Origin of the sequence: Vibrio sp. T20 (genome assembly GCF_007858795.1) — a bacterium.
In the GTDB taxonomy this organism is placed as follows: Bacteria; Pseudomonadota; Gammaproteobacteria; order Enterobacterales; family Vibrionaceae; genus Vibrio; species Vibrio satsumensis.
The window spans coordinates 57,672-115,342 of record NZ_VFEB01000138.1 but is presented as its reverse complement, the minus strand read 5'-3'; the positions used below and the strand labels follow the sequence as shown (position 1 = coordinate 115,342).

The 57,671-nt window shown below is 44.1% G+C and carries 56 protein-coding genes and 3 pseudogenes; 31 read left to right on the top strand and 28 right to left on the bottom strand.

Features of this window, described 5'->3' with window-relative positions:
* The first annotated feature begins 212 nt into the window (after positions 1-212).
* The 10 genes and pseudogenes from FTW16_RS15985 (at position 213) to FTW16_RS15940 (ending at position 11,080) form a co-directional block, all read left to right on the top strand.
* On the top strand, positions 213-1,475 hold the full coding sequence (locus FTW16_RS15985) for a metal-dependent hydrolase family protein (RefSeq protein ID WP_146491798.1): 1,263 nt from the start codon (positions 213-215) through the stop codon (positions 1,473-1,475).
* A 234-nt stretch (positions 1,476-1,709) separates the two neighbouring features.
* Positions 1,710-2,954, top strand: a complete 1,245-nt coding sequence (locus tag FTW16_RS15980; RefSeq protein ID WP_146491797.1) for a lipase family alpha/beta hydrolase — start codon at positions 1,710-1,712, stop codon at positions 2,952-2,954.
* Between the two features lie 186 nt (positions 2,955-3,140).
* A pseudogene (locus FTW16_RS15975) lies at positions 3,141-3,722 on the top strand (amidase family protein); the annotation flags it as partial.
* Between the two features lie 193 nt (positions 3,723-3,915).
* Positions 3,916-4,914 carry a DUF2860 family protein gene (locus FTW16_RS15970; RefSeq protein WP_146491796.1) on the top strand — a complete coding sequence of 333 codons (999 nt, stop codon included), beginning with the start codon at positions 3,916-3,918 and terminating at the stop codon, positions 4,912-4,914.
* A gap of 104 nt (positions 4,915-5,018) precedes the next feature.
* Positions 5,019-6,038, top strand: coding sequence for a helix-turn-helix domain-containing protein (locus FTW16_RS15965; RefSeq protein WP_146491795.1), 1,020 nt, complete (start codon positions 5,019-5,021; stop codon positions 6,036-6,038).
* A gap of 121 nt (positions 6,039-6,159) precedes the next feature.
* Positions 6,160-7,164, top strand: coding sequence for a helix-turn-helix domain-containing protein (locus FTW16_RS15960; RefSeq protein ID WP_186728081.1), 1,005 nt, complete (start codon positions 6,160-6,162; stop codon positions 7,162-7,164).
* A 143-nt stretch (positions 7,165-7,307) separates the two neighbouring features.
* On the top strand, positions 7,308-8,858 hold the full coding sequence (locus FTW16_RS15955) for an amidase (RefSeq protein WP_146491793.1): 1,551 nt from the start codon (positions 7,308-7,310) through the stop codon (positions 8,856-8,858).
* Between the two features lie 8 nt (positions 8,859-8,866).
* Complete coding sequence (locus FTW16_RS15950; RefSeq protein ID WP_146491792.1) at positions 8,867-9,508, top strand: hypothetical protein; 642 nt, start codon at positions 8,867-8,869, stop codon at positions 9,506-9,508.
* A 49-nt stretch (positions 9,509-9,557) separates the two neighbouring features.
* Positions 9,558-10,007 (top strand): magnesium transporter, encoded by a 450-nt coding sequence (locus tag FTW16_RS15945; protein ID WP_146491791.1) that lies wholly within the window; start codon positions 9,558-9,560, stop codon positions 10,005-10,007.
* Complete coding sequence (locus tag FTW16_RS15940) at positions 10,004-11,080, top strand: HlyD family secretion protein (protein ID WP_146491790.1); 1,077 nt, start codon at positions 10,004-10,006, stop codon at positions 11,078-11,080. The genes FTW16_RS15945 and FTW16_RS15940 overlap by 4 nt, the downstream gene beginning before the upstream one ends.
* 212 nt (positions 11,081-11,292) lie before the next feature.
* Here FTW16_RS15940 and FTW16_RS15935 read toward each other — a convergent pair whose 3' ends face one another.
* Both FTW16_RS15935 and FTW16_RS15930 read right to left on the bottom strand, forming a co-directional pair.
* Entirely contained in the window at positions 11,293-11,745 is a 453-nt protein-coding gene (locus FTW16_RS15935; protein WP_146491789.1) for a septal ring lytic transglycosylase RlpA family protein, read from the bottom strand.
* Between the two features lie 308 nt (positions 11,746-12,053).
* Positions 12,054-12,545: a VOC family protein gene (locus tag FTW16_RS15930; RefSeq protein WP_146491788.1), complete on the bottom strand. Its 492-nt coding sequence runs from the start codon at positions 12,543-12,545 to the stop codon at positions 12,054-12,056.
* A gap of 489 nt (positions 12,546-13,034) precedes the next feature.
* On the opposite strand from FTW16_RS15930, the gene ahpC reads away from it, so the two are divergent.
* Together ahpC and ahpF are read left to right on the top strand one after the other, a co-directional pair.
* Positions 13,035-13,592 carry an alkyl hydroperoxide reductase subunit C gene (ahpC, locus tag FTW16_RS15925; protein WP_016798107.1) on the top strand — a complete coding sequence of 186 codons (558 nt, stop codon included), beginning with the start codon at positions 13,035-13,037 and terminating at the stop codon, positions 13,590-13,592.
* A 198-nt stretch (positions 13,593-13,790) separates the two neighbouring features.
* Positions 13,791-15,383, top strand: a complete 1,593-nt coding sequence (ahpF, locus tag FTW16_RS15920) for an alkyl hydroperoxide reductase subunit F (RefSeq protein WP_146491787.1) — start codon at positions 13,791-13,793, stop codon at positions 15,381-15,383.
* A gap of 129 nt (positions 15,384-15,512) precedes the next feature.
* Here the strand turns inward: ahpF and FTW16_RS15915 are convergent, their stop codons facing one another.
* A complete protein-coding gene (locus FTW16_RS15915) occupies positions 15,513-16,112 on the bottom strand; it encodes a LysE family translocator (protein ID WP_016798109.1) in 600 nt (199 codons plus the stop codon).
* 122 nt (positions 16,113-16,234) lie between these two features.
* Here FTW16_RS15915 and FTW16_RS15910 point away from each other — a divergent pair, with 122 nt between their 5' ends.
* Positions 16,235-16,720: an Lrp/AsnC family transcriptional regulator gene (locus tag FTW16_RS15910; protein ID WP_146491786.1), complete on the top strand. Its 486-nt coding sequence runs from the start codon at positions 16,235-16,237 to the stop codon at positions 16,718-16,720.
* A 127-nt stretch (positions 16,721-16,847) separates the two neighbouring features.
* Here the strand turns inward: FTW16_RS15910 and FTW16_RS15905 are convergent, their stop codons facing one another.
* On the bottom strand, positions 16,848-18,389 hold the full coding sequence (locus FTW16_RS15905) for a sodium:solute symporter family transporter (RefSeq protein ID WP_146491785.1): 1,542 nt from the start codon (positions 18,387-18,389) through the stop codon (positions 16,848-16,850).
* Positions 18,390-18,737: 348 nt separating this feature from the next.
* Here FTW16_RS15905 and FTW16_RS15900 point away from each other — a divergent pair, with 348 nt between their 5' ends.
* The 4 genes from FTW16_RS15900 (at position 18,738) to FTW16_RS15885 (ending at position 23,856) form a co-directional block, all read left to right on the top strand.
* Entirely contained in the window at positions 18,738-20,033 is a 1,296-nt protein-coding gene (locus tag FTW16_RS15900; RefSeq protein WP_017629762.1) for an MFS transporter, read from the top strand.
* 143 nt (positions 20,034-20,176) lie between these two features.
* Entirely contained in the window at positions 20,177-21,193 is a 1,017-nt protein-coding gene (locus FTW16_RS15895; protein ID WP_017629761.1) for a nuclear transport factor 2 family protein, read from the top strand.
* 248 nt (positions 21,194-21,441) lie between these two features.
* Positions 21,442-22,518 (top strand): porin, encoded by a 1,077-nt coding sequence (locus FTW16_RS15890; RefSeq protein ID WP_146491784.1) that lies wholly within the window; start codon positions 21,442-21,444, stop codon positions 22,516-22,518.
* Between the two features lie 312 nt (positions 22,519-22,830).
* Entirely contained in the window at positions 22,831-23,856 is a 1,026-nt protein-coding gene (locus FTW16_RS15885; protein WP_146491783.1) for a LacI family DNA-binding transcriptional regulator, read from the top strand.
* 68 nt (positions 23,857-23,924) lie between these two features.
* Here the strand turns inward: FTW16_RS15885 and FTW16_RS15880 are convergent, their stop codons facing one another.
* Both FTW16_RS15880 and FTW16_RS15875 read right to left on the bottom strand, forming a co-directional pair.
* Entirely contained in the window at positions 23,925-25,427 is a 1,503-nt protein-coding gene (locus FTW16_RS15880; protein ID WP_057621742.1) for an arylsulfatase, read from the bottom strand.
* A gap of 9 nt (positions 25,428-25,436) precedes the next feature.
* Positions 25,437-25,826, bottom strand: a complete 390-nt coding sequence (locus FTW16_RS15875; protein ID WP_146491782.1) for a DUF4345 domain-containing protein — start codon at positions 25,824-25,826, stop codon at positions 25,437-25,439.
* 139 nt (positions 25,827-25,965) lie between these two features.
* On the opposite strand from FTW16_RS15875, the gene FTW16_RS15870 reads away from it, so the two are divergent.
* Positions 25,966-26,736 carry a DUF481 domain-containing protein gene (locus FTW16_RS15870; RefSeq protein WP_146491781.1) on the top strand — a complete coding sequence of 257 codons (771 nt, stop codon included), beginning with the start codon at positions 25,966-25,968 and terminating at the stop codon, positions 26,734-26,736.
* A gap of 119 nt (positions 26,737-26,855) precedes the next feature.
* Here the strand turns inward: FTW16_RS15870 and FTW16_RS15865 are convergent, their stop codons facing one another.
* The 3 genes from FTW16_RS15865 to FTW16_RS15855 all read right to left on the bottom strand — a co-directional run bounded on the left by FTW16_RS15865 (position 26,856) and on the right by FTW16_RS15855 (position 28,736).
* On the bottom strand, positions 26,856-27,275 hold the full coding sequence (locus tag FTW16_RS15865) for a globin (protein ID WP_146491780.1): 420 nt from the start codon (positions 27,273-27,275) through the stop codon (positions 26,856-26,858).
* Positions 27,276-27,394: 119 nt separating this feature from the next.
* A complete protein-coding gene (locus FTW16_RS15860) occupies positions 27,395-27,775 on the bottom strand; it encodes a VOC family protein (RefSeq protein ID WP_146491779.1) in 381 nt (126 codons plus the stop codon).
* 76 nt (positions 27,776-27,851) lie between these two features.
* Entirely contained in the window at positions 27,852-28,736 is an 885-nt protein-coding gene (locus tag FTW16_RS15855) for a LysR substrate-binding domain-containing protein (protein ID WP_146491778.1), read from the bottom strand.
* Positions 28,737-28,840: 104 nt separating this feature from the next.
* Between FTW16_RS15855 and FTW16_RS15850 the strand changes: the two genes are divergently transcribed.
* Positions 28,841-30,169 carry a 6-phospho-beta-glucosidase gene (locus FTW16_RS15850; protein ID WP_146491777.1) on the top strand — a complete coding sequence of 443 codons (1,329 nt, stop codon included), beginning with the start codon at positions 28,841-28,843 and terminating at the stop codon, positions 30,167-30,169.
* An 87-nt stretch (positions 30,170-30,256) separates the two neighbouring features.
* Positions 30,257-31,021 carry a carbohydrate deacetylase gene (locus FTW16_RS15845; protein WP_146491776.1) on the top strand — a complete coding sequence of 255 codons (765 nt, stop codon included), beginning with the start codon at positions 30,257-30,259 and terminating at the stop codon, positions 31,019-31,021.
* Positions 31,022-31,038: 17 nt separating this feature from the next.
* Here FTW16_RS15845 and soxR read toward each other — a convergent pair whose 3' ends face one another.
* Together soxR and FTW16_RS15835 are read right to left on the bottom strand one after the other, a co-directional pair.
* Positions 31,039-31,479, bottom strand: coding sequence for a redox-sensitive transcriptional activator SoxR (soxR, locus tag FTW16_RS15840; RefSeq protein WP_146491775.1), 441 nt, complete (start codon positions 31,477-31,479; stop codon positions 31,039-31,041).
* Positions 31,480-31,631: 152 nt separating this feature from the next.
* Positions 31,632-32,591 (bottom strand): LysR family transcriptional regulator, encoded by a 960-nt coding sequence (locus tag FTW16_RS15835; protein WP_146491774.1) that lies wholly within the window; start codon positions 32,589-32,591, stop codon positions 31,632-31,634.
* A gap of 130 nt (positions 32,592-32,721) precedes the next feature.
* Here FTW16_RS15835 and FTW16_RS15830 point away from each other — a divergent pair, with 130 nt between their 5' ends.
* On the top strand, positions 32,722-33,534 hold the full coding sequence (locus tag FTW16_RS15830; protein WP_146491773.1) for an enoyl-CoA hydratase/isomerase family protein: 813 nt from the start codon (positions 32,722-32,724) through the stop codon (positions 33,532-33,534).
* A 130-nt stretch (positions 33,535-33,664) separates the two neighbouring features.
* Here FTW16_RS15830 and FTW16_RS15825 read toward each other — a convergent pair whose 3' ends face one another.
* The 5 genes and pseudogenes from FTW16_RS15825 to FTW16_RS15815 form a co-directional block, all read right to left on the bottom strand.
* Positions 33,665-34,186, bottom strand: a complete 522-nt coding sequence (locus FTW16_RS15825; protein WP_146491772.1) for an NADPH-dependent FMN reductase — start codon at positions 34,184-34,186, stop codon at positions 33,665-33,667.
* Between the two features lie 253 nt (positions 34,187-34,439).
* Positions 34,440-35,474: pseudogene (locus FTW16_RS15820) on the bottom strand (FMN-binding glutamate synthase family protein); the annotation flags it as partial.
* On the bottom strand, positions 35,453-35,512 hold the full coding sequence (locus FTW16_RS24965) for a hypothetical protein (protein ID WP_366669659.1): 60 nt from the start codon (positions 35,510-35,512) through the stop codon (positions 35,453-35,455). The gene FTW16_RS24965 and the pseudogene FTW16_RS15820, both read right to left, overlap by 22 nt.
* 271 nt (positions 35,513-35,783) lie before the next feature.
* Positions 35,784-36,002: pseudogene (locus FTW16_RS24960) on the bottom strand (CDGSH iron-sulfur domain-containing protein); the annotation flags it as partial.
* Between the two features lie 224 nt (positions 36,003-36,226).
* A complete protein-coding gene (locus FTW16_RS15815) occupies positions 36,227-36,784 on the bottom strand; it encodes a DUF1439 domain-containing protein (RefSeq protein WP_146491933.1) in 558 nt (185 codons plus the stop codon).
* A 285-nt stretch (positions 36,785-37,069) separates the two neighbouring features.
* On the opposite strand from FTW16_RS15815, the gene FTW16_RS15810 reads away from it, so the two are divergent.
* Positions 37,070-38,413, top strand: coding sequence for a sigma-54 interaction domain-containing protein (locus FTW16_RS15810; protein ID WP_146491770.1), 1,344 nt, complete (start codon positions 37,070-37,072; stop codon positions 38,411-38,413).
* 114 nt (positions 38,414-38,527) lie between these two features.
* On the opposite strand, the gene FTW16_RS15805 is transcribed toward FTW16_RS15810, so the two are convergent.
* On the bottom strand, positions 38,528-40,318 hold the full coding sequence (locus FTW16_RS15805; protein WP_146491769.1) for a hypothetical protein: 1,791 nt from the start codon (positions 40,316-40,318) through the stop codon (positions 38,528-38,530).
* A 396-nt stretch (positions 40,319-40,714) separates the two neighbouring features.
* On the opposite strand from FTW16_RS15805, the gene FTW16_RS15800 reads away from it, so the two are divergent.
* The 4 genes from FTW16_RS15800 to FTW16_RS15785 all read left to right on the top strand — a co-directional run bounded on the left by FTW16_RS15800 (position 40,715) and on the right by FTW16_RS15785 (position 43,752).
* On the top strand, positions 40,715-41,101 hold the full coding sequence (locus tag FTW16_RS15800) for a thiol-disulfide oxidoreductase DCC family protein (protein WP_146491768.1): 387 nt from the start codon (positions 40,715-40,717) through the stop codon (positions 41,099-41,101).
* A 221-nt stretch (positions 41,102-41,322) separates the two neighbouring features.
* Positions 41,323-42,645: an ABC1 kinase family protein gene (locus FTW16_RS15795; RefSeq protein WP_146491767.1), complete on the top strand. Its 1,323-nt coding sequence runs from the start codon at positions 41,323-41,325 to the stop codon at positions 42,643-42,645.
* A gap of 97 nt (positions 42,646-42,742) precedes the next feature.
* Positions 42,743-43,288, top strand: a complete 546-nt coding sequence (locus FTW16_RS15790; protein WP_146491766.1) for a glutathione peroxidase — start codon at positions 42,743-42,745, stop codon at positions 43,286-43,288.
* Complete coding sequence (locus FTW16_RS15785; protein WP_146491765.1) at positions 43,285-43,752, top strand: DUF3429 domain-containing protein; 468 nt, start codon at positions 43,285-43,287, stop codon at positions 43,750-43,752. The genes FTW16_RS15790 and FTW16_RS15785 overlap by 4 nt, the downstream gene beginning before the upstream one ends.
* Positions 43,753-43,793: 41 nt before the next feature.
* Here the strand turns inward: FTW16_RS15785 and FTW16_RS15780 are convergent, their stop codons facing one another.
* The 5 genes from FTW16_RS15780 to FTW16_RS15760 form a co-directional block, all read right to left on the bottom strand.
* Positions 43,794-44,228, bottom strand: coding sequence for a GNAT family N-acetyltransferase (locus FTW16_RS15780; RefSeq protein WP_146491764.1), 435 nt, complete (start codon positions 44,226-44,228; stop codon positions 43,794-43,796).
* A gap of 48 nt (positions 44,229-44,276) precedes the next feature.
* Positions 44,277-44,891, bottom strand: a complete 615-nt coding sequence (locus FTW16_RS15775; protein ID WP_146491763.1) for a LysE family translocator — start codon at positions 44,889-44,891, stop codon at positions 44,277-44,279.
* A 109-nt stretch (positions 44,892-45,000) separates the two neighbouring features.
* Positions 45,001-45,354, bottom strand: coding sequence for a hypothetical protein (locus FTW16_RS15770; protein ID WP_146491762.1), 354 nt, complete (start codon positions 45,352-45,354; stop codon positions 45,001-45,003).
* A gap of 113 nt (positions 45,355-45,467) precedes the next feature.
* A complete protein-coding gene (locus FTW16_RS15765; protein ID WP_146491761.1) occupies positions 45,468-46,904 on the bottom strand; it encodes a lipopolysaccharide biosynthesis protein in 1,437 nt (478 codons plus the stop codon).
* A gap of 16 nt (positions 46,905-46,920) precedes the next feature.
* Positions 46,921-47,847: a glycosyltransferase family 2 protein gene (locus tag FTW16_RS15760; protein ID WP_146491760.1), complete on the bottom strand. Its 927-nt coding sequence runs from the start codon at positions 47,845-47,847 to the stop codon at positions 46,921-46,923.
* 325 nt (positions 47,848-48,172) lie between these two features.
* Between FTW16_RS15760 and FTW16_RS15755 the strand changes: the two genes are divergently transcribed.
* Positions 48,173-49,321 carry a glycosyltransferase gene (locus FTW16_RS15755; protein ID WP_146491759.1) on the top strand — a complete coding sequence of 383 codons (1,149 nt, stop codon included), beginning with the start codon at positions 48,173-48,175 and terminating at the stop codon, positions 49,319-49,321.
* 192 nt (positions 49,322-49,513) lie between these two features.
* Here the strand turns inward: FTW16_RS15755 and FTW16_RS15750 are convergent, their stop codons facing one another.
* From FTW16_RS15750 to FTW16_RS15730, 5 genes are all read right to left on the bottom strand, one after another.
* Positions 49,514-50,287 (bottom strand): viroplasmin family protein, encoded by a 774-nt coding sequence (locus FTW16_RS15750; protein ID WP_146491758.1) that lies wholly within the window; start codon positions 50,285-50,287, stop codon positions 49,514-49,516.
* Positions 50,288-50,368: 81 nt separating this feature from the next.
* Positions 50,369-50,674, bottom strand: coding sequence for an NIPSNAP family protein (locus tag FTW16_RS15745; RefSeq protein ID WP_146491757.1), 306 nt, complete (start codon positions 50,672-50,674; stop codon positions 50,369-50,371).
* Positions 50,675-50,724: 50 nt separating this feature from the next.
* Positions 50,725-51,054, bottom strand: coding sequence for an AzlD domain-containing protein (locus FTW16_RS15740; protein ID WP_050644634.1), 330 nt, complete (start codon positions 51,052-51,054; stop codon positions 50,725-50,727).
* Positions 51,055-51,056: 2 nt separating this feature from the next.
* Positions 51,057-51,785 carry an AzlC family ABC transporter permease gene (locus FTW16_RS15735; RefSeq protein WP_146491756.1) on the bottom strand — a complete coding sequence of 243 codons (729 nt, stop codon included), beginning with the start codon at positions 51,783-51,785 and terminating at the stop codon, positions 51,057-51,059.
* 145 nt (positions 51,786-51,930) lie between these two features.
* Positions 51,931-52,764 carry an AraC family transcriptional regulator gene (locus tag FTW16_RS15730; protein ID WP_146491755.1) on the bottom strand — a complete coding sequence of 278 codons (834 nt, stop codon included), beginning with the start codon at positions 52,762-52,764 and terminating at the stop codon, positions 51,931-51,933.
* Positions 52,765-53,011: 247 nt separating this feature from the next.
* Here FTW16_RS15730 and FTW16_RS15725 point away from each other — a divergent pair, with 247 nt between their 5' ends.
* Positions 53,012-53,350 (top strand): hypothetical protein, encoded by a 339-nt coding sequence (locus FTW16_RS15725; RefSeq protein WP_102268976.1) that lies wholly within the window; start codon positions 53,012-53,014, stop codon positions 53,348-53,350.
* A gap of 37 nt (positions 53,351-53,387) precedes the next feature.
* Here FTW16_RS15725 and FTW16_RS15720 read toward each other — a convergent pair whose 3' ends face one another.
* Entirely contained in the window at positions 53,388-54,302 is a 915-nt protein-coding gene (locus FTW16_RS15720) for a LysR family transcriptional regulator (RefSeq protein ID WP_146491754.1), read from the bottom strand.
* A 90-nt stretch (positions 54,303-54,392) separates the two neighbouring features.
* Here FTW16_RS15720 and FTW16_RS15715 point away from each other — a divergent pair, with 90 nt between their 5' ends.
* The 3 genes from FTW16_RS15715 to FTW16_RS15700 all read left to right on the top strand — a co-directional run bounded on the left by FTW16_RS15715 (position 54,393) and on the right by FTW16_RS15700 (position 57,237).
* Positions 54,393-55,025 carry a LysE family translocator gene (locus tag FTW16_RS15715; protein ID WP_146491753.1) on the top strand — a complete coding sequence of 211 codons (633 nt, stop codon included), beginning with the start codon at positions 54,393-54,395 and terminating at the stop codon, positions 55,023-55,025.
* Positions 55,026-55,275: 250 nt separating this feature from the next.
* Complete coding sequence (locus FTW16_RS15710; RefSeq protein ID WP_102434281.1) at positions 55,276-56,037, top strand: transporter substrate-binding domain-containing protein; 762 nt, start codon at positions 55,276-55,278, stop codon at positions 56,035-56,037.
* Positions 56,038-56,505: 468 nt separating this feature from the next.
* Positions 56,506-57,237, top strand: a complete 732-nt coding sequence (locus tag FTW16_RS15700; RefSeq protein ID WP_146491752.1) for a class I SAM-dependent methyltransferase — start codon at positions 56,506-56,508, stop codon at positions 57,235-57,237.
* Positions 57,238-57,671: the final 434 nt, after the last annotated feature.

The window sequence follows — 57,671 nt, the reverse complement described above, 5'->3', positions numbered from 1 at the left end:
AACAATTCCATTCGAAATTATTAGTTTTTATAGATTGATCATTTCTCACACCAATAATTCACTCCCCTCTATAAAGCAATTTTCAAAAATATAGAAAAGCACCAAAAAATAAGTCTCATCATTGCTTGTCACCAAATGGCCATTATTCAAATTCTGCGCGCCATAAGATGATTCCATCAGCGACACACACTCATTTGAAAAAGGTGCAGACTATGAAAAAGCTAATCACTAACGCGAACGTATTTAACGGTGTTGATAACAACCTAATCGAGAACGTATCTATCCTAATCGAAGATAATCTTATCACTCAGATTGGAGATATTGACCCAACGGTTTCCGATGAAATTATTGATGCTCAAGGTGGCACAGTAATGCCCGGGCTGATTGACGCCCACGTTCATATCACGCTATCTGCCCCTTTCAATGTCATTGATACGATGACTCGTGAAGAAGTAGCGATTCGCTCAGCGAAGATTTCAGAAGAGATGCTGATGCGCGGCTTTACTACTATTCGTGATGTAGCGGGTAACACGCTTGGTCTTAAGAAAAGTATCGACAACGGCTACGCGACTGGTCCACGTATTCTTCCTTCAATGGCGGCTATCTCGCAAACGTGTGGTCACTCGGATTACCGTCAAAACCAAGCACAAGAACGTTTAACCAATAGACACGAAGACTCACCAATGATGAAGCAAGGCTCAATGAAAGTGGCCGATGGGCGTTCAGAAGTATTGAAAGCGGTGCGTGAACAGCTATTCATGGGCGCGTCACAAATCAAGATCATGGCTGGCGGTGGTGCATCTTCAACCTTCGACCCGCTAGACACATTGCAATTTACATCAGACGAGATGAAAGCCGCAGTTGAGGCCGCTTCTGACTACGGCACTTATGTCGCCGCGCACATCCACACCTCTGATGCGATGCGCAGAGCAGCAGAAGCAGGCGTGATGTCTTTCGAACACGCGACTATCATGGACGACGACATTGCAGAGATCATTAAAGAGAAAGGCATCTGGGTGATTCCTTCTTACTTTACTTCTTCATTGATTGCAGAGCGCAAGATCCCGTTGCCAAATGAAGAGACGTACCGCAAGACAGAACGAGTGGGCAAAGCCATGTTCAAATCGGCAGAACTGATTAAGAAATACGATATTCAGAACATTGCTTTTGGTACTGACTGTGTAGGCGAAACCAATGTGCATGCGACACAGTTGAACGAACTGGGTGCGATTGAGCAAGTATTCGATACCATCACCGCACTTCGCATGGCGACATCAAACTGTGGACGTTTATTCGAAATGTCAACTTACCAACACCCTTATCAAGAAGGCAAACTAGGCCAAGTAGTTGAAGGGGCATATGCCGACCTATTGATCATCGACGGTAACCCACTTGAAGGCGTGGCATGTGTAGCCAATACAGAGACACAAAAGCTGATCATGAAAGACGGTAAAGTGTACAAAAACACGCTTTAACCTCTGAGCCCTCTCCCCAAAAATAAACCTAGGGCAAATAACCGAGACTGTTGACTTGGTTGTTTGCCTTTTTAGTTCAGAGGTACAAATCAAGACCCAAACGTTTCCTTTTCCTGCACAAGTCATTGAGTGAATAGCACGAGCTAAATACATGCTCAAAAATAACACATAAGATTACTCTGTATTTTCTTGCTACTATTAAAAACAGGTTGTTGAATTAAGGATAAAATAGCAATGAAGCTAATACTTACTGCACTATTGCTCGGTACCTTGCTGTTACTCAGCTCAGTGCTATCAGGATGCAGTAACTTTAGAAACCTATCTCATGAAATAAAAGAAATTGATTCTATAACCAATCAATACCAGCTTATCTTGAACCAACCAGCCACAGACTCAGCCGTAGTTATTGAACAAATCAAAGACATCAATAAAAGCGAAGTGGATGGTTACGACGGAATAATCGCTAGTGACCGTATCGACTTACAGCTATCGAACAACATCCATTATCTACTTGTCTTTGAAGATAGAAATCAAGACTTAACCCTACAAGCAGACGAAGCATTCAGTGTCATTAACCTTCGTAACCATCAAGACAAATCCACCATTGAAGTATCCCTGGAAGTTAATGAAAATGAAGTCCCAAGCGCGTTTGTTGATCGCTCACTCTCTTCACTGTTGAAAATCGAACTGGATCTTGTCGATATTGGCACTGTCGTGAGCCTAGAAGATCCTCCTTTTGACAGAAAAAACGCCAAGCTCGGGATGTGGCAGCCACTAACATTCTTGCTCGAGCATAATGCTGGGGTCTACTTTTTATCAGAGTACGACCCGAACAAAATCCCTGTATTGTTTGTTCATGGCATCAATGCCACCGCGTTAGACTTTGCTCCGCTGATTGAAAAAATCGACCAATCTAAATATCAAATATGGGTATTTAACTACCCTTCAGGTTTGTCTTTGGCTTTGAACTCAAAGGGCCTGAATAACCTAATGCACACTGTCGTCACTCAATACAAGATTCAACAATTGCATGTGGTCGCGCACAGTATGGGCGGGCTTATCGCCACCAACAGTCTCCGTCAGTGCAGCATTGGGCAGTTGTGCGACTTTGTTAGCAGCATTACCACCATATCTTCCCCATTTGGTGGCGTGGCATCAGCCAAGCAAGGTATTGAATACGCCCCTGTCGTGATGCCTGCTTGGATAGATTTAAACCCAGACGGTAAGTTTATCGCTGATTTGTTTTCTGATAACAATGACAACAACACGCCACATTTTCTCGCGTTTGGCTATAACTCGGGCGAGCTGTTCAATACCAAAAGTAATGATGGTGTCATCGACCTTTCGAGCCAATTATCGCGTCCAGCTCAACTGAATGCTGAACAAATTCTCGGCTACGATGAAGACCATACCAGCATCTTAGACAACAATGACCTGTTTGAAGACCTATCCGACTTTTGGTTGAGAGCAGAGCAATGACCCTTCCCTATACATAACCCGACAAACCAGTTGGCGTGAATGGTATGAACATTGGCGGTATTTGCACTGCAAGCCAACACACCAATCTTTATTCTACTCCCATAAATAAGCACACGGAGCGAAGCTAAACCTAGCGAGCTAGGTTTCAAAACAAGGATAGTGACTTTCTAACTTGGGATAGAAACGATGACTATCAATGAATTAAAACGCAGAGATTTTTTCAAAGTTATGGGGAAAGGTGCAGTTTCAGCTGCGGCTATCTCTCAGCCTACCTTAGCGAATGCAACGCCAACTTCGCCAACAAATTTACTTTCAGATCACCAAACCATTGACTCGCCGCTGGATGCGACCGAGATGGCGAATCTGATAAGAGACAAAAAAGCCTCGCCAAAAGAATTCGTACAAGAAGCAATCTATAAAATTCGCCAGACAAACGATCAGGTTAATGCCGTTGTTTCTGAGTGCTTTGAGTTAGCACTAGAGCGTGCCAACTCATTTAACCCGAACTCACCTTTTGCCGGCGTGCCTTTCTTAGCGAAAGACTGCGTTGATGTTGTCGGTCTTGAATGCACCATGGGTTCGAAACTAAACCAAGGTAGAAAGCCCGATACTACTTCTTGGTTTATTCGTGCAACACAGAATGCAGGGCTCAACACTATTGGCATGACGAACATCCCTGAGATGATGACATTAGGCTGCACGCAAAACCCACTTTATGGCGCGACGCGTAATCCGTGGGCTCTAAGCCGAGGTGTTCACTCATCAACTAGAACACGCCAAGCCTTGGGCAAACAGAAAAGCCCCGATTGCGCTTTAAAAAGCGATTCACTCTCAAACGCTAATCATGCTCGAAAGCTATTCGATTTAGGAAACTATTCGTTTTAGAAAGCTTTTCTTTTTGAAAAGCAATTCACTTTCGAAGCAGTTCAATTTAGAAAATTATTCAAGTCCGAGTCTATTGATGAAACATATTATTTCCCTTTTTCTGGCAAGCCTGACGCTTGCACCTTACTCATACGCAGCTCTAGCACCAAGCGAAGGTTTTAGTGGCAACATGACCTTCCTAACAGGCTTCACCGCAAACTCAAGCAACCTCGATGTAGGGCAAAGCAATCATCAATCTCAAGCCGATTTAATGTCGTCAGGTAACACGGAAGCAGAGGGAATGGTCGCTGTTTTGGGTTCAATGCAATACACCTTTGGCGCTTTGAATCACAAACAGTTTTTCTTAGGTACCTCAAGAGACGACATCATCACAGGTACGTTAGCATTTGAAATTGGATATAGGCAGCAAGTGGAAAACGGCATGGTGGTCGATTTTTCTATCTTACCAACTCTGATATCAGGCGAAGTATGGGATGACCCTTATGCTGTTGACTCGAATAGAAAAGAAACCGACCTCACTGGCACTGTGGTTCGAATGCAGCTTTCAAGAATAATGGGTTCGAACTTTAATCTCGATGTCGCTTCTGGTGAGTCAGACGTTAAGAAAGAAAACACCGGTCTAAAAGGACTTGGGTTAACTGACGAAGAACGCGCACTGATGACTCGAGAACGAAAGTACTTTTATCTCAAGTCTGGTTACCAGTACTTCTTGAAAGATGGGTCAGGTATTCTCACACCTTCGATGAATGTTTTCTCTTCAGATTCTGAGGGTGATGCACTATCGTTCTTAAGCCTTGGCGCGGAAATCAACCTAGCGAAAAGATACGGAAATCATGGTCTTGCTTTAACACTCAATGCTGCAAAACGCAGCTATGATAAAGAAAACCCAATCTTTAATAAGACACGTGAAGACAAAGACTTTGGAGCCTTCGTTGCTTATGAATACGCCAATATCTTTGATGCAAAAAACTGGTCTCTAGTATCACTGCTCGGCGCGAAGACAACGAATTCAAACATTGAATATTACCAATCATCGCAATATGTGGTTTCAGTAGGTGTTGATTACAAATTCTAAGATTGAATTGAAGTTTTCATTGCTTGTAACCCATAAACAAATCCTTTAATTTGGGCATATTACCGAGAAGAACATTCTTCAATCGCCAGCAATAACAGGGAGTTATGGTGGAAAGTTTTAGTACTCAATTGCCCATATTTTGGTTTAAAACTTTAGATTCTGCTATTCAGGCTAGAATTGGAGACAGCAGCGATATCTGGTCGGGAGCGGAGGTCTATAAACAACTTTGCTCCGCCGAATCGATCTCGGCTTATCAGCTTCAAACCGCCATCAACAATATCTACCAACGTTTTGATCATGAGCTGATCGACTTATTTGATGAGTCCGCTTGCTATTTCGATGAGCTTGAAATGGGCGCTCCGGTAATGGCCATGCTCACCGCGCCAAACCTCGCCAGCTTTTGCCAACTTCTGAGTCGATACTCCATTCATATACATCCGCTACTAAAAATATTCAGTCGTGAAACAGAGAGTGGAGAAGTCGAGCTTTGGGGAGTGACACCCGAGTACATTGACGAAACGACACTGATGACACACATCAGTTTAGGGCTCTATTTCAGTATTATGATCAAGCTCGTTCGCAAATACCTTAATGCGCCGAATCAAAAGCTCGCCATTCACATCCACAAGAACACCATCGGTGATGAGTTCTTGAGCATCTATGAGCGTGTCTTTAATGTTGAAATGAAGGAAGGCTTCCCCGCCCGCTATCTCCTTTTCCCTAACAATCTTGTCCAGGCTAAACCTCGTCAATTCCAAGCTGACTTTCATGCAGAGTTAGTACGAATCGCCGACCAACAGATGGAAAAAACGTTAAAAACCAACTTAATCTACAAAGTGAATGAAACGTTCAAAGTGCTCGCGGTGAAAGACACCAACCTAGATAGCGTGGCAAATAATCTTCACATCAGCCCTCGAACCCTGAATCGCAAACTTAAACAACAAGGTGTGAGTTTTCGTCGTTTGTTCGATAAATACCGCCTCGAACTGAGCATGACGTTACTGAATCAAAACGACGGCAATATTACCTATGTGGCTCACGAGCTTGGCTTCTCAGACTCAAGCGCATTCAGCCGAGCATTCAAAAATTGGACTGGGCACTCTCCAACAGAGCTTAGAGGATGACAAGAACTCACTCATGCACTGTCTTATTGACGACGAAGATACCTATAGTAGCAACCAATACTAAGGTACAGTCCAACAAGGAACATAAGGTCAAGGCATTCAATATATGGTAGGCCCAACAATGAAAGGTATGGAGATCAACTCAGCCTGGTTTGAAATGATCGATGATTTTGTGAAAGCTAATGACATCCCCTTAGATCGTATTTTCCCCGACCCACAGCAATACCAACAGTGGAAATGCTCCTCTTCTGTCGATTATAGTGAGTTTAAACAGTCCCTAAGACGGATTGTTGAATACCGTAAAGATTACGCTTCTTTGTTCCTAGCGGTGGAGAGCCTCAATCCCTTAAGTTTTGGCACAGTGGGGGTCATGCTTGCGTCAGCGCCTGACTTACGTACGCTAATGAAGCTCATGTCGGAGTTTCAGGTTCTATTTGGCGGGACTATTAGTACCGTTTATCGTGAAACCCCTTTTGGCGAGGGCGAGATGTGGCTAATCGAACAGTCAGACCAAGATTTACATCTGGAGCTTATGACCGTTTACGGCGCTGCCCTTCTAAAGTTCATACGCGTATGCAGTGGTGATCCTACGCTCTCTGTCCATTTCAAAATGTTAGCCTGGCATATTGGCGAGGAACACTTAGAGCGATTCAAACAAATCACTGGGTGCGAAATGGACTACGGACACAGTATGCGTCGTATCGTCATTAAAAAAGAAAACCTCTATAAACCATTAAAATTCGCCAATGCCTCACTTCATGAAGCCACTAAAAAGCGGGCCTATGAAGAGCTTCAATTAAACGTAAGCACCAACATTATTGCGCTCACATATAAGGCACTGTACGAAATAGGATTAACGGATTCGAACCAAGAGGCTGTGGCGCAGTATCTTAATATGTCGTCTCGTTCATACAGCCGCAAGTTAAAGCAGCTCGATACCTCTTTTTCTGAAGTACTCAAACAGGTTCGCCTCGAATTTGTTCTAAAAGAGTTTGATAGCAATAAAGACAATTTAACAGAAATCGCCTACCAACTTGGATTTTCAGATCTCAGTGCATTTTCACACGCATTCAAACGTTGGACAGGGATCTCTCCAAAACAGGCGCTCAAACAACATCACAATTAGAAACCGTCATGAATGATGAATGCCATTCGAGCATATTCACATTAGAGATAATTGGCGGATAATAACAATTTTATGGCTTCCGAGAGCAAAGCTGGCAACGTATAAATTCATATAATCCTCACTAGATTTTTGAGGAATATTCTATGAAAAGACGTGATTTTATAAAGAACATCGGCATGGCCGGTTCAGCTGTAGCGATTAGTGCAGCAGTTCCAAGTGCAATGGCCGCTACCAATTCAACGAGTACAACTAAACAGACAAATGCTTCACCAAAACGCACCCCACTCGACGGTATTGCTATGGCAAACCTTGTCCGAACTGGGCAAGCGACCCCAAAAGAGCTAGCCCAAGAAGCCATCGAAAAAATTAAGCTGACTAACGGTACAATTAATGCTGTAGTCAATGAACGTTTTGATGCCGCGTTGAAAAACGCAAATAACATCAATAAAAATGCTCCTTTCGCGGGCGTTCCGTTACTAGTTAAAGATTGTGTCGACGTTGCTGGTGTGCCATCGACCAATGGTTCGCTATTGCTCAAGAATAACATTCCTGAGCAATCATCTGATTTTGTCGTTGCGTGTGAAACGGCGGGATTTAACGTTCTGGGTATGACTCACTCACCTGAATTTACCAGTTCTGCATCAACAGAAAGCATCCTCTTTGGCACTACTCGTAACCCTTGGAATCTCGATCGTAGCTCTGGCGGTTCATCTGGTGGCGCTGGCGCTGCTGTAGCTGCGGGTTATACACCCATAGTTCATGGTACCGATGGTGGTGGTTCTTGTCGTATTCCCGCGTCAATGTGTGGCATTTTCGGCTATAAACCAAGCCGCAACTTACTTATTTCTGGTGCTGTTGGTACCGATGATTTTGTACTCACGCACTCCTCATTTATGTCACGTTCAGTTCGCGATACAGCTTTAGCAGCAAGCTTAACCGAAAACCATGTTCGTAGTAATAACAAGCACCGCCGTGTCCCACTCGGCTATGTGACTCAGCCTATCGAGAAAAAGCTCCGCATCGGTGTTTCAATGAAAAACATGTTTGGCGATATGCCAGACACAGAAACTCAAAACGCGATGACAAACACCATCAAGATACTGCTTAATCTTGGTCATGAAGTGATTGAAGTAACCAACCCTGTACGTGGTCCTGAGTTCATGCACAACTTCACAGCTGTATTCGGTAGCCGTTTGGGGCAACTGGGTAAAATGGTTGAAGCTCAAACGAAACAGAAACTCGAAGATTCTAAAATTCTTGGCTGGCCAACGGTTGGTTGGATCCGTGAATTTGAACACCATGCGAGAAAAAACAGTAAGTTCGTTGAGCAAGGTTTTGCTTACCAGCAGTCACTTGATGTGCAAATGAACGATCAATTCTATAAGTCTATCGATGTATGGCTAACGCCAGTAACGCCGGACAAAGCCCATGACCACACGCTAACAAATCCAAACCTTAATAGCGATTTCGGTGTCTTCAAAGAACTAAGTAACCGTGCTCTATCATACACACCGATCGCTAACATGGCTGACAACCCATCGATATCCGTTCCTCTTTATTGGACTCGAACAGGCATCCCAATTGGTAGCATGTTCAGCGCGGCTCGTGGCAACGACCGCACATTGTTTGGTCTCGCTTATGAACTCGAAAATGCGAGTCCATGGGCATACAAAACAGCACCACACTTTGTTTAGGAAATAAAATGAGAAAGTACGTTCTTTCAGTCACTCTGTATCTAATGAGTCATGCTGCGGTTGCCAACAGCTGGTTATTTAGCGGCTACGCTAAATTTGGCGATATGGAAGCCAATGGATCAAATGTCACCACTTCTCTTGAAGGCTACCATTACAGTCAAAATACGCTTGGTCGTTTGATGCTAATGGGTGAGATCGACAGCGCTAATGTTGGCGAGGTAGATCAAAACACACCTCCCTTTCAAGTGACTCAGTTTGGAGCTATCCAGCGTATCGCAATAGGGCAGCAGGCGGCAATAAGTTTTGGTTACCAGAACTTATTTGGACTAGGTGAATCTCTTGAGAATCGTCCGTCTATCGCTTTGCAATATGGCTTTAAAAACGGACTTTACCTTAGCCACCGAACTCGTTATCACCACGCGGACTTTGATGCACTAAGTAGCACGACGCGTTTAGATAATGTCATTGGCTATGCCTTCAATGGATTTGATACCTACCTACAACACATCTACTTCTCTAACGAAAATCGCAACGATTTTCAATGGAGAGTGACCAAACAAGCGGAAACGTTTTCACCATTCGTTGAGATCAGAACTCAACAGGATCGTGATTACTACGCGTGGGTTGTTGGTGTAAACCTCAGCATTTAACTGTTAGGCAACCATTATGTGTTGCCTAATCTCAACATTCGAGATTGGTATGTTTAAGAAAATTCAATCCTTTTTAACAGCTTTATTCAAAAAACTCTTGTTCATTTTTGCTTGTGTTGGTCTAGGTTGGTTTTTCCAGCTCGGCGCAGAAATTAATGGTAAAGACATTCCTGAAGAGTACTTTTACAGCGGCGGTTACCCTGTCCCTATCGCCCTAATGAACGCGGAATGGTTTATTGGGTTTGCTTCTGTGTTGACATTATTAATGGTGGTTTATCTGCTTAAAATGGCGTGGGAACTTCATGAGATTGCTGTCCACAAAGCGGAAAAGACCATGGCGGCGCATGTCACCCTCGTTTCAGCCCTCACCATGCTGGGTCTGTTTATTGATAATACATGGTGGATTTTGGCCATCATTATCGCGTTTACAAATTGGTCTGCATTAGGCGAATCAATCATTCGATTATCTAAGAAGGTTAAAGAGGAAACTCAATCATGAAAGAGATGCTAATACCGTATATTTTGATCTGTTGGATTTTGGTCAAGATGGGCATTGTCACATGGAATCTTCGTAACGCCGTAAAGATGGTTGGGATCGGATTTGGGATTCTCATGGTGTTATTTTTCGGCCACCGTATCTGGTCACCTGTTGATATGACGAATTCGACGACAGTAAAAGCTCCCCACGCTACATTAGCTCCGTTTATGGGGATGCAAGTTGACAAGGTGTTTGTTGACCACAACCAGAAAGTCACAAAAGGGCAACTGCTTTATACGCAAGTGAACGTGGATACACAAAGCTCCATTGAAGCTCTCAATGCTGAAAAACAAGCGTTGCTGGCTCAAATCACGGCTCATAAAGCGCAAAAAACGGCGGATGTGCACACTATCAAAAACATCGAGTCAAACTATAAACGCCTAAGTAAAATGGGAAACTTTGCAGCGGAACAAAACCTTGATGATGTGAAAGCTCAACTCAACACGGCAAGAGCAGCATCTGCAGCTGTTGATGCCGCTATTCATGCTGTTCGGTCTCAAATCGTAGGCGTTGAAGCAAGGTTAAAAACAGCACATTGGCAAGATGAACGTAAAGAAGTACGCGCTCCATTCGACGGCCAGGTCAGTGTTGTAAACATTTCGGCAGGTACCATTTTTGGTGGTATTCACTTGTACGATACCTCTCGTAAATTTGTTGAGATGCGTATTGCCGATCAAACCTACAACTATATTGAACCCGGTCAGTTTTCCGAATTCTATGTGGATGCATTCCCCGGAAAAACCTTCCGAGGCCGTGTACACAGCATTCGTACCGGTACGGGTGAAGCTCAAGTAAGTTTGATGCCTGGTGATCAGCATGTACGTCAGCACATTGGGAATAACATGAGTGCTCATGGACGTACCGTGTTGATTGAATTCGATGAAAACATGAATGGTGGTTACGACATCCCGATTGGTTCATCCGGTCAGGCTTGGATTAGTGCCAAGAAACCAGCTTCCGTAGGGTTTATCGATATGATTGGTGGTGCAACCATGCGTCTTACCGCAATGAAATCTTATTTGATGGCTTTATAAAGGCCCCGTAATCCATAAAAATATAAGAGTAGCAACAGCTACTCTTTTTTCACATCTATCCCCACCATATACCAAACAAGTACCGCAATCAGACCTAACCGTATTGGGCTCTCAATGTCCAGTTACACTTTTAGACTTCGGTATTCAGCACCTCCCCTTTCGGCAATCGATAAGAAGTCGATGATCTTGGTCAAGAGGGAGGTTGAAGAAGATTAGTGCTTGTACCTAAAGGTATTGCTGTCATCAACAATCTCGATTCTGACAGGTACAGTGCCTTGCTTAACATTGCCGATTTTTGCAAATGCCTTGTGCGAAAGATCGATAACTCGGCCTTTTACGTAAGGGCCTCGGTCGTTAATTTTAACTTCGACAGACTTATTATTGGCAGTGTTAGTCACTCTCACGATCGTGCCAAAGGCTAAGGTTTTATGCGCTGCCGTATAAGCATTCATATTATACGTCTCACCACTTGCTGTGAGCTTTCCATGGAACTTATCACCATACCAAGAAGCTTTACCAGCAAGAGCATGTGACTTGGCATAATCTTTTGTTTTAGAACTGCCGACCGCCGACGTTGAAGTGCATCCGGCTAGTATCATAAGAATAAGAGCGGTAAAGATGATATGTAGTTTTTTCATATAATTTGGGTGCGCTAATCTGTGCATTTTCTCTGTTTTCGTTGTGTTTTGGTTCGCCATGTAATGCTGAGTATAGTCACTGCTCAGCAAAGGCTACCGTCCGGTATGAACGCACAATGTTTTCATGAAGCACGCTTCCTTCCGTCATATCCATGAAAGGTTTTATCTTCAAAACGTCAACTTTAACAATGAATTAGAGTTTTATACTTCTTAATCAGCGCATATGGTAAGCCACTCGGCCAAAAACACCCAAACACCAAAAAGGATTGGTATCGCTACCAATCCTCTTTAGGGGGTGTTTCGGTTCTTCTACCTTGTCGAAGGCAGTAACGCGATTACTCGTAATCAGTCGCGTACGTATCTTCGTATGAGTGAGAGTAGAACTCGAATAGGTTGCCAAACGGGTCTTCTAGGTAAACCATTTGCGCTTGTTTTAGTTCGTCTTCTGGGTGGTAGCACATGATGTCCATACGAACCTTACCGCCAAACTCTTCAACGCGTTTAATAGCTGAATGAAATTGCTCTTTTGGAAGCTGTAAACAGAAGTGGAAGATACCTAAACGAGAGAAATCAACGTTATGACGGTCTTCACGGTCAACCATTTCGAACAGTTCAACACCGATACCATCAGATGTAACTAGGTGTGCAATGTTGAAGCCTTTGAAGCCTTCGCCAAAAACAGCGATACACATACGGCCAATTGCTGATTCGCGTTCTTCCATCACCTTAGTGTTGTTCATTACAACTCTTAGACCTAGAGCCTTAGTGTAAAACTCTACTGCTTGGTCCATGTCGCCTACCATGATGCCTACGTGATTCATTTTCATAACTTTCTCCAATTCGTTTTTTATTCTGTGTTTTTCGAAGTCTAGCTTCGTTATTTCGTTTCGATGAAGAGAGTATAGGGAGAGACCGTGATTAACTAAAATTATCATAAATTATATTAATGATAATTTTTTGTTATTTATGGGTTGGTAGAAGATCTCAGCTCACTTAAGGAAACACTGTCTACATAGATGTTCACGCTATACATAGATACTCAAACTAGAAATAGACGTTCACGCTAATAGAGATAAGCCAAATGTAGAGGACAGCTTAAAGAGCATAGCTCCTCAAATGGGTGATGCTGATGTTTGATGGTTTTTGCCAATAGTTTTTGTTGATAGCTTTTATCGATAGCTTTCTTCTATCAAAGATAGGATTTGCCTATTGAATCTATAGAAATGTCCGATTTCACTAATTTACGGTGCAGATGCAATATATCTCCATCGACGCGGAATAGCGTTAAACACTACAAATTAGAAAGAGAGTCCAACATGATCAACACAGAAATCAAACCATTCAACGCAACAGCATTCAAAAACGGCGAATTCGTAGAAATCACTGAGCAAGACGTTAAAGGCAAGTGGGCTGTATTCTTCTTCTACCCAGCAGACTTCACGTTTGTATGTCCAACTGAGCTAGTTGACCTACAAGACAAATACGCAGAGCTTCAATCTCGCGGCGTAGAAGTTTACTCAGTATCAACTGACACGCATTTCTCTCACAAAGCTTGGCATGATACTTCTGACAAAATCGGCACTATCGAATACTTCATGGTAGGCGACCAAACTGGCAACATCACAAACAACTTCAACGTAATGCGTGAAGGTCAAGGCCTAGCAGACCGCGCTACGTTCCTAATCGACCCAGAAGGCGTTATCCAAGCAATGGAAATCACTGCTGAAGGTATCGGTCGTGACGCTGAAGACCTACTACGCAAGGTTAAAGCAGCACAATACGTAGCGGCTAACCCAGGTGAAGTTTGCCCAGCTAAATGGAAAGAAGGTGAAGAGACTCTAGCTCCATCTCTAGACCTAGTAGGCAAGATTTAATCTAAGCCTATCTAAAAAGAACAAATAAACGGTTCTACAGGCGCGCTTCGGCCTCCCTCCTAAAGGGCAGTTGCGCGCCACCCTTTCAAACCATCAACACCACAATATTTGCCGACTTGCGCCCCCTTTTTATTTTCCTTTTTCAGCAAGAAGGTATTGGTCAATACCAAGACACAGAATTTAAGAGCAGGCACGATTATGTTAGATCAAGCAATGAAGCAGCAGCTAAAAGCATACCTAGAAAACTTAAAAACCAATGTTCAGTTAGTGCTGAGCCTAGATGACAGCGATACCGCACACAAACTCCAAGACCTAGCGAACGATATCGCATCTTTAACCGACAAAATTGAAATAACTCGCGATGATAGCGCAAGCACGCGCAGCCCTATCATGCAGGTAGTGAACCAAGAGAAAGGCACTGCGATCGGTTTCGCCGGTTTACCAATGGGTCACGAGTTCACGTCACTGGTATTGGCACTGCTTCATAGTGGTGGTCACCCTATCAAGCTTGAAGCTGACGTAATCGAACAAATTAAAGAATTAGATCAAGAGCTTAACGTAGAGGTTTTCATCTCACTATCATGCCAAAACTGTCCAGAAGTGGTTCAGGCATTCAATATGATGTCAGCGATTAACCCTCTGATTAAGACAACCATGATTGATGGCGCTGCATTCCAAGATGAAGTGAAGTCTCGCGATATCATGGCGGTACCAAGTGTATTCATTAACGGTGAGCTATTTGGTCAAGGCCGCATGTCACTGGCTGAGATCCTGAACAAAGTCGACTCAGGCGCAGCAGAAAAGAAGGCAGCAAACCTAAACCAACAAGCACCGTTTGATGTATTGGTGGTAGGTGGCGGCCCTGCAGGTTCTTCAGCGGCAATTTATGCTGCACGTAAAGGCATTCGCACTGGTGTAGTTGCTGACCGATTCGGTGGCCAAGTAATGGATACCATGGCGATTGAGAACTTTATCTCAGTGAAAGCGACAACTGGCCCTAAATTAGTGGCAAGCCTTGAAGAGCACGTAAAAGAGTACGGTGTTGAAGTGATGACGGAGCAGCGCGCTGCGAACATCATTGCGGCAGAAGACACCGAAGACGGTTACATCCACGTTGAACTAGAGAGCGGCGCAACACTGCGAGCTCGCACAGTCATCACCAGTACCGGAGCTCGCTGGCGTGAAATGAACGTTCCAGGTGAACAAGAGTACCGCAACAAAGGCGTTGCTTACTGCCCACACTGTGACGGTCCACTGTTCAAAGGTAAGAAAACAGCGGTTATCGGTGGCGGTAACTCAGGCATTGAAGCGGCTATCGACTTAGCTGGTATTGTGGAACATGTAACCGTACTTGAATTTGCAGACACACTGCGTGCTGACCAAGTGCTTATCGATAAAGCGAACGCAACACCAAACATCGAAATCATCAAGATGGCGCAAACAACGCAAGTAATTGGTGATGGCAACCGTGTAACAGGTCTGGAATACAAAGACCGCAACACCGACGAACTTAAACAGATCGAACTAGCGGGTATCTTTGTTCAAATCGGCCTGATGCCAAACAGCGAATGGTTGAAGGGTTCGAAGGTTGAGCTTTCACCACGCGGTGAGATTGAGATTAACGCTCATGGCGCAACATCAATGAAAGGTGTATTCGCAGCGGGTGATGTAACGACAGTTCCTTACAAACAGATCATCATTGCGATGGGTGAAGGTGCTAAAGCAAGTTTAGGTGCATTTGACCACCTAATCCGTAACTCAGCTCCAGTTAAAGAGGCTGAATCCGTTTAATCTTTAAACTGAAAAGCTTTTAACTCAAGTTCCTTAAATATTTGTTAACTTAATTCTTTATTGTTAACGACTTAGTCGACATTTAGACACCACTCCTATGGATTTAGGAGTGGTTTTTTTCTTTGTGATTTATGCCGGTTGATAAAGCATAAAGGCCACCACCATTGCTAAGCTTCCACCCAAGCAGCGGTTCACAAACATCATCTGTTTTGGTGATTGCAGCAACTTTTTAAGCATGGTACCGCAATACGCCCACACCAACATACATGGTACACCGGTAATAACCATACCCGCGATAATGGTCACCACTTGAATCAAGTAATCTGCATTCGGAGTGATGAACTGTGAAAACACGGTTAATGACGCTATCCAACCTTTAGGGTTTAACACCTGCACCAGCACACCAGACATGAAACCTGAACGATTGTCGGTGGTGCTTTCTTCGATTTGCATGTTAGCAATCGACCATGCCATGAACAGCAAATAAGCCGCGCCCGCGTACTTTAAAATGTTGTATAGCTCTGGGTAAAGGGTAAATAGGCTCACCAAACCGACACTGGAACCCGCCAGTACGATGATGATGCCAACAGCGTTCCCAGAGATAAAAGGTAAAGTCGCAGCAAATCCATAACGACTTGAAATCCCAAGTAATGCGATATTGCCTGCCCCAGGGGTAATTGCAATTGATGTTGAAAATAGCAAGAACGCCAGCATTAATTGAGAGCTCATTTCCTCTCACTCCTAATAAGTAAAGTATTTATAGGGAGAGAGTTTACAGATTCGACTAGGAATTAAATTGCTATATAGGCTAATATTAATCCAAATTTGAGCAAGACTTTTCTAAAAAAACCATGAAACAGAAAGAATCCACCAAAGAAGTGTTAGATGACACAGATATCGCCATCTTAGAACATATCCAACAAGACGGACGCATGAGCAACAGCAAGCTCGCAGAGAAGGTCAACCTCAGCGAAACCCCTTGCTGGCGTCGTTGGAAACGCATGGAAGAAACTGGCTATATCGATGGTTATGCCGCGAAGCTGAATCGTAAGAAATTAGGCTTTCATGTGGCTGGTTTTACTCTTGTGACTTTAGGTAATCATGAAGTAGAAAACACAGAACCGTTCGAAGAGTTTGTCGCGGTAACCGATTGGATTCCAATGTGTCACTGCATTGCAGGCGGCGCCGATTACATGGTGCAAGTGTTGGCAAAAGATTTAGAAGAGTACTTTGAGCGTATTAGCTCGATTCGAAGAGTGAAAGGCGTGAGTGCGATTCAATCCAACATCTCAGTGAAAGAGTTGAAAAACAGCTATCAGCTGCCGCTTTCAGACTAGTCAGCTGTCTCTCCCTAAAACACATCAAACAAAAAGCCCAGCCGCTATAGATTTCTGAATTCTAAAGCGCTGAACTTAACGTGATTACTTGTTTAGTTTAACCAACTTGGCTATTCACAAGGGTGAGTTAAGAAAGAGCGGTATAAAGCCAATCAGGGATAACAGTACAAGCAGCAATGGTCACAACGGCGAACACCAATAAGCCGTAGTGACTCGCGGTTGGCTTAGCGAACAAATGTTTTTGCTTAGCGATAAATTCATTCTGTTGTTGAGTGACTTCACCAAAGAATCGGCTCACGATAACACCAAGAACGAGAAAAACGACGGTGCCAATCAGTGCAAACCAAGGCCAAGAAATACCACTGTATTTGGCAATGAACACCACAACCACACTACCGATACTGCCGGCAATCACGCCCTTCTCATTCGCTTTCTTGAAGAACAAACCAAGGATGAAAGAGCCAAGACGAATACCAACAAAAATTGAAGTCAGGCTGGCAATGGTTTTGAGTACAGATTCGTTAGAAACCGCCAGTAAAGCAGGCACAACAACCGAAGCGGCAGCAACGAGACTCATTTTTCTTGCCACCGATTCTAAATGCGCATCGGAGACTGATTTACGGAAAAAGCGCTTATAGAAATCGAATGTCGCCACAGTTGCCATTGAGTTATAAGTAGAATCCAGTGTCGACATCGCCGCAGCCGACAGTGCTGAGATTACAAGCCCAACAATGATTGGGTTAGTGTGGTTAAACACGAAATCGAGAATCACTTCATTACTATTCTCAAAACTGGTGTCTTGATAAAAGACACTCAACAAAACGCCCATCACAGCAAAAAACAGATAGATGAAGAAAGCGCCGTAACCACAAAGCAGCATCGATTTTTGCGCTGTTTTAACGCACTTAGTCGCCAACGTTCTTTGAATAATCAGCTGGTTAGTACCATACACACTCAGGTGCAAGAAGCTCACAGCCACGACACCAGCCCACAATGTGGTATCAACGCCCAAGTCAAAATCGAGATTGATGATATTCAAATGTTCAGGAGACAACACCTCGCCCGCATCGATTTTCATCAACAATAAAACAAAGATCGCAATGCTGCCGATAATCAACACTGCTGACTGAAGCATGTCAGTCCAGATTACTGTCGAGATACCGCCTGCATAGGTATACAACGCAGTAAATAAGCTGATGTAGATGATCGCCTCAGAGATACTCACCGGCAGCACTTGCACCAAGATCAATGCCACCGCATACAAAATCACCCCTGCCGAAATACACTGAACCACAATAAACACGATAGAGTTGATCGTGCGAGCAACAACGCCGAAGCGGTGCTCTAAGTATTCATAAATCGAGGTCAGGCCAAGTTTGTAAAACACCGGAACAAAGAAAACCACAGCGAAAAAGATCACTATTGGGTAATTCAGATGAACGCTCATTGCTTCCATGCCTGAGCTATAAACCCAGCCCGGCATACCCACGAACGTCATCGCACTGATGTAGGTTGCAAGAATCGACACACCCGCCGTAAACCAACCAAATTGTTTTCCACCAGTCGAAAAGTCGCCACCAACGCTATAGCGTTTATTTACTAAGTAGCTGATAAATAAAGTAGTTAACACATAAATAGCAATAACCACAAAACTTGAGTACGTAACCATTTTGAGATTCCGTTTATTGTATTCTTCTAATCATTCGTCGCCAATATTACTCAAAATTGGATATTTTCCCTCAAAAACCCACAGTAAGTGTGAGTATTGTCACTAATATAGACGAATAAACGCTCAAAACGCCCAGAAAAGCCCAAACACACGATCTAACAGGATCCAGATCACTAAAATACATAAAATGGGTACGCACTCATTTTAAAGTTGACTTTGATCACGGATCTAATAACCACAAAAACTCTATTATCTCTCCCGAAACGACGACGGTGTGGTGAATATCAATAACCACTGCACAATAATCAAAACTAAAACCACCCTATATAAAATAAAGGTTTATCGGTCATGACTACTAAAAAACACATGAGCGAAGTTCCTATGATTCAAAGGGTAGCTGCTTATCTTGCAATTCTAGTGGGCTACTTTTTCTATTGTTATAACTTTGTAATTATTGACTACGTACGCCCATACATCGTTGATGCGTATGATGGTATTAACTTGGCGGATACCGCTCAGTTCTATACATGGCAGTCGGTTGGCGCACTTATTGGTGCCCTAAGCTGTGCATGGGTGGCATCAAACTTTGGTAAGAAATCGACTCTTATTGTCATCACTGCACTAAACGGTGGCGCAACCATCATCAACATGATGTTTACCGACTACGCGATGTGGGCAGCGATGCGTTTCATCATCGGTATTTCTTTGGGTGGTTACTTCACCGTAGCAGTAAGCCTGATGATCGGCCTATTCACACCAACGGTTCGCGGTAAGTTGACGGCATTCGCTTCTTCTATGTTCTCTGTTGCGCTAATGGCAATGGGTGCGTACGCAGCGTTCATTTCTAGCATCGACGCACCTTGGCAGAGCCTAATGTGGGTGGGTGGTATTCCTCCTCTAGTTGCTGCTGCACTGATGATCTTCATCCTGCCTAGCGACAAGAAAGTGATCGCCTACGGTGAAGAAGATCAAGCCGCGGCTGAAGCATCTAATGCACCAGCGAAGAAAGGTTCTTGGGGTGAAATGCTAAGCGCACCATACCGCAAGCTAACGATCACTTGTCTATTACTGGCCGGCCTTAACTTCTACGGCTACCAATTCTTCTCTGGCTTTGTGACAACGTACCTAAAAGATGTTCGTCAATTTGACGGTGCGACCATCGGCATCATCTTCTCTATCTCGGCATTCGGTTCTCTATTCGGTGCTTGGGTATGGGGTGCAATCGCCGATAAATACGGCCGTAAAGTGAATGCGTTTGGCTTCATCCTTGCGGGTGTTATGGCTTCAGTATTCTTTGTCGCACCAAGCGACGTGATGATCGGCAGCCTAAACATGCTGGCTATTTTAGGTCTTATCTACAACTTCGGTCTGTCAGCTTCTGCAGTATGGGGTGGTTACTTCTCAGAACTGTTCCCAGCTCACCTACGTAGCTTCGGTGCTGCACTGTTCCACGGCGGTCGTATCATCGGCATGTGGGCACCAATGGTGTTGGTATTCATTCAAGAGCGCAGCGACCTTGCGACAGCAATGTGGGGCTCACCAATCGTATGGATTGTGGCTGGTCTACTGTGGCTATCACTACCAGAAACATTGAAAGGCGGCATCTTCGACAAGAGCAAAAAAGCGGAAACAGCAAAAGCTTAATCCCCTTTAGTTGAAACCTCAAAAAGTTGAACGCCTCTAAAGACGCGAAACAAACATCAATCCGGCTGATTAGTCAGCCGGTAACAAAATCCAAATCGAGTCCTGTTCCGAATGTTGACTCGACAACAAAAAGAGAATGAATTATGTCTAAATATCAAGAAGCTAAACGCATTGTTCGCGAATACTTTGATGCAATGGAAAACGCAACTCACGAGAACGTTGCTGAAGTTTTAAAAGCACACACTTCTGAAGATTACTTGTGGCGCGGTGTTTACCCATTCCGTGAGCAAGAAGGCGCACAAGCTGCGGCTGACGTATTCTGGGCTCCTATGATGAAATCAATGACTCGCATGCAGCGTCGTCAAGACATCTTCATCGGCGGTAACAACGAAGTTAACCCAGATGAGATTTGGGTAATGAGCATGGGTCACTTCATGGGTCTGTTCGATGCTGAATACCTAGGCATGCGCCCTACCGGCAAAATCATGAACGTTCGCTACGCAGAATTTAACTGTGTTGTTGATGGCAAAATCACAAAGACTGGCCTGTTCCTAGATCTACTAGGCATGATGGACCAAGCGGGTTGCTACCCACTTCCACCTTCAACTGGTAAGCACTTCGTTTACCCTGGTCCACGTAACCACGATGGTCTGTTATTTGAAGATGCAGATCCAGAAGAAGGCGTTGCAACACTAGCGCTAGTAAACAAAATGGTTGATGACCTTTCTGCTCTTAACGACAGCGGCGCAATGGGTTGCCCACCAGAAGTACTAGCGAAGAGCTGGTCAAAAGACATGATTTGGTACGGTCCATGTGGTATCGGCGCGTCTTACACAATTCCTCGCTACCAACAGCAGCACCAACTGCCTTTCCGTAACAACCTGAAAGACAAGAAGTTCAACGGCCACGTTTGTCGCTTCGCTGAAGGTAACTTCTCTTGCTTCTTCGGTTGGCCAAACCTATCAAACACACCAACAGGTGGCTTCCTAGGTATGACTGGCGGTGAAGTCCGTGCAAACATGCAAGTGGTTGACGTGTACTACCGTGATGGTGACAAGCTGTCTGAAAACTGGGTTCTTATCGACCTTCCTTACTGGCTACAACAGCAAGGTCTAGACGTGTTCGAACGTACTTCAACCATCATGAACCCAACGCTTTAATCCAAACGCTTTAATCCAAAAGATTGAAACGAAACAGTGGCAACCTAAATAGGCATCTGATTTGGGTTGCTACGCTTACTGGGAGATCCTTCTCGCTCCTAGTAAGTGCTCCAACCAATTCATTATTGCTCCACTAATAATTGAATCCACTAGTACCTCATGGATGGGGTACACCCTGCCAAACCATTACCAATATAACGGGCTCGAAAGCACGGTGGCTTTCTGCGGCCTGAATAAAGAGAATAACAATGAATAAGTCGATTCTTTCAGCAGTGATCCTGACAGCACTTACCTCGGGTTCTGCTTTTGCTGCACACACTTTTACCAATGACGCGGGCGATAGCCTAACACTAGATGGTCGTTTCGACGTTCGTTACCAAGATAAAGGTGGCGATCACAACGGCGAATGGAACAGCGGTAGTTCGCGTTTCGGCCTTAAGGGTCAAATGGGACTAGACAACGACTGGACTGGCTTTGGCCATGCCGAATGGGGTTATAACTCAGGCGCCAACGGCAATAACATTTACGACCGACTTCTATACGCAGGCGTTGAGCACGAGAAATACGGTAAGATTGCTGCCGGCACAAAACAATGGTCTACCTTCTACGACGTGGCTTGGTTTACCGATATGGGCCGGGTATTTGGTTCACGTGGTTCTGGTTACTACAACCTATCTGACTGGGGTATTGCTTCTGGTACAGGCCGTGCTGAAAACTCAATTACTTACCGCAACAACATCAATGACAACTGGAAATACGGCTTCACTTACCAAACCACTCGCGAAGATGTTGGCCTAGCAGACGGCTTAACAGCAACCCTGAAAAACGGTATGGGCGCATCAACGCTGTACACTATTATGGATGGCCTAACCATTGGTTTAGCTTACCACCAGAATGAGTTTGATGATGTCGATGCGGGCGTTCAAAACATCAAAGATGGCGATACACAACGCATTGGTCTATTAGGCGTTAACTATACCAATGATGGTCTATTCGTTGGTTTCACCTACAGCCAAGGTTCAAACTGGGAAACCACCAGCCAAGCTGAATTCTACGACCACCGTGGTGCTGAATTCTTCACCTACTACCACTTTGAAAATGGTCTACGTCCAACCTTTAACGTTAACTACTTAACGGACACAGACGACAACGCAAATGGCTACGAGCGTCAGCTAATTATCCCTGGCCTTGAGTACCACTTTAAGAAGAACAAGTTCTTAGTGTGGACGGAATACCAGTTTGATAATGGCAACGACAAGTCTGTTGGTAACCATTACGAGAATAGCGATGATCAATTCGCGGCTGGTATTCGTTACTACTTCTAATGGCTAGTGGCTAGTGGCTAGTGGCTAGTGGCTAGTGGCTTATGGCTTATGGCTTATGGCTTATGGCTTAGTAATATGTCACTCAATTTGTGGGTAAACTCGTAATCTAAAGCTCTGCTCTCACGCAGAGCTTTTTAGTCACTATCTCTGTAATCATACTTTTTTCCAACACAGAGAATGGGTTATACCCAACATCAAATTCAAAATAGTCATTATTCCTTATTTTTCATATCATTCCTTGTTATTGCTTTATGAGTACGTACCTAATTATGGTATCCTGTGCGCAGTTAATTAGGTTCAAAAGTATGGTCTATGAACTCTCCAAAACACTCCACGGCGTCAAAGCCAACCGTTACTTCAAAAGATGTCGCTAAGCTCGCTGGCGTTTCTCAATCAACGGTATCTCGCGTATTTGTACCGGGCAGTTCGGTGTCTGAAAAGACCAAGCAGAAAGTGTTCGATGCAGCAAAATCGTTGAATTATCGTCCCAATGCCTTTGCCCGCAGTCTGACGACAAATGAATCCAAATTGATTGGCCTAGTTTTTCCTGACGCTGACTACCCTATCCACATGAAAACCCTACAGCTTATCTCCACTGAGCTACAAAAACAGGGTTACTCTGCGGTATTGATTCCTTGGCAAGTTGATGGAAACGATAACCACTCTATTCCTAATATCTTCCAATACCGAGTTGATGGCGTGATTGCCGCTTCTGCGACCTTTAATAAGTCGCTTTATGAAGAGTGTGAAGAGTTCGATATCCCGATCGTTCAATATGCACGAGTGGTTGAAGGGACTAAGAGTAGCCATGTAGTGAGTGACAACTACGCCGCAGGCCAAGTTGCCGCTCAACACTTTCATAGCGTGGGAACGAAATCAGCAGTTTACCTGACAGGTAACGTACCAACCTACACCAACGGCGAGCGTGAATCGGGCTTTTGTTCAGAATTCGAAGACCTCACTGGCAAGCAAGCTCGTGTTATTGAAGCTGACTACGACTACCTTGATGCACTCGATACCATTCGAACCCTATTCTCAGAACCCACACATCCTCAAGCGATTTTCTGCGCGACAGATAACCTAGCGATGGCGGTAATGGATGTGGCGCGCTTAGAGTTCAACCTGCGTATTCCAGAAGATCTTCAAGTGATTGGTTTTGATGATATTCCGCAAACTCAGTGGTTGAACTACCAACTCACTACCTTCAAGCAAGATTTCAAACGCCTTGCGCGTGAGTCAGTGAAAATTATCGTTAGCCAGATTCAAGAGCAAGACACCAGCTTGGTTAAGTTGATGGTGCCTGTGAAGTTCATTGAACGAAACACCACGCTGAAATAGAACCAACGTTAAGACGCATTCCAATAAAAATCCCGCTCAGTGTGAGCGGGATTTTTTATGATATTTAACTAGTTACCCACACCGCCGGTTTTCTCTGCCGGAGATTCAGGCGTAACGGGAGGCCACTCTTCGAAGGTCGCCAAGTGTTGCTGAATAGCGGCTTGAGCAGGACCAAACGCCCACATCTTCTGCCCCATCCACTTCAAGTACATACCTGATTCTTCAGCTGCTCGCTCGTATGGGTCACGACGTAAGTTGAACAGCAACGGAGCATTGAGTTCTTCTTTCGGGCCGCTCCAACCGTGATTCTGTACCACGAAGTGCGCTTTCCAATCCCCCACTCGAACCGCTTGTAGCTTATCTCGTTCGTAGTAGTAAATTTCTTTACGATTCGACTCACCTTTTTCCGTCAGCATATCGACTTGGTTATAACCATCTAAGTGCGCTTTAAACCCATCGTGACCTTTCAGCATTTTCTCTTTCAGATCTGTTGGGCCACCCGCCGCTGCAATCAGTGTTGGTAACCAATCCATACCATCAAAGATGCCATTGCCTACACTGCCTGCTGGGATTTTACCCGGCCAACTCACCAATGCAGGAGCACGAACACCACCTTCCCATGTTGTGCCTTTCTCACCATGGAATGGTGTCATACCGCCATCTGGCCATGTCATGATTTCAGGGCCATTATCGGCCGTGAAAATGATGATGGTGTTATCTGCAATGCCGAGTTCTTCCATTTTGGCAAGCATTTCACCAACGTGATCATCGAGATCTTTCATCACCACTTCTTGCAGTCCCCAGCCGTTCTGCCCAAGCATGGCTTCGTACTCTTCAGAAAGGTGCGTCCAGACATGACCTCGTGATGGGCAATACCAAGTAAAGAATGGCTTCTCCGCTTCAACCGCCCTTTCGATAAAGTTGATAGCGTGTTTATTGACTTCATCATCCAGTGTGCGCATGCGCTCAATCGACAGCGCGCCATCATCCTCGATGGTTTGTCCGCCCTTACCATCCGCTCTTGAATAGATCACGTTACGAGGTGCAAATGCGTCTAACGAACCGTCTTTTGGCCAATCAGGGTCTTCGGTGTATTCCATCGCATTCAAGTGATACAACCAACCCCAATACTCATCAAAACCATGCATAGTTGGTAAAAATTCGTCTCGGTCACCTAAGTGGTTTTTACCAAATTGCCCCGTCACATAGCCCATGCTCTTGAGCATTTCTGGAAGCGTTGGGGTATCCGCACTCAAACCCACAGGCCCACCAGGTAAGCCAACGGAGTGCATGCCTGTTCGTACTGGTAACTGCCCAGTTAAGAAGGCTGAACGACCCGCGGTACACGAAGGTTGAGCGTAGTAATCGGTAAGTAACATGCCTTTCTCGGCAATGCTGTCGATATTTGGTGTTTCACTGCTCATCACGCCATTGTGATAGGCACTTAAGTTTGAGATCCCCACATCATCAGTGAAGATAACAAAGATATTTGGCTGCTCTTGAGCTGACCATGCTGATAGCGAAAAGCTACTCAACACACTCAGGATAAGAAGATGGAAAATCCTTTTCATAGAATGTCCTTATACTGTTTCAGATTGCTCGTTATGAATCATTTTTAAACCGACTAAGCCAAAGCCCAGTTCCAAGATCAGATAGACGAAAAGTAGCCAATGCGGCATACCATCCACCACCAAACTGATGACTCGTCCGGCAGCTAAACCCAACATGAAAACCACCAAACTATAGAGCGCTGGCAGTCGATATTTTTTGAACAGTGCGCCAAACACCCAAAACAACGCCAGAACCAAATAAAGCCCCATCACTGCACGAAAGATATGAGTCACATTGATGGGGCTAGCATCGATCCCAAAAAGGTAATCAAGAGAGATAACTGGCGCATATCCGTAAGACAACGCAATCGGTGTTAAACCCAAAACAGCGACGAACAAAAAAACACTTTGTGGCTTCATATCCTTACTCTTTTAATTTGGCTCTTTTCAAAAAACATAGTCTACAATCAGCGATATACAAGTTGCATATGTGAAAAACGGATAGTTAAAACACACATTCACATTCGTGCTATTTCACATCGAAGATAAGGATATCAATATGGCTAAATGGCGTTACCTACTCACATCAGCATTGGCTGCGAGTTCAACCGTAAATGCCCAGGAAGCAAGCGCACAAGCGGATACAAAAAAGTGGCAACATAGCTTCGAAATTTACGCGCTCGCACTCAACATCCGCGGAGACAGCACCATTGGTGATTTGTCTGCAGATGTCGATGTTGATCCTGCATTCATCATGGATCACCTTGATATGACCGCAATGGTGCGTTTAGAGGGTATCTATGACAATCAGTGGGGCTATTACATTGACTATAGCTTCATGAAGCTAAGCGGAAAAACAAACTCAGTGTTAGGTAGCAACCTAGAGGTATTGAGGGGCAACCTTGATATACGACAAGGTGTTTTAGATGTGAAGGGTTTTAAGCGCTACCAGTACGATTTTGGCACGATTGATTATCTGTTTGGGCTTCGTTGGTGGGATAACGACATTGATGCCAAGCTTTACGGTTCAGGTGGTAATCTAAGTGCAGACCGATCACTCGATGAAGATTGGGTTGACTACCAAATAGGTGTGAGATGGATAACGCAGATCAATAAGGATTGGAAGTTTCACGCAACTATTGATGCCGGACTTGGCAGTGACACCGACTTTACCTCATCTCTGTTAACTGGCGCTCGATACCAGATAAACAGTTGGTCTGATTTAAACATCGCATACAAATCGACTTGGGTTGATTACGAAAACAAAGGCACTTTTGAGTACGATACGGCATCACAAGGTTTCTTGATTGGTTGGGCCGCTCATTTTTAGTCAAATAATAAGAGGTAAGCCTGATATCGTTAGGCTTACCTTACAATGTCATCCTTTCAGACGCTATTGCGCGTTTTAAATAACGAACAAGCAAAACTGAGAATCACAGAATCAACGATCTAGTTATTCACAGAGCTTGGAACCACGCATTCTTTCTTCATAATATTCAGGCCGGCAGCGAGGGTTTCAGCCCAAGCTTGCTCAACTCGAGCGTCATAAAGTGGGTCATACTTCTTAACCGTATTAAGCAAAGAATTAAACCACTCGTTAAGTTCTTGCTCTGAAATATCCAACCCTAAATCTTTATGCCGCTTTCCAAGCTTTCTCACCGAGTTTCGTACGCTCGGCAGACCAGCAGAGTTGTAGATAAGGATGATCGAGGCCTTGAGCATCTTGGTTTGTTGTTCTAAGCCTATACTTTCGAATCTCTCCGAAAATCTAGGGTTATGTTTGCAGAAATCCGCCAAAAACGTTTCAAGAAATTCTTGGTCAATCCGGCAGCGCTCAAAGCTTTCATAAAACAGTTCGTTCGATGTCATCTAGCTGACCCTTTGCAAAATTTTGAGTCTTCAGGACGCTAACAAGTTCAGAGCCGCGACTTCGCCAACTCCGAACCATCAACATGATCTAAGTATACGCCACTATGGCATAACGTAAACTATGGCATAAAGTGAGTTGCACAGATCTTGTTTCCATCAGGATCTCGCAAATAAGCCATGTACAAGCGACGCTCGTCAGAACCTCTCACTCCGGGGCCATTTTCAATGCTGGTACCGCCATTTTCGACTCCAATCCGATGCCACTCATCTACAACTTCAGGAGAAGACGCAAGAAAACCCACCGTCATGCCATTACCGTGCGTTGCTGGCTGCCCATCAATCGGCTTCGTTAAGCCCAACACACCCGTTTGGCTAACGTAAACACAGCGCCCTTTAGGGTCAACCGAGCCTTCGCTATAACCAAGCACTTTCATGATTGGGTCATAAAAAGCCTTCGCGCGTTCAATATCTTCGGTACCGAGAAAAACATGGCTGAACATAACTAACCTCTTCTTTTATTGAAAGAACACCCTAAACTAGACCTATAATTTGCGTTTGTCTAGGCACGCTATTCGGTCACAACTGCTGCTTAACCCATTGAGTAAACACCTGAAACTTAGTTCGTTGTTCCATCCCTTTCGGACACACTAAATCATATCCTTTGCCCGATTCAATGCTCATAAATGGCGCGACTAGCAAGCCTTGTTCAATCTGCCGTGTCATGAACTCTAACCGCCCTAGTGCCAGCCCCATCGATAATATCGCCGCATCCATCGCCAAGCGGTTATCGCTGTAATAGTCACACTGAAGTGCGCAGTTGGTATCACTTTGAGCTTCATGTAACCAACGTTGCCACGCAGTGATATCACCACTGTGGATGAAACGCACATCATCTAAGTGTTGTATGCCTTGGTCTAAGTTGAAGCGTTTCGCGTATTCAGGGCTGCACACTGGAGTTCTTACTCCACTGAATAACCGCTCACTGTAATGGTTTGGGTAATGACCTTCGCTATAGAAAATTGCCACGTCATAAGGTTCAAACTGGAAGTCTGACTGGCTCTGTTTGGTTTGCAGTTTGATGCTTAGATTCGGATACAAGCGTCTGAATTCCGGCAAGCGTGGCATTAACCACGAGGAAGCGAAATAAGGCGATGTCGCGATATATAACTCCCCGCTGAGCTCACCCGTTTGAATATCCATAAGCTCAGAAAAAATAGACTCAAACGAGACGTTTAACATGGATAACACGCGCTGCCCTTCTGGCGTCAGTTCGAGCTTTCTTGTCTTGCGCACAAACAGATTAAACTTCAGTTGTTGCTCGAGTTTTTTAATGCGATGGCTGACCCCTCCCTGAGTTAAGAAGAGCTCATCGGCGGCAAGCGTAAAGCTTAAATGTTTAGCCGCAACACTAAAAGTGTGCAGCAGTGACAGCGTTTGTTGGCGATTTTCGAACAGCCCCATGGATTAACCTCACTATTTCATAAGTCGTCATAACTGGTTTGTCTAGGTATGTAACCATCATATAAATTAAATCGCGTAATCTACAACATTAAATGGTGAACAACATGCAACAGAATCAAAAACTCAAAGTAACCGTGATTGGTGGTGGTTCAAGTTACACCCCAGAGCTCGTTGAAGGGCTACTCAAGCGCCATCACGAATTACCTATCTCTGATCTGTGGTTAGTCGATATCGAAGAAGGCATGGAAAAAGCAGAGATAATCGCGGCGCTCACCAAGCGAATGATAAACAAAGCAGGCTGTGAGATTAATGTTCACCTAACCACGGATCGAAAATCAGCCCTGAAAGACTCGGATTTTGTCTGCTCACAGTTTCGCGCAGGAAGAATGGAAGCAAGATTACGTGACGAAAGGATTGCTCTGAAATATCGGATGATCGGCCAAGAGACCAATGGCTTGGGTGGTTTCTCTAATGCATGTAGAACTATCCCAATTGCCCTCGAGATAGCGAAAGAGATGGAAGTATTGTGTCCGAATGCGTGGCTACTCAACTTCACCAACCCATCAGGTATGGTAACGGAAGCACTGATTAAGCACTCAACCATTAAAACCGTTGGTCTATGTAACGTCCCCGTCAACATGGAGCTAGGCGCGGCAAAAATGCTCGGTGCAGAGCGTAAAGATATGACGATGCAAATCGCTGGCTTAAACCATCTAGTGTGGGCTCGTAAGGTGCTTCATAAAGGTGAAGACAAGTTGGGAGAACTCATCGAACAACTTCTCGGTGGTAACGATCAAATGATGCCAAAGAACATCCCTCCTTTTGAGTGGGACGGTGAGCTTATTCGCTCACTGAACTTAGTGCCATGTGCGTACTTACGTTACTACTACCAATCCAGAGACATCTTAGACAAAGAGTTTGCTGCGTCTGAAAACAGTACTAATCGCGCAGACTTAGTTGCCAAAGTTGAACAACAGTTGTTAGAGATCTACAAAGATCCAACGCTCAATACCAAGCCTAAATTGTTAGAAGAACGAGGTGGTGCTTACTACTCTGAAGCGGCCTGTGAGCTCATGAGCAGTATTCACAATAACAAACGTTCTATCATGCACGTTAACACTCGCAACAATGGTGCCATTCAAGGATTACCTGATGACTGTGCGGTAGAAGTAAGTTCGGTAATCACCAGCAGTGCGATCCTGCCACTGAACGTTGAACCTTTTGATAGCGACACGCTGCGCTTGATACAGCAAATGAAAGAGTTTGAAACCTTGACCGTTAAAGCGGCCATAACAGGTGACATCGCGTTAGCAAAACGTGCTCTGATCCTCAACCCTATCGTCGATAGTGGCTCGCACATCGATGAGGCCTTGCTAGAAACCATTCGCGAGAACTTAGACTTCATGCCTGCGTTCGCTCATCGACTCGCTTAGTGTGGCACTTTGTTAGCAGCTCATGAGCTCCGTTATAGCTGAGCTCATTCAAGATATTGAATCCAAATCTTTTAATAAGAGGTCATCATGAAATTGATACTCAACGCCGATGATTTCGGCCTCACTGAAAGCGTGAACCATGGCATCGTCGACTGCTTTAAGGCGGGTTTGGTTAAGTCGACCACCATCATGATGAATCAACCGGGTACGCAGCACGCGATTGAGCTCTTTCATCAAGGTTTAGTCCCGGAAGTTGGCTTGCACTTTACGGTCACCGCAGGCAAACCACTGACGCCACCAGAGCAGGTTCCGAGCTTAGTCGACGAGCACGGCCACTTCTTTAGCAACGTCACTTTGTTCGATAAATCAGATGTGAATGAAGATGAGGTGATGCTCGAACTCAACGCGCAATATCAAGCCGCCCTCGATGCAGGCTTAAAGATTAACCATATCGACAGCCATCACTTTGGTGGTGTGTTTAAGCCTCTAAAAGCAGCGTTTACCCGCACAGTGAATCGCATTGGTCTTCCAGTTAGACGAATCGATAATATCTTGAGTGGCCAAGATACACTGCGAGTGCCAACGCCAGACGCTTTCGACATGCGCTTCTTTGACGAAGGCGTATCGCTTAATGGCCTGCAGGATTTATTACTGAGCTACCAAGCTATGATACCTAACGGTGTACTTGAGTTAATGTGCCACCCTTCACTCTTGGCGTGCAAACAGCTTAAATCCCTATCAAGCTACAGTGATAAACGCGTCGAAGAGCATCAACTTCTCACTAGTCCTGCACTAAAACAGTGGCTAGCTGACCATCATATTGAGTGCATTGGATTCGATAATCTCAGATAGGGAACCTTAAATCAGGGCTACTCAACGATCCGTTGTGCGCCCTGCCCTTGATCATGCAGAATATCTTCAGGGTTCAACAATTGGCATTTCTGCATACTCAGACAACCACAACCGATACAACCGGTTAGGTTTTCTTGTAACGATTTAATCTGCGCCATCTTGCTGTCCAGTTGCCCCTGCCATTTCTTCGCGACGCGTTCCCAATCTCGCTTAGTCGCGGTATGGTTCATCGGCAGTGTTGATAACTCTTCGGTGATCTCTTCGAGCGTGAAGCCTATCGACTGTGCGACTTGTATCAACGCGATTCGACGCAACATCGCCGACTGATACCGGCGCTGATTTCCGTTAGTACGAATCGAAGCAATCAACCCCTTGGTTTCGTAAAAGCGTAAGGCCGAAGGAGCCACGCCACTGCGCTCTGCCAACTGGCCTATGCTGAGGTATACGATGTTTCTCATGATCTTTCACTTCCTGTTTGAATAGCCGTTTCGTCCTGATAATGACCAGTATAATAGAGTTCACTTTAACTTGAAGTTTGGGTTCAAATTTAGTTTTGGGCTAGGTTAAAAAATACGCGCAACAAAGTAACCTAACGTATTGATTCTCTGAGCTATGATTTTGTTCGCTGATTACCATACATGTCGTCAAACCCGGGAATGCCTTGCTCCCACACGGGTTTATCTTCACCGACAATAGTTTTCAATGTATCAATGAAGAGCTTAGTTTTTATGGGTGCATCTCGATGTGGGTACACCGCATAGAAAGTGCCAAAGTCATCCAAGTTTAAGTGAGTCATTATAGGCACCAACTCTCCACTGAGTACTTCATCTTCAATCATCTTCGCCGTGACGACCGCGAGAGTACTGCCAGTTAGCGCGCTCTTCGAAATCATCTCAACGTCATTCACTTTATAAGCGGCATTAAGCTGAAAATGCTGAGCTTGCCCCTCTTGATCGACATAAGAAAACTTATCGATCAACAAACCCGGAGCAGCGTAAATAGTTGCAGGTAATGACTCTAACCTTTCGATTGTGTTGATCTCGCCATGCTGAGCAATGAACTCAGGTGAAGCAACAATCAACAATCGACTTCTGGCTATCTTACGGCTGATTAGACTAGAGTTTTTGGGCTTACCAATACGGAAACCAATATCAAACCCTTCTTTAACCATATCGACGATTCGATCTTCGAGTCTCAATTCAAAATCAACATCTGGATACTGCTTCTGGAAAACCGCAATCGCCTGCTGAACATATTGTCGACCAAACATAGTAGAGCTGGTGATTCTTAATAATCCTCGAGGCTCTGCATGATAGTTTTGCGCCAAGCGTCGAGTATCGTTCAACAGTGCACGAAGCTGATGCGCTTGATTGACCATCTCATTGCCTGCGGCAGTCAGAGATAACGAACGAGTGGTGCGATTGAGTAACCGAACATCAAGCTCTTCCTCAAGACGGCTGATCTGTTTAGAGATAACGGAACGGTCGACATTTCTTTGCTCCGCAACTTTGACAAACGAACCTAGCTCAACCACTTCAAGTAACAATAATAAACGACTCGATATATCCATAACGCCCTTTGTTGCATTTAAAGCACCAATAAAGTGCCAATATGACTATTTTTCTCATCTTATTACAAATCTATAGTAGCTGCACATAACGGAGACAACATTCAGTCCCAAATTATTAGAGGAAACAAAGATGACACTACTATCAATTACTAATCAAAATGGCATTGCTACTGTATCAATCAACAATCCACCAGTGAACGTATTAACTTTCGATTTAATTAATAAAATCAATGAGTTTGTTCTATCGCTCAAAGATGACCGCGATACTAAAGTGGTGGTATTCAAATCACTGCATGCTGAGTTCTTCCTAGCTCATTTAGATCTCAATGTGATCAACGGTACACAAGGTGGACAAGCCGGTTCGATTGAATTCAACCATATGATTGAAAACATCAAATCAATGAAGCAAGTCTCTGTTGCGGTTGTTGATGGCGTAGCTCGTGGGGGCGGTAATGAGTTTGTGATGGCGTGTGACCTTGCTTATGGCACTGAAAACTCAGCGTTCGCACAACCAGAAATTCATGTAAACATCCCAACGGGTGGCCAAGGCGCAGTGCAATTTGCAAGACGCATGGGCAAAAACAAAGCGCTACAAGCTTTGCTACTCGGTAACGATTTTACCGCTCAGCAAGCTGAAAGCCGTAACATCATTACTCAGTTCGTGCCGAAGGCTGAGCTAGAAGATTTCTTAGCAGCGACACTCGGTGTGATCAGCCAGTTGGAAGTGCGTGATATCGTGATGTACAAAGAGATCATCGCAGCTTCAATCAAAGATGAGCAAGCGGGTGCAGAGCTAGAATTGCGTTACTTCTTAGAGCGTGCAAAAGAGCAAAAAACAGCAGCCATTATTGCAGCATTCCTAAAGCATGGCGGTCAAACTGAACGCGAAGCGAAAGACATTCAAGGTATCTTCGTAGACACCGCTGCAGAGCTATCACAATAGACACTGACGTAATTAAATGGCCATCGCTTGATGGCCATTTATGTATCTAACTGTTTATCTATGTATCTATGTATCTATGTATCTATGTATCTATGTATCGATTTATTAATTATCTCACTCACTGAAGCCGTTAGATCTGACTCATGATCGATTTCAAGTTCTCGGCCATTTCGGCATTGATGATCTCTCCCGTTTCTACATCAAAGTTGTCGTAGAAACTTGGCACCGACATAGAGCCTTTCACATCAGCATCAAAGTAAGGTGCCGAATTTACCGCTGACGACAGCACAGAACTTGCGCCGCCTGGGCCTGGTGATGTGGAAAGCATAACAACAGGTTTGCCTTGGTACACTTTCATGTCGATTCGTGATGTCCAATCAAACACATTCTTAAAGGCTGCGGTGTATGAACCGTTGTACTCTGCAAAAGAGATGACCACAGCATCAGCTTCGCCAATTTTGCTGAAAAAGCGCAGCGCGTGGTGATGAACGCCGGACTCTTTTTCTCTGTCTTCACTGTAAATAGGCATCTCGAAATCATTAAGATCGAGCACCTCTACTTGCGCGCCCTCGGCTAAGCTTGCAGTGTACGCTGCTAATTGTTGGTTAATCGATGCTTTACTGTTGGTCGCGCCAATCGCTAGTACTTTCATTGTTGGTTCCTAATTCATTTGTATCACCTTTCCACATTCATGGTTTCAGAGGCGATTGTCTGTGTATTTAGATTGGGGAGGATGATAAAACCTCAAGTTAACTTGAGGTAAAGCGATATTTTCAAAAAATAGAAAATAATTCAAAAAAACCTATAAATCAGCAAATTACGACTGGTGAAGTATGGCGTTGTATGACACAGGCAAAAATAAGCACACCCACAAATGCAGTAGGTGTGCTGTATCAAAATGCTGTTTACTTAAGTGGATTGAGTGGACTAACACCAGAATAGGCAACGCCCGATAATTCAGCCATCTCACGATTCCATGTAGCCAAATCGTGAGGGTTGAATTGATTCAGATGATCATGCCCACACGCTCTCGCCATCACTTGCATTAATTCTGTCGACGCCTCGAAGAAATTTTTAAGCTGATTCGAGGCCTTCTCTACATTTAAACGCTGACGTAAGTCGGCCTTTTGAGTCGCAATACCCGCCGGGCAATTATTAGTGTTACACATTCTCGCCGCCACACACCCTATCGACTGCATAGCGCTGTTTGAGATAGCGACGCCATCAGCACCAAGCGCCATCGCTTTCACAAAGTCCATCGGAACGCGTAAACCACCCGTGATGATCAATGTAACTCGGTCACTGACGCCTTGTTTATCAAGGTAAGCTCTAGCGCGAGCCAAAGCTGGAATCGTTGGCACACTGATATGGTCTCGGAACATTTCTGGCGCAGCCCCAGTACCGCCGCCTCGACCGTCTAGAATGATGTAATCGGCACTGGCATCTAATGCGAACTGAATGTCTTCTTCGATATGGTTAGCACTTAGCTTGAAGCCTATTGGGATACCGCCCGTCACTTCTCGAACTCGGTCGGCAAAATTTTTGAAATCCTCGACAGTTTTTAGATCAACAAAGGTGGGTGGGGAAATCGCGGCGGTACCTGCTTCAATACCACGCACCTCTGCAATCTTGCCGATGTTCTTCGCCCCCGGTAAGTGACCGCCTGTTCCGGTTTTAGCACCCTGCCCACCTTTAAAATGGAAGGCTTGGACATTTTTGAGCTTAGCTTCATCGTAACCAAATTGCGCGCTGGCTAATTCATAAAAGTAACGTGAGTTCGCCGCTTGCTCTTCAGGCAACATTCCGCCCTCTCCGGAGCAAATCCCAGTTCCTGCAAGCTCTGCGCCTGTCGCTAAAGATATTTTCGCTTCTTCAGACAAAGACCCAAAACTCATATCAGAAACAAACAAGGAGATGTTCAATTTGAGCGGCTTTTTCGCTTTTGGCCCAATAATAAGCTCAGTTCCGACGGGCACATTTTCCAATAACGGTTTGGTCGCCATTTGTGCAACCATCACTTGAATATCATCCCAGTGAGGCAATAGGTGTCTTGGCACGCCCATAGAGGTCATTGGCCCATGATGCCCGACCTTGGATAAACCATCACGCGCTAGCTGATGAATAAACTCGACGGTCGGTTCTTCTTTGGTTGCACTCGCAGCAGGAGACAAATCTGGCGCAGCAGCTTGAACATGAACTTCAGGGCCCTCTTGCCCAACTTGCTCCGCAGTGAACTGTTTATGAGTGCCATCGCAAAAAGGAAGGTTGTTAGAATACTTACAGCGGCACAGGTACGCATCACCACTCTCTTCGGCGACAAAGCTTTTCGGTTTGAAGCCGGTTCCTGCATGAGAACCGTCACAAAACGGTTGGCTTTTCGATTTCCCACAGGTACAGAAGTAATACTCCTCTCCCTTCGTCAGCTCTACTTTGACGGGTTTGTTATCCGCGATTACTGGACTCTTCATAGTTCGTTCACCTTTTCTTTTTTATGATTTGATGACTGAAGCGATGACTTGCTCACAAGAGTAAAGTAAAGGTGAGATACGCGGCTAATTCAATAAATGAGACTGATAGACAAGGTAAGTAAACCGACTAAAAACAGTCATGACCGACTCAACACAAACAAAAATGGCTACCTAGTAGGCAGCCATTATGTGTTGGAGCTTAGTCAAAGCTAATGCACGTAGGGTTAATCGAACAGTTCGATAACCAGCTTGTTGTCTCTGATCACTAGATTCGGTTCCGATGACTTAATCAACGACTCTTGAACCTTATTGCTGTCGAGTTTGTAAACAGGAGACTGAGACAAAGCAAAACCTATCATCGATACCGCAGGTTTGAGTAGTGTCTCTATTTCTGGCGAAAGTTGTTTGCCCTTCTCCTCAAAGCGTTCTAGTCGCAGCGACTTTAAGTAAACCTCACCACTTTCCTTGTCGTATTCAGGAATCGCGCTGAACTCTAAGTCTAAATCCAACCCCATGTTTGGCATGTTAAACACTTGAACCTTTGCATTGGTATTCGCCAGAACAGACACACGCTCGGCATCAGATCGACCAATTTGCACCGCTAAGTCATCAACCGCCACTTGCGCATACATAACGTTTTGCACACCGACTTCTTGCTCTAACATCACAGAATCTTGTAGGTAGTTCGTCATTTCTTGTTCAGTCACGCTATAGCTCACACAACCACTTAGCACCAGCGCAGACGCTGCCAAAATGAACTTTTTTGCTACGTTAATTATCATCAATATCAGCTCTTTATCGTTAGTGACTAGCGCGGAGTTTACTGTGTGATCATCAATAAACAAAACAGTAAAAACACGATATTCGTGAATACCTTTATTAATAAGCATAAATATCAGTAAGTAAAGCACCAGATTGGATTTCCCGCTTGAGAGAATGACACATGTCAGCCAAACGCCATCAGATTTGTGTACTCGAATTAATTGAATTTTGCTTCTAAGCTTATGGGATATTTAGGGGGCTTACTAAAGGTTTCATCATGGATGAAAACATGAAGAGTGAGCACAATGCCATCAAAAAGAGTATCACCTGAACCAACAACTCGTTCCGTGATTCTATTATGCAACACCGCATGCCTGCATCATAAACAGTGGGTAGAGGAACTGCGTCTCCATAAATGGGAAGCTCAAATTGCAGAAACTAGCGAGCAGGCCATTCACTTGCTCAATTCCCGCAGCCACTGCTGCGCACCAATTGTCGTTTCCTGTCTAACATCATCTTCAATCGACAAACAATGTGAGCAAATTTCAGTACTGAAGGCTCATTCTCCAAGTTTAAAAGCAATCGCTATCTGTAGCCTGCCACCAAGTCACGACTTACCACTCATTAAGCAAACCTATTGGGATTATTACCATCTACCTATTGATACAGAATGGCTTTGTCGAAATTTAGGGCATGCATATGGCATGGTAGACACCAAGCAAAACAAACCTAAGCCTTCCTCGTGCCATGAATATCAATTGGTGGGGCAATCCAGCACCATCCAACAACTTAAAAAGAAAATAACTAAGATCGCTAACAACGATTTTCCAGTACTGATTCAAGGGGAAACAGGAACAGGAAAAAGCCTATGTGCACGTTTAATACATGAAGCCTCAGCTCGTAGCCAGAAACCTTTTATCGCAGTAAATTGTGGCGCAATTCCACAGTCACTGATTCACTCCGAGTTATTTGGTTTTGAAAAAGGCTCGTTCACTGGAGCAAACAAACGCTACGTCGGACATGTAGAAAGAGCGAATGGTGGCACACTATTTTTAGATGAGATCGGCGACCTTGAACTATCGCTGCAAACCTACTTACTCCATTTTCTAGAAAATAACTTGATAGAGCGATTAGGCAGTAACAACCAATTGCCCGTAGATTGCCGTGTGATTTTCGCCACCAACGTCAACATCGAACAAGCCGTTGCTGCGGGTAAATTTCGAAAGGATCTCTTTCACCGGATCAATGTACTTCCATTGGATTTAGTGCCACTCAATGATCACAAAGAAGACATAGAAGATTTGGTTCGATTTGAGCTGAAGCACAAATATGCATCCAAAACCAAACTGCCTAGTGACACCCTTGAGCAAATGAAACAGTACCATTGGCCGGGCAATGTCCGAGAATTATTCAACTGCATAAAAAGAGCGATTGTTCTTTCTAATTCAAGTGCCCTCTCTACTCGTCATATGGGGATTCAATTGAAAGACGAGTCGCCCGACACTGAGAGTGACACTCGACTTTCTTCAAAAAATGTTCGTCGAGTGATTCAGCAACACCACTACAATATTTCCCAATCTGCTAAAGCGTTGTCTATTTCTCGGACAACCTTGTACAAGCTAATCAAAAAACATCAGATAGTAATTTAAGTCGCCTAACTAGCTAACTAAATAACTAAATAACTAAATAACTAAATAACTAATAAAGCAGCCTAACGAGCTAGGCTGCTTTAAAGTTTAGTTGTACTCAATTAATGAAAGTGCTTATGGCTCTGGAACAGTAAATGGACAAACATCACAGGTTGCAATGTTCGATGTTTCCATAAATGCTTCTTGCAAGAACAGCGAGTCAAACGTTGCTGTAACTTGATTAGATAGCATTCCGTCTACTCCAGTTGGTAACACATTTGGCGCATAGGTTTTGCTTACTTGCGTACACACTTGACCAATCGCATCACCAAAGTTCGGTATCCACTTTCCTTCACCCGTCTTACAAGCAAACAGCTCAGGGTCGGCACTTAATGCACTACACATATTACCAGCACCACATGTGGTCACATCCTCAAGATCATCACAAGGTAAAGCGAAGTCGAGGTAATAACTGCTGTTGACGACTTCGGTAGGTAAGTCAGAACGGCTCAAAGAGTCATCCTTAGAATCCACCAGCGATTCAATGGCCAATGGGATATCACCGGTATTACATATTTCAACATCATAGGTTTTTTTAAGCACAACTTGACCACTATCAACCTCTAAGAAGCTATTACATACCTTAGAAATCTCAACCATTGGACTCAAGTCGATTGGCGGACAATTGTAAGCCACAGGAGCTTGAGCATTCACGATAAGCCCATCAAGATCCACTGAACCATCTATCACGCCGACGGCACCGTTATTTACAGACAAGTAATTACCCATGAATGAGAATGACTCACCGACGCTCCACACTTCATCACCGTTCCCAACCACAGGAAGCGCACCTAAGATTGATGACTCCGATAAAAAGGCCACGTCATAATCACCATTGGTGCCTAACGAACCAGGACCAGTGTTGGTCACCGTCACGGTATAATCGATATTGAACATGCCATCAACCGTAAAACTGGTTGTGTTACAAGTCGCCGCTATGCTGATACTACATAAACTGAATGAGCCGACAACGAAGTCAGCCAAAGATGCATCAATCGAACGGGAAGCTCGTGACTCCACTAAGAAGCTACTGAAACAAGGAATATCCTCAATACCAAACTCATCATTTAACAGAGCTGACAAGTTTAATCGACCTTCCACAAAGCTCTCTGTTGGAATCGTTGTAGTTTCACCCGTTTTAGCTAGATAATCCCAACCTTGTACATTGGGTAAAGCAATTGCCCCGATAGAATCATCATTTGAAATCGCACATATCTTCTCGACACCGACAGCGCCACTGCCACATCGTGCACCAACAAAATCATTCGATTTAGGATCTCCGTCAGTTTGGAAAATTCTCGTCATGTTGTCAGTCACATCACCATTATTCAAATCCCATTGGAATACTTCAATGTAGGGGTTACCACCGCTCGCTTGTGGGAATGAAATCAGCACAAGGATGTCCCCATTGACATGCTGCCCAACAAAGTCGCCCTTAGTTTGTCCATCTGGTAATCCTACTTGGTCTTGTAAGAACCAGAAACCAATGTACATATCACCATTGTTGGCATATCGGTCTGCACCAAAGTAAATCAGCAAATCGCCTTCGCTTTCAAAGGCAGCAGCATACGCATTAGTAAAGTCATCTTTTGGTTGTGGTGACGCAGTACGGAACGCCCAATCCGTAATGTCGGAATCATCTTTTGATCCCCCCTTCCAAAAAATTTGGTCGATACCGTTACGGTCTTTTTGGAAAAATTCTGCAATCCCAACCATGCTATTGGGATCATTTACATCGTCCCAATCAATACCACTATTATCACTGGTCGCATTACCATCAAGTTCCATCACATCAACAGTAGCCCACGCCAACTGGGGGCTACTAAACAACAAAAGCACACTAAGTAAATAATTTATAACCTTCATGTTCTCTCTCCATTTGTTCATACTTATGCTGTTAGGGTTTTCTGCCTTGCCCAAATTGGAGAAAATCCTTTAGCAATTCGTAGGTTCGATAGAGCACATTCCAAGCCAAGTTCAACTAATTGATTTGGTTGATGTTTATATATTGAAGGCACACCTTTATTGGACGCTTTGTTATCATTTGTCCATAAAGTCGAGATTTGACCAAATAATCAAGAACTTGAAAGGGTGAACAAAGTGTCTAAGTCAGACATATTTAGAGCTTTGATACGAGGAGAGTGATCTTTAAAAGGTACAATAGCGTAGCCACTTTAAGCTTATCGAATAACAAGCGTGTGAAGGGTGCCGATTTAGCGGGCAACTTAAGGTTCTTCTAACTAAGCCACAGGCGGAAAAACAATGACACAACTGACGATATTTTACGATGGAACCTGCCCACTTTGCGCAAAAGAGATGGCAGCACTGACTAAGTCTGATTCCAAAAATCAGATCCAGACCATCGATATCTACAGTGAAGCGTTTTCAAACTACCCACAAATAGATGCCGAGGCAGCCAATACAATTTTGCATGCACTGGACGAAAACGGAAAGCTGCTGCTCGGTCTAGACGTGACTTACCAAGCGTGGAAGCTAGTAGGAAAAGGTTGGCTGTATGCCCCGTTACGTTGGACGATGTTCAAGCCAGTGGCAGATTGGTGCTATCTACGGTTTGCCAAGAATCGATATAAAATTTCGTTCTGGCTAACCGGAAAGTCGCGTTGCAACGGAAACAGCTGCATCAAATAGTATTGAGTTAAGATATGCCGCTGGCGACTTTGTAGTAAACGATGCCAAACAGTGCTGCGAACACCAATACAGTAACGGCCACTTTCAACCAAATAAATTTCATGCTTTGTCCTTTTAATTCTGTTTACTGTTACACGCGACAAGTTATCACAACAAAACATAACGTTGTGTAATGATTGATAGAACTTTGTAGTGAACCCAGATTCCCAGAGAGAGACTTTATGTCGGCAAAAGAGAGAAATCTTCCCACTCATCGACTTTCTAGATTTAGTAAGTTCGCCTCGTTGGCGACAAGAGTCGCAGGTAACGTACTAACAGAAGGCACCAAGCAAATCGCACAAGGCAACAGACCCAAGGCAAAAGACTTGCTGTTAACGCCACAGAACATTGCTCGCCTGACCGACCAGCTCGCGCACCTGCGTGGAGCAGCGATGAAACTCGGTCAAATGCTGTCGATGGATGCGGGTGATATTCTTGAACCAGAGTTAGCCAACATTCTTGCTCGCCTACGTTCAGACGCTGACCCTCTGCCAGCCAAACAGCTCAATCAAGTGTTAGAAAATTCGCTCGGAATGAACTGGAAGGTGGAGTTTATCTCCTTCAACTTTAAGCCTATCGCCAGTGCGTCCATCGGTCAGGTTCACCAAGCGTATAGCGACTCTGGAGACAAACTTGCCATCAAAGTCCAATATCCAGGCATTCGAAAAAGCATCGACAGTGATGTGGACAACGTGGGCACATTACTTAATATTGTTGGGTTGATACCCAAATCGGTCGACTACAAAGGCTTATTAGAAGAGGCAAAGAAACAGCTCCACGATGAAGCAGACTATGCTCGCGAGGCTGACTACGCGATTCGTTATCATGATGCATTAAAGGAGCACTCTCACTTCGTCGTACCTAAGATTCATCCTCAAGTATCCTCTGAATCGGTGCTCGCCATGGACTTCATCGAGGGCGTCTCGATAGAGCAAATAGAAAGTTACGATCAAAGCACCCGTGACTTTGTAATGCACAGCTTGCTCGAACTTCTGTTCAGAGAATTGTTCGACTTTAAGATGGTGCAAACCGACCCCAACTTCGCCAACTATCTCTACGTTGAAAACACTCGACAGATTGGGCTGTTAGACTTTGGAGCAACCCGAGAATACAGCGACCGCTTCAGCGAGGGTTATCGCTTGGCCTTTTCCTCTGTCATTAACAACGATGAGCAAGGACTCAACCAAGCGTTAGAGCAAATAGGGTTCTTTAGCGAGACGATTCTCCCCGAACAACGCCAAGCCATTCTCAACTTGGTGACTATGGCGTGTGAACCGATGTTGGTCGACGAAGAGTACGATTTTAAAGCCAGCGGTTTAGCTCAACGACTTCGTGAAGCTGGCACCATCTTGAGCATGGAACAAGAGTATTGGCACACGCCACCCGCAGACGCACTATTCCTCCATCGTAAAATCGGTGGCATGTATCTGTTAGCCGCTCGCCTTGGTGCAAGGGTGAACATAAGTCGTTTGGTCGCTCCATATCTCATCAGCGATGACACTTGATTCGTTCATAAATAGTGACGGTTAATGATTAGCAGAGTGATCATTTCGCGCTGCGCAAGAGTACTAACAGTTACGCCAACTAAAATGAGCCAAACCTATGAAACCTTCACTGCTTTGCTCCACCGCCCTAATCGCGAGCCTAACAAGTTCATTCGCTTTTTCAGCAAGCTGCCCAGAGATACTCAAAGGCAAACAAAGACTGTTAAATTCAAACGAAGAAATTGAGCTGTGTGAAGAGTTTCAAGGTAAGACTTTATTGATCGTAAATACGGCAAGCCAATGCGGTTTCACGCCTCAGTTCGAGCAACTTGAGCAGCTTCACCAAACGTATAAAGATCAAGGGTTCACGGTTGTTGGGTTCCCAAGTAATGATTTCCGCCAAGACAGAGGAAGCGAGGAGCAATCCGCTAAAATCTGCTACCTAGATTATGGCGTCACCTTTCCAATGATGGCGCGCGCTTCACTGTCTGGACCTGACGCAAACCCAGTCTTTTCCGAAATCCAACAACAAGCCGGTATCAAACCGAAATGGAATTTCTACAAGTTCTTGGTCAGCAAAGAAGGTAAAGTGATTGCAACTTTCCCGAGTTCTACATCGCCAACCAGTAGTACCCTCAAAAATGCAATAGAGCAGCAGTTATGAGCTCAGATTACTTGGAGGCAACTCAAACACGCAACACCATGGCCAAGCTTGGTTATTTGGGTTTAATCCCCTTTTTATTCGGCCTACTGTTATCACTCACCGACAGCCAATTATTTAGCTTGAGCGGCGAAACACTCTTCATCACCTACAGCGTGGTCATATTGAGTTTTTTGTCAGGTATTTTGTGGGGAAATGGCATCGAAAATTTCGAAAGCCCATCCAGCAACAAGGCTCTGATTCTAAGCAATGTTATTGTGTTGACAGCTTGGCTGTCGGTGTTGCTAGGTGAGCAGCAAGAGTTTCTCACCATTATCCTTCTTATCATTGGCTACATTGCGGTTTGGCGAGCGGAAAGGTCTATGAGAGAAGAGAACCAAAGTGAAGGCCCCGATGGCTATTTTGATATGCGAACCCGATTAACGTCCAGCGTGGTGCTGATGCACGGTATCGTGATGCTAACTTAAGCATGCGATGCCTACATCTAAACAGATACATGAAGCGGGAACTAGACGATGAGCTGCATGACCTGACGAGGCTCATCGTCACCGAAATAATTACTCTCTTCCTTGATAGTCACGAAACCCATCGACAAATACAGTTCACAAGCCGAGTTGTTATTTGGGTCAACGGTAAGCAGCAGCTTGGATTTTTGTGGCAAGGTTTCTATCGCCTGCTGCATTAGCTTTCTGCCAATCCCCATGCCTCGGTAAGCCGTATCAACAGCCAATGACAAAACCCAATACTCCTGTTGTTTATCGGTTGGTGTCATTAACACATAGCCCGCAACCTGCGAAGCTTGTTTCGCCACCAACAAGCCCTTCCCCCAGCAATCAAACGCCTGACGAAAGAAAAACAGCGGATAGGCGTGCTCGCCAAACAAAGCGTGTTCAAGCTGGTAGATATCAGCCAGTTCTTGTTTTTCCGCACAGACAACATTCATACATAGGCCTTAAAAGATTAACGATAAACTAAACAAACAAAATGAGAGCTACTGACGGCTCACCAACAAATTCGCACCAGACAAGGCAAGAAACACAGAACATGCTTTATTGAAGCGCTTGGCCATTTGAGGTTTTGAAAACCAATTTCGTAGATATAAGCCAAATGCCGCATAGATGGAAATCGCGAACATTTCTAACACAAGGAACATACTACCTAAAGCAAAGAATTGAGTATTTACGTTCGCAGAAACATCAACAAATTGAGGAAGAAATGCGGTGAAGATAAGTATCGCTTTAGGGTTGCCAGCGGCAAGTGCCAATTCTTGTTTAACCAGACCAAACCAATTCTTATTTCGTTCGATTTCCTCGACCGGGCTCGCTTGTGAGCGCCATAGGTTGAACGCGATCCACAACAGATACATCGCACCAAATAGTTTGATAAGGAAGAACAGAGTTTCAGAGGTATAAAGCACAACCGCTAAGCCAGAGGCAGCCAAAGCAATCATGCCAGAAAAAGCGAGGATTCTTCCTAACCCAGCGACAAAGGCGGCCTTAAATCCATAACAACGGGCGTTGTTCATTGATAACAAATTGTTAGGGCCCGGAGTCATGTTGAGCGCAAAACAAGCAGGGATAAACAGCAGCAACTTCCATATTTCCATTGGTATTTCCTAGTCTCAATACGCCAAGGTTGTCGTATCATTAAATGAGATACGACCTTTTATAGCAGCTATTAAAACCAGTACCAATCCTACTGTCGTATCCTTTCAACTAATTCTCAAAAAATTTCTCATATTCTGGCGTAGACAAGTTTTCCGCGACACCAATTTCACCGATGATATAGATAGCACTCGCAAGAGTTTCAATGGTTTGGTTAAGCTCTCTATCAGGCACTTCACCAACAACAGGAACCGACTGGCGTGCAGACGTTGAATTGCAGACCACGCTTTCACAAACGATATTGTGCTGTTCCTGTTGAGAAACTTCAGGCGGCTTGAAATCCGGAGAATTGAAGTCAGGAGCAGTAATACCCTCACTTGAAAAATCAAAGGAGCTGTATGAGGTAGCTGAAAACAGAGAAAGGAGCAGCATCCACTTATTCATATATCTTCCCATCGCTAGCATTCACTGAATTTATAAATACTATCTAATTCGACCGATTATGAACAGCGTTTTATTATCGCGGATGATTGTGTGTCTAAGTGCCGATTACCCGCTGTACTTTGGGTGACACGAATTCAACCCACATGCGAATGCTTACCTAACATAAACTTATCGAGTAGCGCCTGTGGTACAGGGATAATAGAGTATCGAATGAAGGCAACTAACGTCACTATCGCAACAAGACTGCCTAAAACAAAATCATGCACATCAACCAGCACCCAACCAAGGAGCCTGTCACTGATAATCGCAAGTAGACCGATGCTCACCGCGACCATCCATTTACGGTGATCATAAGGTAAATATTCCATCTTTTGGCTCACGATATAGAGCAGTAACAATCTCACGGCGTAAGTGCCACAGAGCACCATCACAACTCCCCATACTTCATAGATAGGTGTCACAACAAAATAACCAATGGCTGCTAAGGCTGCACACCCACCCTGTATCCACATTTGCGATTGACTTGAGTCACCACTAAAGCAGCCTAGATTAAGGTAATCCCCTGCACTCTTTATTACACCAATAGCCAAGAGTGCCACGACGATAGTCCCCGCGTACTGATAACTACTTGGTAGAATCAAATCAATAAATCCAGGTACAGTGAGGATCATCAAACAGCCCAAAACAATGGCCAGATTAACGCCTACTAGCGCTCTCTCCGCACACACTTTATGACCACCGGATTGTTGAAGCATGGCAACACGATTTGGAAACCACCAAAGTGCATAAGGCTGCAACAGTAAGCCTAGAATCAACGCAAACTTACCGCTGACCGCATAAATCGCAAGCTCTTCAACGCCGACGAAACTCGCCATCACCCAACGATCTAGCCCTGTAATCATGTATATCGAAGCACCACCGACTAACGTGGGTAACCCAAATTTTAGAATCTTAGCAGAGTACTTGAGGCTGCCAAATGTACCCATCTCTTGCCATTGATAACGTAATAAACACAGCATCAACAACACACTCGACACCGCGGAAGATATCAGAACACCATCAATGCCATAGCCTGCTTCCAGTAGGATAAAGGTCATTGCTGCTTGCACACTCGCCTTCAATACATTGAGCATGCAAAAACGTTTGGCCATCGCATTCATTCGCATCAATGTTAGCGGGATAGAAATCGCACCATCTAGCATGGTAGGGATCAATAGCAGTAGGATTTGATAAGGCTGGAACTCGACTGGCAACATCAATAACAACAGCGGCATACTAAGAGCTATTAAGGCACCTCCTAACACGCAGACTAAAACACTCAAAGTGAAACAGTTGGAGACAAGCTTTCTCTTTTCTTCACCCTCAGCCACCCCCACATATCGATACATTGCCTCAACAATACCGAAACTAAATAGGATCGTCCCTATATCAGCCAGCAAGACGATGGCCTCTAATGAACCGTATTCAGCCAACGTCATTTTATGGGTGATATAGGGGATCATCACAAGTGAGATCCCTTTCATCATCACAATACCGATGGCGTAATAGGCGGACTGTTTTAGTGAACCCATAGGAGACACCTATTCCCTACCATGCAGGCGTTAGGAAACTCTTACAGTCCCCAAGAAGATGTCGTAACGTTCGTTTTTGAGGAGCCAAAACTAACGAACGGATACTGTATGAGATGGCCAGTCGGTTTTTTTGTAAGCCTCGATAATAGTCAGCGTAACCTTCCAGAATTCTTGCTTTTGCGATTTTGAAACTCGAAGTTGGTAGGTCCCATCGTTGACTGTCATTTTGGTAACGCTGGAGAATAGCTTCTATAGACTGCAAATTTCTCAATTTAAGGCTTTCCGTTTGGGTAACGGAACTCGATCTCATCAAGTAGCCTACTTGCACTGAGTTCAATACACCAATCTGATGATTTTCACTCATTCGAAGCCACAACTCCCAATCTTCTGCGTATTTGATATCAGGGTTGAAACCGTCTGTTTGAGAAAACACATCCGCTTTCACCATGACCGTCGATGTGCCAATGACATTGTTTTCAATAATGAACTCTAAAGGCTTCTCGATATTGATGAACAGCTCGTCTTGATCTTGAAACTGCGACCAATAACTAAAGCAATCGACTATCACTTGGTAGTCTTCAGTGAGATGTTCGTAATTGGTAAAGCTCATCGCGAGGTCTGGGTATCGTTGGTGAAATTCGAGTTGGTGTTCGAGTTTTTCGGGTAGCCAGAAGTCATCAGCATCTAAAAAAGCAATGTATTTACCCGTTGCTTTCGCTATTCCAAGGTTTCTTGCTTGAGGTGCGCCAACACCCAAAGTGGATAAGGTAATAATGCGTTCATCGTCTATCGACGCGAGATACGTAGACGTTCCATCGTTACTGTTATCGTCAATGACAATGAGCTCAACATCTTGATGAGTCTGCTTTAGTACGCTGCCAATTGCTTTCGGCAGATAATCCAAGCAGTTGTAGGTAGGAATAACAACACTTACTTTAGCCATAATGACGCCCTCAGATTTATACGTTATATGGCTGACGTTGCATGTTCTATGCCGAGAGTTTCTAGCTACAAAATCATTTCTAGATCAGCCACCTACGCGTCCATTCCCAAAATGACGACAAAACGCATCAGGTCGAAAAACCTACAACTTCAATTTGACTATCAATTTGAGAAAACGGGACACTTCTAGGTGGATAGCCTTCAAAAAACCATTGAAATGCCCGCCAAAGCTACGATTAGATCTTGGTTCGTATCTTGCTTTATTGGTTATTACATTGGCTTGATCGCTTTAATCGCTTTAATCATATGGATTTGAGGAGTAAGGAATGAAGAAAGTAGCATTTGTGGCGCCAACCTACCCTGTACTCAGTGAGACCTTCATTCAAACAGAAGTCGACTCCTTGAAAGATTGTGGACACGATGTCTGTGTCATGACCTTCAAAATTGAAAACAGCGAAAAACAATTTGACTACGACATTGTCGAAATTGGCAAAGACGTTCAGATGGGTAAAGTGACCCACATTAACTGGCTAGGGTTGTTCAAAGCTATCTCATTTATTTCTAAGCAAACCAGTATGCCTAAAAAGTCACTGTTCGCTTATGGATTCAAATTAGCACTGCAACTCGCAGAAAAAGACGTAGAACACGTTCATGCACATTTCTGTCAGCACACCACAGCTCACGCTATCGTAGCAGCAAAGCTTCTCAATATTACTTGCTCGTTTGTCGCTCATGGCCACGATGTTTACGAGTTTGCTTATGATATTGAACAGAAAATCTCTTCGAGTGATTTTGTGGTCGCTGTCTGCAAAGACATGCTCGCGGACTTCAATACTATGGCGAAAGGAAACGTTAAGCTCCTACACTGCGGAGTAAATACCAAACAATTCCAACTCAATCCAAAAACTGAAACGAAACAACTTCGCTTTGTTTTCCTTGGCCGGTTAGTTGAACAAAAAGGTCTCCACCACCTTATTGATGCATTAGCACCGATAGCCCAACCTCTTGACATTCATCTTGATATCATCGGTACTGGTGATTTAGAGCAACAATTAAAACTGCAGGTAAAAGAGCAAGGGCTCACTCGAAACGTGACCTTTCTTGGCGCCAAACCTAACGAGTGGGTGAAAGAGAAACTGTCGAACTATGAGAGCCTAATCGCACCATTCTGCTTTTCTGAAACAGGATGTGTGGATACCGGACCACTCGTTTTAAAAGAAGCGATGGCCGTAGGCACACCCGTCATTACGACCAACATCATGGGATGCAAAGAGATCGTCTCACCTGAAACCGGTTTTGTGGTTAACGAAAAGAACGTTGAGGAATTAAGAGAAGCGATTGAGCGTTTTGCACAGTTGAGCAGCAATGATAAAACGTCAATGGGATTAAAGGCACGTCAAAGAGTAAAGGACAGTTTTAATTCGATAAAACAAGCTCAGCAATTATCTCGCTGGATAGAAGACCCGGCTCAATAGTAGCTAACTAAAGTAGCTAATTACTACTAAGGCAACTAATTAACACTTAAGAAACTAAGCACCACCAGCTTCCACAAGAAAAGCAAAGCGCTACATCAACTTCAAATGTAACGCTCAATTTAGCATCTTCTACCTAATTATGAGATCTTCGGTTTTCAGTAACTTTTATTAGCTTTTCATTAAGAAGCCTAGCTAGCCAGCTCGCAGTGCCAAAATAGATTCAATATCTTCGATATCACGATATTGAGTCAGTTGTTGCTCTTGCGATGAAATAGCCACAATCGACATTCTGTCGGCCAATTCGTTACCTTCAATACCAACGTGCCCATTCACATGGTAGATGGTAATTTTTGAAGCCAGTTCTTGGTAGAGCGCATAGGCAGGTTTAATAATATCGAGGTTTTTGATCTCGCCGCCCGACTTCGTCCAGCCCTTTTTCTCCCAACCAGTTGCCCACTTAGTAATACAATCTATCGAGTACTTAGAGTCACAATAAATCGCAACAGACAAACCTGAGTTTAACTTCTCTTTTGCGAGTAAAAACGCCTGTTTAAGGCCATGTAACTCGGCGGTATTGTTGGTACCAACAGGCTGATACAAGCCATACCACAATTCTGTTAATTGGTTGTTTTGGTAAACCGCCAACCCCGTCCCTGCTTCACCAGGGTTTGGCTCACAAGCACCATCGGTAAAGATCTTGATATCAAAAGGCATATCAGTGATTTGCTGCTCTGAAAGAGGCGGCACCTTTGCTTTCGTCGACTTACCCGTAGAGCTTGGCTTTGTAGCCGTAGACCCTGACGCAGACGACGTTTTACCACCGAAAGCAGACTCAGCCTCGCCTAGTGTTGGAAACGATTTATATCTCGCACCAGCAAAGCCATCAACTTGCGCTTTACACTCGTTCCAAGTGGTAAAAATACCCGGTGTGCGACCGTTCCAAACCACATAATATTTCTTAGCCAAACTAACTCCTTACCAAAACCTAAACACACAAACAGTGAATCAGTACATTAGATGCCACCACGCTATACGTTGCAAGGTCTATCACTCTAAAACAGGTCTAAAAAAACTGCGTTCATAACTCACGATGCAATCCACTTCGTCTGCAAATTCAAACGCTTTAATACACTCAGCATCGCTCAGCGACTTAATTCGATACTCTTCATAAGCAGCCAAACTTTCAAAGGTAAACAGCGCCAAGGCAATATTGTTCGCCCCTTCCGACGGTAAGAAATAACCATTGTGTTGGCCTCCAAATTTAGCGACCAAAGGAATCCACATTTTTGCGTATGCCTCAAACTCATTTACCTTCTTAGGATCAATCACATATCGAACATAACAAGTAATCATATTTATATAGCCTTTAAATCATGGGAGAAACATAAAACCTAAATTGAAGCTCAAGAGAAAAGGTAATCAACCGCAACGAGGTTATAGAACAAAAACACCGCCATGCTGACGCCGATCGTTAGCAGCACATTGCCTGTTTTCCAAATCAGCAAGCCAGTCACCACCGCACCTATCAAGTATGGGTTTTCAAGGCTTGGCCAAAATGTTTGTTCAGGAGCAAATACAATGGGCCCCCAAATCGCTGTCAGTACCGCTGGGCTTGAATAGCGTAATAGGCGTCTTGCGGTTTGATTGAGCCGAAGCGGGATTGCAGGTTCTAAAAACAGATACCGACTAAAGAAAACAATCGCAGTCATGAGTAATATCGTTAACCAAATCATCTCTATTTCCCCTCTACGATTGTCTTGTTACCGTTGCTTCGCTCTTGGAACGATTCGCTGAAAAAGCCCGCTAACATACCGGCAATCGCTGCAATCATTAGTCCACCCTCAATATTGTTAACCGACATGGCAACCGAAGTGACCAGAGAAACAACCACACATACCACGACGGGTAGAATGCGGATTAATGGAAAAACCAAAGCGATAAAGGTTGCTGCAACCGCGAAGTCGAGCCCAATTTCGTTGAGTGACGGAATTTGACTACCGGCGACAATGCCAACAAAGCTCGCAATATTCCAAACAAAGTAAAATACCCCACCTACACCAACTGCGTACCAACGATTAAATTCCTGCTGAGATTGCCCACTGCAAATCGCAAACAGCTCATCGGTAAGCCAAAATCCAAGTAATAGACGCCAGCGCACAGGAAGGTGACTGATTTTGTCGCGCATCGATACACTGTATAAAAAGTGCCTTGAGGTAATGAACAGTGTGGTCAGAAGCATAGTACCTAAGCCAATACCCGCTTTGAACATGCCTGCAGCAACAAGTTGTGCCGACCCTGCGAACAAAATAGCCGACATCGCTTGCGCTTGAAGTTGATTCAATCCGGCATCTATCGCATATGAACCGGCTAGAATTCCCCAAGGGATTACCGCAATACTCAAAGGCATTCCCGCTAAAACGCCCTTCCATAACTGTGTTCGTCTATCCATTGTTTCACTATCCATATAATTCTTTTCTCTCTCACATTGGCTATTCAATGTAAGAGGAGTTGAGTCGGTTCGATTGTACAAACTTGCTCAATTTCATGCCCCAATTCACCGTACCTTAGCCGCACTTAACACAAGTTAGCCATGCCTTAGCCACGCAAGTTTAGAGCATTTTGACGTATTGCCCCGGCGTGTAGCCATTGGCCTTTTTGAAGTGTCGATGAAAATGGCTTTGATCATGAAAGCCACATTCTTGAGCGGTATCTGAAATGGTATGTCCTTGTTTCAATAACTTACGCGAAAGCCTTAGCCGAGATTGGATCTGATACGCATGCGGCGGAAGACCAAACTCTTTTTGAAAGGAACGTACTAAATGATACGGGCTCAAAGCCGCTAACTTTGACAGCTCCTCTAAGGACACATCAGCTTGTGGAAAGTCATCTAAGAACTCTTTCACTAAGACAAGTTGGCGCTGAGTTTTTCCATCTAGTTGGGGTTTAAGCGGCGATTTTCCGTGTCGGCTAATCAGTTTAACCAACATCCCATACATCAATGTTTCTCTTAATAAGCGGTTATCAGACTCATCAATCGTGTTGAAGACTAATCTCAATTGATTGGCGAGCTCAGGGTCTTCTACAACCGCTCTTGGGAAGTATGGTGCACCGTAGTTAGGTAAGTTTAACTCTTGAGTGATCTTGGCAAGTTGCTCTGGGAGTGGATACATCGCTCGATACGCCCAACCGCCTTCTGTGGCAGAGTGCCCGCTATGAACTTCATCGGCATTCACGAGAATAATCGCATCTTGTGGTGCAATATGATGTCCGCCCGTTCGATAGAAACGCTGAGCGCCTTGCTCAATAACCCCAAGCGTGTAGCCCTCATGGCTATGGCGCGAGAAGTTCTGCTTCTCGTATTCAGCATTAAGGATTTCAAGGCCACCGAACTCTTCCGTTATCTTATATTCGGCCTTTTCTTTAGAGCGTTTCTTGTTCTCCATAACGATTCCCAAGCCTGTTAATTATCGAGCGACTTATCAGTCTACTCTATAGGCTCTTTCAACTTTTGTACAAAATTGCGCATTTGGCCGTTAATACGTTTTTTGGTCGTTGAATTAAATCGCTCGATATTACTTTCTAATTGCGAGCAAAGTCATGCTGTGCAGGTACTTGGCGAAAAATTGACAAATCAGTGGCTTAATCATGTTCATAATTCGCGCCAATCATTGGCAACCGTTCAGAAATATGATGAAGAAAACCTTAGCATTGATCTTTTTCTTAAGCCTCACTGGCTGTACTCACAACCAGTCGAAAGCGCTAAGTATGAACTCCTCGTCGGTTAATACATACCCACAATCGATGTCGAACCTGCAACTGTGCGACACCTTGTATTACGGACGTTCGAGCAACCAAACACTGGCAGCGATTGGCAGTGAGTTTAATCGAAGAGGGTTATCAAAAAGTTGGTGTGATACCGAAACCAACAAGCTTTATCTAACAAAGACAATTGACTGGGTAGCCGAACAAGTCGAAGACAAAGAAGATTCAGAGGAAGAAGCGTCTGCAGTTGTGTTGCCTGCGAATTAAATTAGGAAATTAGAACTGAACGTCTCTTCGCACTTAATTACCTCGTTTTGCTTAGGTAACTGTGTGACCTATTTTTACTCAAAAACTCCCAAGTTAACCTGGCTGCGTTCGAAGAAAAACAACCACCTCTTTTCGCTACACAAATATTACGAGGGTACTCCGGCGCAAGAGGAATAACATTTACGCTGGGATGAGATTCTGGAACGGCAAGCTCTGCAACAATAGAAACACCTAAGCCCGCTCGAATCAAAGCAAGTATCGAGGTCAATTGAACAATGGTGTGTTTTTCCTTAAGGCGAGATTTTGATAGCGCAAACCATTCTCTAATGAGCGCCTCGCTGCCCCCTTTACTCAATATAAAATCTCGGTCTTCGATATCCACAGCCGACAAAACTGGTAACTGGGATAAAGGGTCATCTTCATGAACTAAAGCCACCATACGGTCAGTAAAAACTGGGATGATATCTAGATCCCAATACTCTTTATCAACTGCGATTGCAAAATCTACGCGCCCCTCTCGCAATGCCAGTAATGCTTCTTCGTCTGTAAACTCGCTTATTTCAATTTTAATTTGAGGTAAGTGTTGGCTGATCGCATGAATTAGGTTAGGTAAAATATGCGTGGAAGCGGATGCGCCAAAAGAAGCCACTTTCACCTGTCCAGCACCATCTTTTTGAATAAGTCGAAGCTGTCTTAATAGCACTTCTCCTTGCAATTCTTGCTGTTTAGCGAACTCAGCAATTAGCCTTCCTTCCTCAGTTAACAGTAACGGACGACTGTCTCTTCGAATTAAAGCGAAACCTAACACATCTTCAGCACGTCGAAGTGCTTTGCTCGCAGCGGGTTGACTGACTCCTAATACCTGAGCGGCATCAGTGATACTTCCGAGCGCTATTAGCTGTAGAAGTAATTTAGGAACTAATGATGGAATGCTCTCCAAGTCTTCAACCATTTATATAACCTCAAGTTATTTTGATATCTATCTCTATGCTAGCAGACTACTTTTTCCGAAAAATAGAGACTAGTCACCCGGAGAAAACAAATGACTATAGAAACATGGCTAACCTTCTGCCTCGCTTCACTTATCTTAACCATGACGCCAGGTCCCAGCATTTTGTTGGGAGTCATTCATTCAATGAAATATGGCGTTAATAAAGCTATTTTTACGGCACTAGGTGATATCTCAGCAAACTTCATACAGATGATCATTGTTGCAATTGGACTTGGCGTCATAATGTCAGCGTCTGAACTAGCGTTCGCCGTTATCAAGTGGCTTGGGGTCACAACATTGCTGTATATGGGTATCAAGATGTTGTTTGATAAACCTGAGTGTGAAGCACAAATCGTCAACAATTCACCCACCGAGATTTCAGGCCACAGACTCTATTTAAGTGGGTTCTTCGTTGCAGCAGGCAACCCCAAAGCGATTGTGTTTTTCACCGCATTCTTCCCCCAGTTCATTGACCCAACCAAACCTTTGTTATCACAAATGTTGGTGATGTGCCCCACAATGGCAGTGTTGGATTTTACGTGGGTTATGATTTACGCCATATCTGCCAAGAAACTTCTTGGGTTTATGCAAGATCGCCCAACGTACCTGAATAGAATCGGTGGCTCAGCGCTTTTAACTGCAGCCATTGCACTCGCAGTAACAAGTCACAGCCCCAACCTATAGTCGAGCCAGCAAAGGAAGAAAATAAATTGGGTTTCATTTGAGAGGAAAAATCGTCTGCTGTAGTACTGCCTGCAGATTAAGAGGATAACTGATTTAACATCCTTAAATACGCTAACAGTACTTCTGGCAATAGAACTGGGGCTAACTAATTACTATGCATGCCTTTGCTCACATCAATATGTATTCGCATTGAAAAATGTTAACAAGTAGTTAATTATCAGTATCCATTATTACTATAAGGAAATAACAAATGAAATGGATACTTGTTGCATTCGTCAGTGTTTTCTCTGTGTTCACATACGCAAAGGATTGGAAGCAAATTCGTTTTACTGTTGAAGGAGCTTACCCACCATTCAGCTGGACAACGCAAGATGGTCAGCTTGAAGGTTTTGAGGTCGATTTAGCCAACGCGCTTTGTATCGAATTAGGGGTAAAGTGCATCATCTCCAAAACAGATTGGGACGGTATTATCCCTTCGCTCTTGAGTCGTAAGAACGATGCGATAATTGCAGCAATGACGATTACCGAAGAGCGTGAAAAGAAAGTTAACTTCACCATCCCATACGCCAAAGTCCCAACTCGTTTCGTGATGAAGAAAGATCGAGAGATCAATATGAATGACGACAGCTTGAATGACCTAACTATCGGGGTTCAACGTGCAACAATCGGTGATAAGTACCTTTCTGAAATCTACCCTGATGTAGACATTAAACGTTATGGCTCATTCGACGAAGCCTTTACCGATTTACTCAACGGCCGTCTCGATACCGTGTTTGGTGGTTCTATGGGGCTCAATGCGGGCTTTCTTGAAACTGATCAGGGTAAAGACTATCACTTTACAGGCCCTAAATTTACAGAAGAAAAATGGTTCGGTCGTGGTATTGGTGTAGCGGTACGAAAACAAGATAATGAACTCAAAGATCTTATTGATGACGGTATACAACGCTTGATCGACAATGGTCAGCATCAAAAAATCGCAAGTAAGTATTTTTCATACAGTATTTACGAATAGTATGATGGCTTTCAAATCTTGCTGACTGCGATTGTGTATCTTTTGATTGTAAACACAGCAATATTTTTAACTAATGATGGCAAGGTCAATCGTGCCTTGCCCATTAAACTAAACTCAAGCCTTTGCCAACTTAATACGGCGCCACAATCTTCCATCGATGGCAGACAAACCAATGGCGATCAACAACATCCCAACAAAGTGAATCACTTCTAACGACTCATTGAGGAACAGTGAACCAAGTAAGGGCTAGAGTCACTGGTTAAAACAAGCAATTCTTCATGGTAAAGACATAAACAAAGTAGGCTCTGTATACCCTGCTTTATCGTTCATCTTCCTTTAGTCGCATTTTGACTTTCAAATTGAACTAAACGCTTCACTCCAATCTTAGCTGTAAGAAAAAGCCTTATATTTCAAGCACAACGTCGTGGCTCGAAAAATGCTTCGTATCTAAATAAATAAGGAGCATCTATGGAAAATAGCGTTCGTAAACTTCATTCAGAGCAAACGACATCTTTTGACACTGAATACATTGATCCGAAAATGTTTGAAATATTAATCAAACAATTAGATATGCTTTACCCAACACGCCAACCATTTCACTTGTTGGATATCGGAGGAGGAAACGGGGTCTATGCTGACAAGATATTGTCTCATTACACTAACTCAAGAGTCACCTTGGTCGAACCCGAAGAAACACTACTGGAGAAAAATCGCGGTCACCCTAACAAAGAGCTAAAGTGCTCATTGTTTCAAGATCTTGAATTAGTTATTCCCTACGACATCATTCAATTTAACTGGGTACTGCACCACTTCATCAGTGACTCATATGAAGCCACCAAGAATATTCAGCAACAAGCGTTAGACAAAGCGTTCAAGCACTTGTCATCAGATGGACTTGTAGTGATATTCGAAAACTTTTATGAAGGGGCCTTAGTCCGTAACTTGCCGAGCAAATTGATTTACCACACGACCGCTTCAAAAGCACTAGCTCCAATCACCAGTAAGTTGGGTGCCAATACGGCTGGCGTGGGGGTTTGCTTCAATAGTAGAGAGACTTGGCATGATATGCTTTTGGAAGCCGGCTTTAAGGTAATTGTTCATATACCTTTCTATTCTTTCGGAAATCTAAGTCAAGTAAAGACAAGGCTGTTGCACCTTAAAGATCAGAATGTGGGTTTATTGATTGCAAAAAAAGAGTGAACTCCTTTACTGACCCAGGCGCCACATAAGAGACGTCTTTGAAGCTGAAGCTGAGGTGCTATCAAGATGCAAAATAATGACATGTCGCGAACACATTAATAGCGGGTAAGTTCTCAAGCATTGTACAAACTTCAGATAGCAAAAAGCCGCTACATAAATAAGTAACGGCTTTTTTAAAGGTGATGCTTGCAGGATAAGTCAGCATAACTCGAACAAAACATCAAAGACTTACAATACTATTTGCAGCATAAGTTCGCATAACATTGCATCGAAAGTCTGCAAATTTGAACAACGACTAAGATTCAACGTAGTAAATTTACTACGCTCCAATTAATCCTCTAGCAGGACATAATCGACAAACATAATCGACATGTGTGTAACAAACTTTTGGACATTTATTGGTTAGATGAGAGACCTAGTTTATTCCTTTGTGA

Excerpts from the sequence above, each read along its gene's own strand:
- FTW16_RS15985 (WP_146491798.1), top strand. The coding sequence starts at position 213 with ATGAAAAAGCTAATCACTAACGCGAACGTATTTAACGGTGTTGATAAC.
- FTW16_RS15980 (WP_146491797.1), top strand. The coding sequence starts at position 1,710 with ATGAAGCTAATACTTACTGCACTATTGCTCGGTACCTTGCTGTTACTC.
- FTW16_RS15970 (WP_146491796.1), top strand. The coding sequence starts at position 3,916 with ATGAAACATATTATTTCCCTTTTTCTGGCAAGCCTGACGCTTGCACCT.
- FTW16_RS15965 (WP_146491795.1), top strand. The coding sequence starts at position 5,019 with ATGGTGGAAAGTTTTAGTACTCAATTGCCCATATTTTGGTTTAAAACT.
- FTW16_RS15960 (WP_186728081.1), top strand. The coding sequence starts at position 6,160 with ATGAAAGGTATGGAGATCAACTCAGCCTGGTTTGAAATGATCGATGAT.
- FTW16_RS15955 (WP_146491793.1), top strand. The coding sequence starts at position 7,308 with ATGAAAAGACGTGATTTTATAAAGAACATCGGCATGGCCGGTTCAGCT.
- FTW16_RS15950 (WP_146491792.1), top strand. The coding sequence starts at position 8,867 with ATGAGAAAGTACGTTCTTTCAGTCACTCTGTATCTAATGAGTCATGCT.
- FTW16_RS15945 (WP_146491791.1), top strand. The coding sequence starts at position 9,558 with ATGTTTAAGAAAATTCAATCCTTTTTAACAGCTTTATTCAAAAAACTC.
- FTW16_RS15940 (WP_146491790.1), top strand. The coding sequence starts at position 10,004 with ATGAAAGAGATGCTAATACCGTATATTTTGATCTGTTGGATTTTGGTC.
- FTW16_RS15935 (WP_146491789.1), bottom strand. The coding sequence starts at position 11,745 with ATGCACAGATTAGCGCACCCAAATTATATGAAAAAACTACATATCATC.
- FTW16_RS15930 (WP_146491788.1), bottom strand. The coding sequence starts at position 12,545 with ATGAAAATGAATCACGTAGGCATCATGGTAGGCGACATGGACCAAGCA.
- ahpC (WP_016798107.1), top strand. The coding sequence starts at position 13,035 with ATGATCAACACAGAAATCAAACCATTCAACGCAACAGCATTCAAAAAC.
- ahpF (WP_146491787.1), top strand. The coding sequence starts at position 13,791 with ATGTTAGATCAAGCAATGAAGCAGCAGCTAAAAGCATACCTAGAAAAC.
- FTW16_RS15915 (WP_016798109.1), bottom strand. The coding sequence starts at position 16,112 with ATGAGCTCTCAATTAATGCTGGCGTTCTTGCTATTTTCAACATCAATT.
- FTW16_RS15910 (WP_146491786.1), top strand. The coding sequence starts at position 16,235 with ATGAAACAGAAAGAATCCACCAAAGAAGTGTTAGATGACACAGATATC.
- FTW16_RS15905 (WP_146491785.1), bottom strand. The coding sequence starts at position 18,389 with ATGGTTACGTACTCAAGTTTTGTGGTTATTGCTATTTATGTGTTAACT.
- FTW16_RS15900 (WP_017629762.1), top strand. The coding sequence starts at position 18,738 with ATGACTACTAAAAAACACATGAGCGAAGTTCCTATGATTCAAAGGGTA.
- FTW16_RS15895 (WP_017629761.1), top strand. The coding sequence starts at position 20,177 with ATGTCTAAATATCAAGAAGCTAAACGCATTGTTCGCGAATACTTTGAT.
- FTW16_RS15890 (WP_146491784.1), top strand. The coding sequence starts at position 21,442 with ATGAATAAGTCGATTCTTTCAGCAGTGATCCTGACAGCACTTACCTCG.
- FTW16_RS15885 (WP_146491783.1), top strand. The coding sequence starts at position 22,831 with ATGAACTCTCCAAAACACTCCACGGCGTCAAAGCCAACCGTTACTTCA.
- FTW16_RS15880 (WP_057621742.1), bottom strand. The coding sequence starts at position 25,427 with ATGAAAAGGATTTTCCATCTTCTTATCCTGAGTGTGTTGAGTAGCTTT.
- FTW16_RS15875 (WP_146491782.1), bottom strand. The coding sequence starts at position 25,826 with ATGAAGCCACAAAGTGTTTTTTTGTTCGTCGCTGTTTTGGGTTTAACA.
- FTW16_RS15870 (WP_146491781.1), top strand. The coding sequence starts at position 25,966 with ATGGCTAAATGGCGTTACCTACTCACATCAGCATTGGCTGCGAGTTCA.
- FTW16_RS15865 (WP_146491780.1), bottom strand. The coding sequence starts at position 27,275 with ATGACATCGAACGAACTGTTTTATGAAAGCTTTGAGCGCTGCCGGATT.
- FTW16_RS15860 (WP_146491779.1), bottom strand. The coding sequence starts at position 27,775 with ATGTTCAGCCATGTTTTTCTCGGTACCGAAGATATTGAACGCGCGAAG.
- FTW16_RS15855 (WP_146491778.1), bottom strand. The coding sequence starts at position 28,736 with ATGGGGCTGTTCGAAAATCGCCAACAAACGCTGTCACTGCTGCACACT.
- FTW16_RS15850 (WP_146491777.1), top strand. The coding sequence starts at position 28,841 with ATGCAACAGAATCAAAAACTCAAAGTAACCGTGATTGGTGGTGGTTCA.
- FTW16_RS15845 (WP_146491776.1), top strand. The coding sequence starts at position 30,257 with ATGAAATTGATACTCAACGCCGATGATTTCGGCCTCACTGAAAGCGTG.
- soxR (WP_146491775.1), bottom strand. The coding sequence starts at position 31,479 with ATGAGAAACATCGTATACCTCAGCATAGGCCAGTTGGCAGAGCGCAGT.
- FTW16_RS15835 (WP_146491774.1), bottom strand. The coding sequence starts at position 32,591 with ATGGATATATCGAGTCGTTTATTATTGTTACTTGAAGTGGTTGAGCTA.
- FTW16_RS15830 (WP_146491773.1), top strand. The coding sequence starts at position 32,722 with ATGACACTACTATCAATTACTAATCAAAATGGCATTGCTACTGTATCA.
- FTW16_RS15825 (WP_146491772.1), bottom strand. The coding sequence starts at position 34,186 with ATGAAAGTACTAGCGATTGGCGCGACCAACAGTAAAGCATCGATTAAC.
- FTW16_RS15815 (WP_146491933.1), bottom strand. The coding sequence starts at position 36,784 with ATGATAATTAACGTAGCAAAAAAGTTCATTTTGGCAGCGTCTGCGCTG.
- FTW16_RS15810 (WP_146491770.1), top strand. The coding sequence starts at position 37,070 with ATGCCATCAAAAAGAGTATCACCTGAACCAACAACTCGTTCCGTGATT.
- FTW16_RS15805 (WP_146491769.1), bottom strand. The coding sequence starts at position 40,318 with ATGAAGGTTATAAATTATTTACTTAGTGTGCTTTTGTTGTTTAGTAGC.
- FTW16_RS15800 (WP_146491768.1), top strand. The coding sequence starts at position 40,715 with ATGACACAACTGACGATATTTTACGATGGAACCTGCCCACTTTGCGCA.
- FTW16_RS15795 (WP_146491767.1), top strand. The coding sequence starts at position 41,323 with ATGTCGGCAAAAGAGAGAAATCTTCCCACTCATCGACTTTCTAGATTT.
- FTW16_RS15790 (WP_146491766.1), top strand. The coding sequence starts at position 42,743 with ATGAAACCTTCACTGCTTTGCTCCACCGCCCTAATCGCGAGCCTAACA.
- FTW16_RS15785 (WP_146491765.1), top strand. The coding sequence starts at position 43,285 with ATGAGCTCAGATTACTTGGAGGCAACTCAAACACGCAACACCATGGCC.
- FTW16_RS15780 (WP_146491764.1), bottom strand. The coding sequence starts at position 44,228 with ATGAATGTTGTCTGTGCGGAAAAACAAGAACTGGCTGATATCTACCAG.
- FTW16_RS15775 (WP_146491763.1), bottom strand. The coding sequence starts at position 44,891 with ATGGAAATATGGAAGTTGCTGCTGTTTATCCCTGCTTGTTTTGCGCTC.
- FTW16_RS15770 (WP_146491762.1), bottom strand. The coding sequence starts at position 45,354 with ATGCTAGCGATGGGAAGATATATGAATAAGTGGATGCTGCTCCTTTCT.
- FTW16_RS15765 (WP_146491761.1), bottom strand. The coding sequence starts at position 46,904 with ATGGGTTCACTAAAACAGTCCGCCTATTACGCCATCGGTATTGTGATG.
- FTW16_RS15760 (WP_146491760.1), bottom strand. The coding sequence starts at position 47,847 with ATGGCTAAAGTAAGTGTTGTTATTCCTACCTACAACTGCTTGGATTAT.
- FTW16_RS15755 (WP_146491759.1), top strand. The coding sequence starts at position 48,173 with ATGAAGAAAGTAGCATTTGTGGCGCCAACCTACCCTGTACTCAGTGAG.
- FTW16_RS15745 (WP_146491757.1), bottom strand. The coding sequence starts at position 50,674 with ATGATTACTTGTTATGTTCGATATGTGATTGATCCTAAGAAGGTAAAT.
- FTW16_RS15740 (WP_050644634.1), bottom strand. The coding sequence starts at position 51,054 with ATGATTTGGTTAACGATATTACTCATGACTGCGATTGTTTTCTTTAGT.
- FTW16_RS15735 (WP_146491756.1), bottom strand. The coding sequence starts at position 51,785 with ATGGATAGTGAAACAATGGATAGACGAACACAGTTATGGAAGGGCGTT.
- FTW16_RS15730 (WP_146491755.1), bottom strand. The coding sequence starts at position 52,764 with ATGGAGAACAAGAAACGCTCTAAAGAAAAGGCCGAATATAAGATAACG.
- FTW16_RS15725 (WP_102268976.1), top strand. The coding sequence starts at position 53,012 with ATGAAGAAAACCTTAGCATTGATCTTTTTCTTAAGCCTCACTGGCTGT.
- FTW16_RS15720 (WP_146491754.1), bottom strand. The coding sequence starts at position 54,302 with ATGGTTGAAGACTTGGAGAGCATTCCATCATTAGTTCCTAAATTACTT.
- FTW16_RS15715 (WP_146491753.1), top strand. The coding sequence starts at position 54,393 with ATGACTATAGAAACATGGCTAACCTTCTGCCTCGCTTCACTTATCTTA.
- FTW16_RS15710 (WP_102434281.1), top strand. The coding sequence starts at position 55,276 with ATGAAATGGATACTTGTTGCATTCGTCAGTGTTTTCTCTGTGTTCACA.
- FTW16_RS15700 (WP_146491752.1), top strand. The coding sequence starts at position 56,506 with ATGGAAAATAGCGTTCGTAAACTTCATTCAGAGCAAACGACATCTTTT.